The organism is Herbaspirillum sp. CAH-3, assembly GCF_009668275.1.
In the GTDB taxonomy this organism is placed as follows: Bacteria; Pseudomonadota; Gammaproteobacteria; order Burkholderiales; family Burkholderiaceae_D; genus Herbaspirillum; species Herbaspirillum aquaticum.
On the sequence record NZ_VSWE01000007.1, the window covers coordinates 1 to 57,671 of the forward strand.

Here is a 57,671-nt window from a genome sequence, read left to right on the forward strand (position 1 = left end):
GACCGACTCCATGATGACCAGGATCCAGGACAGGCCTAGCGTGAGGGGGACGAACAGGAAGTGATAGAGCGCCGTGACGGCAAACTGCAGCCGTGACAGCGAGACGACTTCATCGATGGGAACCATGTTGTGTTACTCCGTTTGTTGTGTGGCGGACAGGTCTTGGTGTTGATATGGCTGTTGTGCGGTGGCCGCCGGCGGTGTGGCGGAGGACAGCATGCGCTGCTCCACCCGCTGTACCGGCATCTGCATGTGCTTGGCTTCGGGATGGGCGAAGAAGGTCTTGGCCAGTACCGTGATGAGGGCGATCTTGACCACCAGCAGCAGGGTGATTTCCACCCCCAGCGGCAGCTGGGTCAGGCGTGGCCAGCGCCACGGGCGTTTGCGCAGGAATGATGCGGCTTGCATGCGGATTACTCCTTTTCGTTGCTGCTGCCGCCGACGCGGAACTTGTCGCGCAGGTCCAGCAGCTTCTTGACCTTGGAACCCATCTTCATCAGCGACACCAGCGTCTCCGGTGAAAGACGCTGCACATCGTCGAACCAGGAACTGGAAAGTTCGATCAGTTCATACATCTCGCGCATGCGCTTTTGCACTTCCTTGTCGTCCTTGCTGCCCGGTGCTTCCAGCAGGGCGTCGCGCAGCATGGAGAGGGTCGGCTCGATCTCGCGTCGGCGGCGTTCTTCCAGCAGTACCTTGAAGATGTCCCAGATGTCGCCGGGCGGTTCGAAATATTCACGACGATCACCCGGTTTGTGCAGCAGCTTCACCAGCCGCCAGGACTGCAATTCCTTGAGGCCCATGCTCACGTTGGAGCGCGAAAAACTGAGGTACTCGGCAATCTCGTCGGCATTGAGCGCGCGCCCGCAGATATAGAGCAGCGCATAGATCTGGCCCACGGTGCGATTGATGCCCCAGCGGCTGCCCATCTCGCCGAAATGGCTGATGAAACGCTGCATGAGCGGGCTGAGTACGTTGTTTTCCATGTCGAAGACTTTCGAAATTTCAGTAATGTCTGAAATTTAAAACAATTGCTTGACCCATCGCAATGTCACGCACCTGTGTATTTGCTGATAACAGTTATCACGGATGAGAATGACGCGCGCCCGGCGCGGATGCGCGGGCGAGGGCCGTCGGCAGGCTCAGGGGCTGGCAGGGGTGAAGGAACGTATGAACGTCTCTTCATGACGACATCGCGTCTTGTGGACTTCCCGGTTCCACAAGGACGCAGCCCTGGTCAGCATCGTGTTGCGCTGCATGAATGTATTTTCACGCTTTCCTACAAGGCCAGAAGGATTTGGCTGATAGAAAACCTGATGCGGATCAAATAAGGTGCAATTGCAGCTCAGCCGTAGCGCGGCAAAGTGCCGAAAACGACATTTTTGCCACTCTGCTGATGAAGTGTTGGGTGCAAGCGTCTGCCGGGTTCCTTCATCCCGGTGGCGAGGGGCTGGCGGGCAGGGGTTGCCCGTGGCGCGCGCGCACGGCGTCCTCTTTTTCCAAGGGTGAATGTTTATGCTGGGTTTCGATTTCCGCGTGGCCAGGATCGTCTGGACCGTCTTCCTGGTGGCCTTGCTGCTCTATGTCACCTATACCATTTCGGCCACCGTGCTGGTGCTGGTGTTTGCCGTCTTCTTCAGTTACCTGGTCTATCCGCTGGTGGAGCAGGTCGAGCGCGTGCGCCCGGCCAAGGTGCCGCGGGCGGTCTCCATTGCGGTGGTGTTCGTGCTGGCCATCGGCATCGTGGCAGCGGTGGCGACCATCTTCGGCGCGCGCATCCAGGAGGAAGCCGTGCGCCTGTCCGAGCAACTGCCGGCGCTGCTGCGCTCCAATGATGCGGTTTCCAAGATTCCGCTGCCGGGCTTCGCCGAACCGCTGCGCGCCCGCATCCTGGGCTTCATCCGCGACCAGCTCGCCAACGGCACTGACCAGGCCATGCCGCTGGCCAAGCAGTTCGGCGTGGGGGTGATGCATGCGGCCAGCAACCTCATCTACCTGGTGCTGGTGCCGGTGATCAGTTTCCTGCTCATCAAGGAAGCGCCGGCCATGCGCGATGAAATCCTCTCCTGGATGAACCGTTCCAACCGCAAGCTGTGGGATGGCATCATCAAGGATCTCGACGTGCTGCTCTCGCGCTATGTGCGCGCGCTGCTGTTCCTCTCCATTGCCACCTTCGTCGCCTACAGCATCGCCTTCTCGCTCATGGGCGTGCCCTACGCCATGCTGCTGGCGGGCCTGGCGGCGGTGCTGGAATTCATTCCCTTTGCCGGTCCGCTGTCCGCCAGCGCGGCCGCCTTGGTGGTGGCCGGTTTCAGCGGCTATGACCACCTGCTGTGGCTGGTGGGCTTCATCGTGGCCTATCGGGTGTTCCAGGATTACGTACTGAATCCTTACCTGATGAGCGAGGGCGTGGAAGTGAGCCCGCTGATGGTGATCCTGGGCTTGCTGGCTGGCGACCAGCTGGGCGGGGTGGCGGGCATCTTCCTGTCGGTACCGGTGATGGCCGCCTTGAAGATCATCTTCACGCGCGCCTCGGCAGCCCAGAAGGCAAGACGTGCGGCCGAAGCCCGCGAGGCAGAACTGGCGGCCCAGGCTGCGCAGGAGGCCGTCAGTGCGGCGCAAGCGCCGGTCCCTGCACCGGCAGCGTTGCCGCCGACGGGAAGAACAGGCTGAAACGGATCCAGCCCGGCTGCGGACATTCGACCGCCGCCGTGCCGCGATGCAAGGCCATGATGGCTTTGACGATGGCCAGCCCCAGGCCGTTGGATTCGGTGAAGGCGCTGCGCGAACGGTCGCCGCGATAGAAACGGTCGAACATGCGCGCCATCGCATGGGGCGTGACGCCCTCGCAGCGGTTGTCCACCAGGATGCGGCTGCCGCTGGCGTCGCTCTCGGCCTGGATGCGGATGACGCCGTCAGCCTCGCCATAGCGCACGGCATTGATGACCAGGTTGTTCACCGCCCGGCGCCACATGTCGCGGTTGGCGTGGCAAATGCCTCGGGCCTGCAGTTCGAAGCGCAGGCCGCGTTCGTCGGCGATGCCTTCGAAGTAATCGGTCACCTTGCCCAATTCTTCATGCAGGTCCAGCGCGCTGCATTCCACCGCCAGCGTGGCATGGTCGGCTTGCGCCAGGAACAGGATGTTCTCGACGATGCGCGAGAGCCGCTGCAATTCCTCTACATTTGATTCGAGCAATTGTTCATATTCTTCCAGGCTGCGGCGCTGCCCCAGGGCGACCTGGCTCTGGCCCATCAGCACGTTGATGGGCGTGCGGATCTCGTGGGCGAGGTCGCCGGAGAATTGCGCGAGGTGGTCGTAGCCGGCTTCCAGGCGGTCCAGCATGGCATTGAAGGAGAGCGCCACGCGGCGCAGTTCGGACGGCATGCCGTCCTGTTCCAGGCGGGTGGAGAGGCGGTCAGGCGTGATCTGGGCGGCGCGCTGGCTCATCGCTTCCAGCGGCTGCAGCCCGCGCCGCAGCAGCAGGAATCCCAGGACCGAAGTGAGCAGGATGGCGGCAGCGGCCGCACCGGCGATGCGCCAGCGATAGCTGTGCATCATGCGGCTTTCCTGCACCATCACATAGGCGGCCACGATCTCCACGCGGTCGCCGCCTGCGCCACCCTTGCCCACGTCGGCCAGCGCCGAGACCCAGCGCACCTTCACGCCATCCGGGCGAACACTGGTCTGCAGGCTGGCCGAGCTGACCGGGCGGCCTACCGGCAGCGGAGTCATGTCAGGTGGCTGCAGGTGGTCGGGATTGCTCTGGATGAAGGGAGCTTCACCCTGACGGCGGAAGATGCGCACATCCTGTTCATTGCCCATCATGCTTTCGAAGAGGGCCGGACGCTGTTCCATCTGTTCGACGTTGTAGAGGTCGTGCATCAGGTTGCGGAAGTGTTCCACGCGCCCGATCAGGGCCTGGTCGGCGCGCTGCGAGAGGGCGACCCCGGCCGCCCGATCCAGGTAGAAGCCCAGGCCGGTGACCACCAGCGCAGTCATCAGCGCGAACAAGGCGGTGACGCGGGAAGTCAGGGTCCAGCCGCGCACGGGTGTGGCAACGGTGTTCATGGGTTTTCCGAGAACATGTAGCCGACGCTGCGTACGGTGTGGATCAGTTTTTTCTCGAAGGGCGCATCGATCTTGGCGCGCAGGCGCTTGATGGCGACGTCGACCACGTTGGTGTCGCTGTCAAAGTTCATATCCCAGATCTGCGAGGCGATCACGGTGCGCGACAGCGCTTCGCCCTGGCGCTTGATGAGCAGGTGCAGCAGCATGAATTCCTTGTTGGTCAGGGCGATATGGATGCCCTGGCGCGTGACCTTGTGACGCACGTGGTCCAGTTGCAGGTCGGCGATCTCATAGACCTCGGCCTCGCGCGTGACGCCCCGGCGCAGCAGGGTGCGGATGCGCAGCACCAGTTCAGTGAAGGAAAAGGGTTTGACCAGGTAGTCATCCGCCCCCAGCTGCAGGCCGCGGATACGGTCTTCCACCTGGTCCTTGGCGGTCAGGAAGAGCACCGGCAGGTCGCGCTTGCTGCGCAGCGCGCTCATGACTTGCCAGCCGTCCAGGCCGGGCAGCATCACGTCCAGCACCACCAGGTCGTAATCCTGTTCCAGTGCCATGTGCAGGCCGTCACTGCCGGTACGAGCAAGGTCGACGGCATAGCCGGATTCGCGCAAGCCTTTGCGCAGGTAGTCACCGGTCTTGGGGTCGTCTTCGATTACCAGGATGGCCATGCTGTGGGGAACCGTGTGAGGTGGAATTGACGTGAAGTGCCGCTGCAAAGGCGGCACGGATCGGAGAGAATGATCCGGAAAATGCACTCGATTCTAGCAATGGAGGGATTTTTCTTCATGACAAAATTGTCATCAAAATGCCACCCGGGCGTCACCGCGCCGCTTTTACCATGGCATCTCATCGGCGAGGTCCAGGCCTTGCCTCCGCTTTGCATCCATTTCCTTTTTTGCCGGAGCGCACCATGCTGATCAAGATTCGTCCCGACCAGATTGATATCCCGACCGCCTCCGAGATCACCCCGCGTGATCTCTACCTGTCGCGCCGCAGCTTCATGGCGCGCGTGGCGGCCGGTGCCGCGCTGGCCGGCGGCATGGGCGCGCTGCCGCAAGCCTTCGCCCAGCAGGGCAGGAAGTTGCCGGCCCAGCTCAATAACGCCTTCGCGGTCATGGACAAGCAGACCGCCTACAAGGACGCCACCAGCTACAACAACTACTACGAATTCGGCACCGACAAGGCCGATCCGGCCAAGAATGCCGGCACCCTGAAAACCAGCCCCTGGACCATCGACATCGAAGGCGAGGTCAAGAAGCCCATGACCCTGGACCTGGATGCCCTGACCAAGCTGGCCCCGCTGGAAGAGCGCATCTACCGCATGCGCTGTGTGGAAGGCTGGTCGATGGTGATCCCCTGGATTGGCTATTCGCTCTCGGCCCTGATCAAGAAGGCCGAACCCACCGGCAACGCCAAGTATGTCGAATTCGTCACCCTGGCCGACAAGAAGCAGATGCCGGGCCTGTCCACCCCCATCCTGAACTGGCCGTATCGTGAAGGTTTGCGCATGGACGAAGCCAATCACCCGCTCACCCTGCTGACCCTGGGCATGTACGGTGAGGTGCTGCCCAACCAGAACGGTGCGCCGGTGCGCATCATCGTGCCCTGGAAGTATGGTTTCAAGTCGGCCAAATCCATCGTCAAGATCCGCTTCGTCAAGGACGAGCCCAAGACCGCCTGGAATCTCTACGCCCCGCAGGAATACGGCTTCTACTCCAACGTCAACCCCAACGTGGACCACCCGCGCTGGTCGCAGGCCACCGAGCGCCGCATCGGTGAGGACGGCTTCTTCGCGCCCAAGCGCAAGACGCTGATGTTCAACGGATACAACGACGTGGCCAGCCTGTATACCGGCATGGACCTGCGCAAGTTCTTCTGAAGATCGGATCAGGCATGCAGCTCGCTCCGGCCGCCTTGCGCAATCTCAAGCCACGCTCCGTGACGGGGCTGTGGTGGCTGTTCCTGGTCCTGGCCTTCGTCCCGCTGGTGCGGCTGGTGGTGCTGGGCTTTACCGGCGGGCTGGGAGCCAATCCACTGGAGTTCATCACCCACAGCACCGGCGACTGGACCCTGTACCTGTTCTGCATCACCCTGGCGGTGACGCCCCTGCGCAAGATCACCGGGCTGAACTGGCTGGTGCGCATGCGCCGCATGCTGGGGCTGATGGCCTTCCTGTACCTGTGCCTGCACTTCACGACCTTCATCTGGTTCGACCACTTCTTCGACCTGGGCGAGATCTGGAAGGACATCGTCAAGCGGCCCTTCATCACCGTGGGCGTGCTGGCGCTGCTGCTGTCGATTCCGCTGGCCATCACCAGTACCAACGGCATGGTGCGGCGCCTGGGCGGCAAGCGCTGGCAGGCGCTGCACCGGCTGGTCTATGTGATCGTGCCGCTGGGCGTGCTGCACTACTGGTGGGACAAGGCCGGCAAGAACCTGATCGCCCAGCCCCTGCTGTTTGCCGTGCTGGTCGGGGTGATGCTCGCTGTGCGCCTGCTGTGGCGGCGCAGCGGCGCATCGAGCACGGCGGGAAAGCCCGTGCGACGCTGAATGCTTCACATCCTGTACGTTTGACCTGATCGTTCTCACCGATTTTCTGATTTTTTCCTGCCTTGTCGGAGCCTGCCATGTCCCTGTTCAAACCTGCCGTCCTGGCCTCAGCGGCCAGCCTTTGCCTGGCGCTGGCCTGTGCTTCCACCTTGGCTGCCGAAGCGGCGGTGGCCGTGCCCGCGCCGAGCGGCAAGGCGGTGCTGGCTTCCACTGCCAACACCGCCACCGTGGTCCTCGCCGGTGGCTGCTTCTGGGGTGTGCAGGGGGTGTTCCAGCATACACAGGGCGTGTTGCAGGCGGTCTCCGGCTATGCCGGCGGCAAGGCCGATTCGGCTACCTATTCCATGGTCAGTTCCGGGACCACCGGCCACGCTGAAGCGGTGCAGGTGACCTACGATCCGCGCAAGATCTCGTACGGCCAGATCCTGCAGATCTATTTTTCGGTGGCGCATGACCCGACCCAGCTCAATCGCCAGGGCCCGGACCATGGCACGCAATACCGTTCGGCCATCTTCACCGCCAGCGACGAACAGGCCCAGGCCACCCGGGCCTACATCGCCCAGATCAATGCCGCCAAGGTCTTCAGCGCCCCCATCGTGACCCAGGTGACGCCGCTGCAAGGCTTCTACCGGGCCGAGGATTACCATCAGGACTACGCTACCCTGCATCCGAACCAGCCCTACATCGCCTACAACGACCTGCCCAAGATCAGCAACCTGCAGAAGATGTACCCGGCCATCTATCGCGCCGATCCGGTGCTGGTGTTCAAGCGCTGACGCAGTGCCCCGGCAGGGATGAGACAATAGGCGGGTTTGTCTCATCCCGCCCGCCATGAACGCCACTGACACCCTGCGCCTCGCCCTCGACCATTTCCATCAGGATGACTACGCCGCCGCCGAGCAATTGCTCTTCGGCCTGCTGGAGACCCATCCGCGCCACAAGGATGCGCTGCAGCTGCTGGGCAGCGTGGCGGCCGCGCAAGGACGTTTCGAGGAAGCGGCCCTGGCCTGGCAGCAGGCCTTGCCGCTGGTCGACCCCGACAGCGAAGAAGCCCTGGCCCTGCGCTATCGCCTGGGCCGCGCCTTCTACGAGCAGGGGCGACATGAAGACAGCTTCTTGCTCTATCGCGACCTGATCGAAGCAGGGCATGAGCGCCCCGAATTCTTCGTCGCTGCCGCTGCCGCCTTGCAGGGCCTGTCGCCTTCCGGCAAGAACGATGGCCAGGCGCTGGCCTTGCTGGAGGAGGCACTGCGGCGCAATCCCGATGTTCCCGATACCTGGCACCGCAAGGCGCGGCTGCATGAGCGTGCCGGCCAGTGGGAAGCCGCCCGCGAATGCCTGCGCCAGGTGCTGCTGCGCTTCGACCAGCGGGCGCAATACTGGCTGGATGCTGGCCTGATCGAACATGCCATGGGGGAATACGAGGAAGCGCTGCGCTACTACGACCGCGCCCTCATCCTCGATCCCGACCTGGTGGATGCCCACGTCAGCCGCGGCACTACGCTGGCGCGCCTGCGCGACCACGAGGAAGCCATCGACAGCTTCCGCCGCGCCCTGCGCATGGACGCCGGCGACGCCGATGCCCACGTCAACCTGGCGCTGTCACTGCTGGCGCTCGGCCAGCTGGAAGAAGCCTGGCCGCTCTACGAATGGCGCTGGGAAGGACGCGGTGCCGATCCTTATCGCCATGCCGCCATCCCGCCCTGGAACGGCGGCAGCTCGCTGTCCGGCAAACGCATCCTGCTGTGGGCCGAACAGGGGCAGGGCGATACCATCCAGTTCAGTCGCTATGTGCTGCAGATGGTGGAGGCGGGGGCCGAGGTAGTGTTCGAGGTTCCGGAAAGTTTGTTCACCTTGATGCAGGGCTTGCCAGTGGCCGGGCGCATTCAACTGGTGGCCACCGGGGCGGTCTTGCCCGAAGTCCACTATCAACTGCCGCTGATGAGCCTGCCGCTGGTGTGCAATACGGCGATGGACAAGATCCCGGCACCGGTACCCTACCTGAACGTTCATACCAACCTGAAGCGGCAGTGGGAGCGGCGCCTCGATGCGCTGGCGCCGCGCGCGGCGGCGCAGGTGCGCGTGGGCATCATCTGCTCCGGCAACCCCGGAAACGTCAACGATGCGCGCCGGTCCATCGCGCTGGAGCGCTTTGCTGAACTGGCGAAGGCGCGTGAGGAGGTGTCCTTCTTCATCATCCAGCCCGATCTGCGCCCGGCCGATGCGCAATGGTTGCAGCAGGCCGGACCGCAGTGGCATGCCGTCGGGGAGGGCATTGGCGATTTCGCCGATACGGCCGCAGCGCTGTCCTGCATGGACCTGGTCATCAGCGTCGATACGGCGGCGGCCCACCTGGCCGGCGCGCTCGGCCTGCCCGTCTGGATCGCCTTGCCCCATGCGCCGGACTGGCGCTGGTTCCTGCAGCGCCACGACTCGCCCTGGTATCCGACTGCACGGCTGTTCCGCCAGCAGCGGGCGGGCGACTGGGGCGAGGTCATCACCACCCTGCGCGCCGCCCTGGCGGTAGCGGCGTTTTCTTCCTGAGGAGCAGCGCACCCGCCGCAGCCTCGCTGGCTGCAGACGTTCTTGGCAGGGTCTGCAGCTGTTCTTTATTAATCTTTGTAGCAATTCTCGAATTTCTTCGAGGGTATATGAAGATTTCCGCACCAAGGGACAATTAATTCCCTGGTGTCCTTTCCGCGATCATCCAAGCCAATTCTCGTCTCCCGTCATCGCAGCTGGCCCGCTGTGCTGCCGCCTTTGCGGCTGCTGTCCGGCCAGTGTGCAGTTGCGTGAAGCACGGCGCCTGGCGCCGTCTTCCCGCCTGCCGCGAGACCTTCCCCCTGGGCGAGATCCAACCTGAAATGAGCGCAGATGAACCACATTCCTTCCCCCGGCCGCGCGCGCGTCCCGCTGTCTTCCCCGATCCTGCCGTATCAGCGCTGGCGTAGCCGGCTGCTTGCGGTGATGGCGGCTTCCCTGGGGGTGCTGAGCCTGCCGGCCGGTGCCGTGACCCTGGGCGAGCTGGTCAAGCAGGCCGCCTTCAACAACCCTTCTGCGGTTGCACGTCAACGCGCCGTCGACGCCGCCGCCGAGGGCATCTCGTCGGCCCGGTGGCAATTCTTCCCCACGCCATCGATGTCGGTCGAACGCGCGGGCGTGACCAGTTCGCGCGACATTTCTTACAGCGGCGACGACACCGTGCTCACCCTGCGCTTGCAGCAGACCCTGTGGTCAGGCGGCCGGCTGACGGCCCAGCTGGAACAGGCCGGGTTCAACCACGAGTCTGCCGAGGAAGCCCTGCGTGAACAGCGCTTCCGCCTGGCCGAGCAGGTCATTTCGCAATACAGCCTGTGGGTACGTTCGGACCTGGCCACGGAAGCCAACCAGAAGAACCTGAAGGCGCTGGAAGACTTCCTCGCACAGAGCCAGCGCCGCGAGAAGGAGGGCGCTGCGGCGCGGGTCGACGTGACCCTGGTGCGGGGCCGCCGCGACCAGGCCCAGACCGATCTGCTGGCCTCCAAGGCCAGCCGCCAGTCGGCGCGACTGCAGCTGGAACAGCTGGTGGGCCTGCCCCTGAGTGATGAAGAACTGCGCGCCGATGTGAACCGGATGAAAGTCAATGACGACCTCCCCGCGCTGACCGACAGCATGCTTCAGAGCAGCCCGCTGCTCAAGCGCCTGCGGGCCGATGCCAAGGTGCAGGAGGCAGCCATCCAGATCCGCAGCGCCTCCTACTGGCCGGAAGTCTATGCCCGCCTGGAGCACCAGCGCGGCAATTTCAGCGTGCCCCACACACCCAACGCCAACCGCGCCTTCATCGGCATGCAGATGCAGCTGGGCGCCGGGCTTTCGCTGGGTTCCGAGGTCTCCGCTGCCAAGGGACGCTATCAAGCAGCCTTGCTGGCGGTGGATGCCGCGCGGCTGGAGCTGATCTCGCAGATCGCTGCGACCTACACCGAATACCAGCAGGCCGAGGCGCGTTCGCGCAACCTGGAAGAGGTCAGCCTGTCGGCCGACGAGGTGCTGGCGTCTTATACGCGCCAGTATCTCTCCGGCCGGCGCTCCTGGCTGGACGTCATGAATGCCGTGCGCGAAGTGGTGCAGACCGAACTGCAGAAGGCCGACGTCACCGCCATGATCATCGCCGACGGCCGCAAGCTGCAACTATGGGCCTACGGGCTGGACCAGGTGCGCTGAGGCGATCCTGACCAGGGGGAAGGGTGCCACCGCGGGCGCCCTCATGTCGCTGTGGCGAGAATGAACATGAACAAAAAAGCGCATTTCAAGCGCGCCATCCAGCGCAATGAATTCATCGTCGTCTATCAGCCCATCGTGGCGCTGGCCGATGGCAGCTGCACGGGGGCCGAGGTGCTGGTCCGCTGGCAGCGCGAAGATGGTGCGCTGCTGGGGCCGGACCGTTTCTTGCCGGATGCCCAGCGGCATGGCTACCTGGCGGCCATCACCGACCTGGTGCTGGCGCAGACCCTCGCCGACATGGCGCCGATCCTGCGCAGCCATCCTGGGCTGCATGTGGCGGTGAATATCCCGGCGCAGGACATCAACAGCGGACGCATCCTGAAGGTGATCGAGCACCACCTGGCCGGGGCCAGCGTCGCGCCGCGCCAGCTCTGGCTGGAAATCACCGAGGGCAGCAGCATGGAGACCGCCGCCTGCAGAAGCGTCATGGAACAGTTGCGGCGCAACGGACATCTGCTCGCCCTGGATGATTTCGGCACGGGATATTCCTCCCTGCGCTACCTGCACGAATTGCCCTGCGACGTCCTCAAGCTGGATCGTTCCTTTGTGACCAGCATCGGTACCGAACTGCCACCGCATCCGGTGCTCGGCTGCATCATCGACCTGGCGCGCAAGCTCAAGCTGAAGATCGTGGCAGAAGGAGTGGAAACTGCGGTGCAGGCGCGCTATCTGGAAAAGCAAGCCGTCGACTACGCCCAGGGATGGCACTACGCGCGGCCCATGCTGGCAGCCGAATTTGCCCGTCATTGCGGGATCCACGCTTTGCTGTCTTCAGCTCCTGCGGCGCCGGCGGTGCATGGTGGGCCGCTGTCGGTCCTGGCGCTGGACCCGGTAGCGGCCCCTGTCTCAGCAGACTGATGTCGGCGGCCTGGGCGGTGCGGTCAGGCGGCGGTGCGAGCCGGTTTCTTCTTGCGGATGAGTCTTCCTTTTGCGTTGCTTACGTGTTTCCGAAACGCGCTGGAAACTAATGCTGTCGATGTCATCAGATTCCCCCACCATCGGACAATATTTAATCTTCAATTTGTTAGATAAAGTGGTTCCCGCGTCGCTGTTCATGGTCTAGCAGAGACGCTGTCACCAGTGCTGACTGCCTGTCGGATAATCAGGTGGCGAATGGCAACAAGCTCCCCTCGAATGCAATTTTGTTCGAGGGGAGTTTTCTTTTTAAAGCATTGGTTTTAAAAGAATTTTATTGATTGGTGCCTTCCTTTGATCTGTGGGAAAGAAGAGGTCTTCATTTCTCTTCAACGACAAGAAGTCCGCGCGTCATTTCCTTCCTCGCAGATTTCATCGTGGTTCAGAAAGATTCGTCATTTACTTAGTTTTCTGGTGCGATGAAATATTTCCAAAATGAACTAAAGGACAATTAAAAATTTCTATATTTTCAAAGATCATGTGCCTCATTGACGATCTGCCGCAGCGCCTGAATCCGGACTTGATCTCCCTCGGTTTTGCCCGTTTCTGCCGCATGGCGAAGCACCAACGTTGACGTGATTCTGGTCGTTTCCGATATCGCGTCACGCATCGTCCCAGGGGTTTCCTCCCGCTTTTCGCTCTCACTGTCGGTCAAGCCGAGTACGTCCGAAGACGCGCCATCGACAGTCCTTCCCGAGAAGGAAGGCCGATCGTCGCTACTGATATCAAACCAAACGAATCGCCATGAGAATGAATCTTCATCCCCGTTCCAGTTCTCCGCCTCTTGCCGCTATCGAGGTCGTGGCTGGTGTCGCCACCCTGCAGGCCAGCTGCCTATTTCGCTTGGCAGGAGGCTTGCAATGAGTGAACTGGCTTCTTCCCTCTCATGGGCCGTGACGACCGCAGCACGGCGCCACGGCGTGGTGATCGACAGCGTCCGGCTCAATGCCGCCATCACGCAAGCGATGGTCAAGAATGGCGTGGCGGCGATGGACATCAACAGCCTCTGTGCTGCCCTGGGCCTGCCCAAGTCGCAGCATCTGGCCAAGCCGGACCGCGCGCAGCTGCCCATGCTGGGGGTGGTGGGCGAACGTGGCTGGGGCGTGATCGTCGACCAGCGTCCGGATGGACGCTGGATCTTCATCAGTGAAGAGGGCCATGCCCTGGTCAGCGACAGCGAACTGGGGGAGGGCGCTTACAAGCTCGATTTCTCTGCCCTCGGCAACAAGCCGGACCAGCACGGCTTTGAACGCGTCTTCAAGGAAGCACTCGCCGAGTACCGGCCCATTCTCCTGGAAGTGGTCATCGCCTCGGTGGTGATGAGCGTCATTGCGCTGGGCGCATCGATCTTTTCCATGCAGGTCTATGACCGCGTCATTCCGACGCACGGCGTGGCCACGCTGATCGTGCTGGCCATCGGCGTCTCGTTGGCCATCATTTTCGAGCTGGGCATGAAGTTCGCGCGTTCCCACATCATGGACAACGTGGTCTCCGGCCTCGATGCCAAGCTGTCGCAGGCGCTCTTCGAACGCTTGCTGTCGGTTCGCGTGGACCAGTTGCCAGGTTCGGTCGACAGCCTGGCCGGGCAGTTGCGCGGATATGAACAAATCCGCTCCTTCTATACTTCACAAACGCTCTTCACCCTGGTCGACTTGCCGCTGGGCCTGCTGTTCGTGCTGGTGATCGCCTTCATCGCCAGCCCCTGGATGGCGCTGGTGCCGACCGTATTCGGGCTGGCCGCCATCGGCATCGGCTACCTCTCCAATCGCAAGGTGGTGCGCCTGGCCGACAAGAGCGCGGCCGCCTCCAACCTCAAGACCGGCCTGCTGGTGGAGACGGTGGAGGGGGTGGAGACCATCAAGTCCGGTTCCGGCGGCTGGAAGTTCCTCTCGCGCTGGATCGACGTGAGCGCCGAATCCATCCGCAGCGACATGGCCATGCGCGCCATTGGCGACCATGCCGGCTACATCGCTGCCATGCTGCAGCAACTGAGCTATTCCACCACCGTCATCGTCGGTTCCTTCCTGGTCATCAACGGCCAGATCACCATGGGGGCGCTGATCGCCTGCTCCATCCTGGGCGGCCGCATTTTGGCCCCGGTGGCCATGATTCCCGGCCTGATGGTGCAGCGTGCGCATACCAAGGCCACCCTGGCAGGACTGGAAAAGATCTACGCGCTGCAGACCGACCAGGGCAATGAACGCCAGTTGACGCCCGATACCTTGCGCGGCGAATTCCGCGTCGAAGATGTCAAGTTCACCTATGCCGGCAGCCTGCTCAATGCCATGAGCATCGACCAGCTCAGCATCAAGGCCGGCGAGCGGGTCGCCATCCTGGGACCGATCGGCGCCGGCAAGTCCACCATCCTGCGCCTGCTGTCCGGTCTTTACCGCCCGCAGCAGGGCCGCATCCTGATCGATGGCCTGGACATGGCCAACATCAACCGCCTGACGCTGAACCAGCACATCGGCTATCTCCAGCAAGACCACCGCCTCTTCGTGGGCAGCTTGCGCGAGAACCTCCTGATCGGCCTGCCCGATCCGGGTGACGAAGTCCTGCGCCAGGTGATGGAGCGGACCGGCCTGTTGCGCCTGGTCTCGGCCCATCCCAAGGGACTGGACCTGCCGATCCAGGAGGGCGGACGCGGCCTCTCCGGCGGCCAGCGCCAGCTGGTGGCGTTCACCCGCCTGCTGCTGTGCCGTCCTGACATCTTCCTGCTCGACGAGCCCACCGCATCCATGGATGAAGAACTGGAGCGTCACTGCCTGGGCGTGCTCAATGAAGAAATCAGCGGTGGCCGCACCCTGGTGGTAGTGACCCACAAGCCTGCCTTCCTGCCCATGGTCGAACGCGTGATCGTGGTGGTGGGCAACCGCATCGTGCTCGACGGCCCGCGCGATGCCGTCCTGGCCCGTCTGCGCGGTGATACCGCCGATGCGGGCAATGCCGTCGTCGCCTGAGGCCCGCCATGACCATGACCTTGAAAATGAATAAACCTGATTCCCGCCACCCCCTTGTGTCGGCGCGCTGGATGCTGCGCCTGTCCATGCTCAGTGTCGTCTTGCTGCTGGTCTGGGCGGCCGTGAGCCCCATCGACCAGGTCACCCGGGCGCAAGGCCAGGTGATCGCCGTTTCCCGTACGCAGTCGGTGCAGGCACCTGATGGCGGACCGGTCAAGCAGATCCTGGTCAAGGAGGGCGAGGCCGTCAAGCAGGGGCAGTTGCTGATGGTGCTGGAGCAGGACCGTATCCAGACCTCGCTCAACGACAGCCGCGCCAAGGTGGCCGCATTGCGCATCAGCCTGGCACGCCTGCGCGCCGAAGTCTACGGACAGCCGTTGGTGTTCGAGCCGGACCTGCTGGACTACAAGGAATACATCGCCAACCAGAAAGACCTCTACGTCAAGCGCAAGGCCCTGATCGACCAGGATCTGCAAGCCTTGCATGACATGCTCGGCCTGGCCTCGCAAGAGCTGGAGATGAACCGCAACCTGGAGAAGACCGGCGACGTCGGCCGCGCTGACGTGCTGCGCCTGCAGCGCAACGTGGCCGACATCCGCGCCCAGATCAACAACAAGCGCAACAAGTATTTCCAGGAAGCCCTGGTCGACATGACCAAGGTCCAGGAAGACCTCAACACCCAGCGCGAGCAGCTCGAAGACCGCAGCCAGGTCCTGGAGCATACCGAGCTGCGGGCGCCGGCCGATGGCGTGGTCAAGAACATCAAGCTCACCACCATCGGCGGCGTGGTCCGTCCGGGCGACGTGGTCATGGAGATCCTGCCGGTGGACAACCTCATCGTCGAGGTGAAGGTTTCTACCGCCGACTCCGCCTACGTCAAGACCGGCCAGCAGGCCAACGTGAAGCTTGATGCCTATGACTATTCGATCTACGGCACCCTCAATGGCCAGGTCGTCTACGTCAGTCCCGATACCTTGCTGGACGAAACTCGCCAGGGCGCCGTGCCGTACTACCGCGTGCACATCGCGCTGGAGGACGCCGTCTTCAAGGGCCAGAAAGCCAGTGCCATCCATGTCAAGCCCGGCATGACCGCCTCCGTCGAAATCAAGGCCAACACCCGTACCGTCCTGTCCTTCTTGGTCAAGCCTATCGCCAAGACACTTCAGGAATCGATGGGCGAGCGCTAAGCAGCCAACCCGCGATTGCCCCACCTCTACCTACTACAAGGAAAATCCAATGAAACCCATCACCCTGCCCAAGCAACCCGCTCCCGATCCGGCCTATCTGCTGCCCTGGGCGGGCACGCTGGCGGTCTTCGCCATGTACGTGCTGGTCAACATCTGGCTCTACGAGCGCGTGATGCAGCTGATCCAGCACGTGGCCAACCCCTTCTTCGTCATGCTGCTGGTCGCCGTCACCGTTTGCGGCCAGTTGATGACCATCTGGCAGACCTGGCGCTTTCTGGGAGAGGCACGCTCCCTTGATCTTCTGACCCGGCGCCTGAGGTCGTCGGAAAACCAGGACCGCAAGACCAGGCTGGTCAATCTGGACGACAGCCTCAACAGCATTCCTGCCGGCCAGGACGTGCGTGCACTGTTCCAGAATTTGCTGCGCAAGGATGGCGAGGCGCTGGTCCATGATCCGGCGCGCCTGCAGCACCAGGCCGACAACTTCGCCCAAAGCATCCAGCGCCGTACCACCCTGGTCCAGTACATCGCCAACACCCTGATCGGCCTTGGCCTGTTCGGCACCTTCCTGGGCCTGATCGTGACCCTCAAGGAAGTGGCTGCCCTCATTGGCCTGTTCGGCGTGGCCGGCACCGAAGGCAGCGACATGATGGCGCAGTTCTTCCAGAAGATGAGCGGCCCCCTGGCCGGCATGGGCGACGCCTTCGTCGCCTCGCTGCTGGGCCTGGGCGGTTCCATCGTCAACAACGTGCAGCTGCTGGCCACCCGCAAGCTGCAACGTGTGCTGTGCAGCCGTGCCGAAGCCGCTTACATGAGCGTAGCCGATGCGGTCTGCGTTCCCGCCCAAGGAGAGGCAGGGGCGCAGCCTTCCCAGGCCGATTTCAATGAGGGCAAGGTCCAGCTGCAGGAAATTCGTGCCATCCGCGCCGAAATGCATCAGCAGACCGAAGCGATCCTGCTGGCCTCATCCCGCATGCGCCAGGCCAGCGAGCCGCTGGTCAAGTGCCTGGAGGGACTGGAAAAGCGCACCGCCGCCCAGGCCCAGGATCGCCCGCAACTGGAGCACATCGCCGCCACCATGGAGCAGCGCCTGGCCGCCATGGTGCACAAGTTCGAAGACACGCAGCAGGCGCATCAGGGCTTGCTGGCCAGCGTGCGCGCCATGGAAGTCCATCTGGCCAGCCTGGCCGTCGGTCAGAGCGAAGTGAACGACGACCAGCGCAGCATTTCCCGCAAGCTGAGCGACCTGATCGCCGCCGCCACCCAAGATGCCGAACTCTCACGCCAGGCGATGCGCGAGCACGCCGACAGCTTGCGCAACGGCTTGGGCCAGGATCTGCGCCAGGTCAGCGAGCTGATCGACGCCACGCTGCGCGAGCAACGCGAACAAGGGGTGGTCCTCGGTGGCATCCAGAGCAGTGCCAGTGGCGCCCAGGTGGCGGTAGAAACGGTCGGTGCGCAACTGCTGCAGCAAGGCCAGCAGCTGCAGCCACAGTTGATCGATGTGATCGCCCGTATCGACAAGCTCGATATCAACCTCGCCAGTACCGCACAGTGGGCCATCGCCGAGGCCAAGGGCCTGGCCAGCAAGCCCGAACCGCATGCGCAGCCTGCGCCGCAGCAAGAGCTGCAGCGACTTTCCGGTGACGATCCCGACAGCCATTCCTGAGCCGCAGTAGCAGCAGGGGCCAACGCGAAGTTGGCCCTTGCCTGTCTGGCGCGCCGGTTTCGTCACTTATTTCATTCATTACTCCTTTCATAGACCAAAGAGAAAGCACGCTTCGTATGTCCAATGATCAAAACAAGGATGCAACCAACCCGATCAGCAACAAGCAATTGGGCTCTGCCCCGCTCCCGTTGATCATGCCGGTAGCCCGGCGCAGCACCGTCGCCGTCACCGGCAAGTCTGGCAAATCGGCCAAGGCTGGCCAGCGCGACAAGGACCGGCCGGAGGCTGCGCAAGACGAGCCGGTCTCCGACCTCGCGGCCATGAATGACATGGACCAGCTGAGCGAAGCCGAGGCCGCTGCGCGTGCGCAGGAAAGCGCCGATGCTGCCATGTCGGTGCGCCGGGGCGAGGCGAGTGAAGAGGAGGATGAAGCCGCGCAGGATCTCGCGCGCAGTACACGGCAGGACGACGCGCGCTTGCTGCTGGCCCAGGCAGGCAGCTCTTCTTCCGGAGGCCAGGCCGCAGCCGGCCAGTCCGGCGCCGATGCTCCGGTGAGCGTCGGCGAAGAACTGCTGCGCCAGGCCGCACCCTTGCCCGGCGCGCGCGAGAAATCCGGCGCCGACTGGTTCGAGAGCATGTTCGGCAAGGACTGGAAGCTGCCACTGGCCATCGGTGGCGGCGCCTTGGCCTTGCTGGGCCTGGCCTCCCGTGGCGGTGGCGGCAGTGCGGGCAATGGCGTAACCAATGACGCGGCCGATGCGGGAAGTACCCCGGCCGTCCCCAGCAACACCTGGAATCTGACCGTCACCCCTGCGGCTGGCAGCTTCATGGCAGGCGCCTCGGTGCGCGCCATCGCCCAGAAATGGGTCGGCGGCCAGTGGCAGGACATCACCAGCACCACCACGGTGGACCGCTTTGGCCGCATGAGCTTGAAGGTCGACAAGACACAGGTCACCGCGCAGGACATGGTGCGCGTGGTCATCCGCGATACCGGCAGCAGCGCTGACCATCGCGATGAAGTCGCCGGCCCGCTGACCCTGGGGTCGACCGACATGGTAGCAATCATCGGCAACGTCACCTCCGACCAGCAAGTCACCGTCAACCCGCTGACCACGCTGGCCGCTGGCCGCATCGGCCAGGATCTGTCGGCGGCCAACATCGAGGCCATCCACGCTGCCGTGGCCAAGGCCTTTGGCATCAACGCCGGCGACCTGGCGCACGTGCTGCCGAGTTTCCTGGGGGGCGGTGGCAATGCCATCCTCACGCCTGACAGCCAGAACTACGGCCTGGCACTGGGCGTGCTGGCCGGGATGACCCAGGCCCAGCGCGACGCAGGCGTGGCCAGCGATGACGCATTGGGCGAGGCGATCAAGCTCCTGGCAACGGCCTTTGAGCAAAAAGACGGCAAGCTGGTATTGAATCTGGAAAAGATCCGTTCGGCCACCGTTCGCAGTGCGGATAACGCTACCGAGATTGCGGTGGGCATCGATGAAGGTGCCGCCCGACTTTACAACGCCACCAGCATCGATGGCGCTGGCGCCAATGGTGCGCAGGTACCCTACATCAACATCGACAAGGGCAAAGAAACGCCCGCAGCCGGCAAGGTACCCGCACCCGGTGTTGAGGCCAGCATCAGTGCTGCCAGCTTTGCTGACGGTCTGACGCTGAAGATCAATACCGCTGACTCGGTCAAGGCGGGGGACAGCCTGCGCATCGAATTCATCCGCTTGGGCGCCGACGGCAAGCCGGTCCAGGATGCAAAGATCTTCACTTATGACTATGTCTTGACGCAGAAGGATGTTGACGCTGTCCATAACAGTGTCAACGCGCCTGGCAACAAGGGGGGCGGCTACTTCACCCTGATCGTTCCCACCCACATCGACGATCCGGCCAAGATCGACGATAAAGGAACGCGGGCGGCTCAGCCGTCCTCAACCGATGATTCCGTTTTCCTGTTGCCGGCCAAGAGCAATGCCGGCCTGGGTGTCAGCTACTACGAGACGTACTCTACGGTGGACGCCACATTCCAGCTGCGCGCCACCGGCAGTGCGCTGGGCTTTGTGGCCGCCGGTGCCAAGATCAGCCTGAACCTGGCGCCGCTCGCTTTGGAATCGGTCCCTGCCAGTAACAAATTCAACGGCATGACCGATTCGGCGGCCAGCTCCGTGCGTATCGCGCTGACCTTGCCGTCCAAAATCTCGTGGAGCGGTGCGGCTCCCACGCTGGACGTGGTGATCGCGGGCAAGACCTTCCAGGCCGACTACGTACCGCCCCAGTCCAATGCCAATGCCAATGGCGGCGATGTGCTGCGTTTCTCGCTCAAGCTGGGGGCGCCGCGCGATGGCTCAAAACCGTCCACCCGTGACCTGGAGGGGACGATCAGCATTCCGGAGAACGCGCTGAAGTTTGCCGATGGCAGCTACATCAACATCGATGGCGGCGCCAACCTATTCAAACCGAATGGTACAAACAACTGGCTCACCCGGGATAATCAGCCGGTGCTCGATAACAACATCGCCAAAGCCATTGGCGTGAGCACGCAACTGAACACCACCTTCGAGGTGGATAGCAAGCCGCCGGCCGATCCCCTGCTGACGATAGCCAATCCCCCCGCCCATGACGGCACTGGCATGCGCCGGGCAAATGATGTTCCGACAGCCGGTGCGCTCAATGCCATCGTCAGCAACCGCCCCGAGGATGCTTACTCCGTGGTGACCGGCAATATCAAGCAGGAATTCAGCATTTCGGTCGATCCCAACCAGAAATTTGATTCCCAGGACACCGGCGCCACGGTCAGACTGATGGTCTCGGCTGATGGTCCTGCCAATAGCGGCACGAATTTCGCCAACTCGATTCTTGCCGAAACCATCCTGAATGCCGATGGGACGGCACGCTTCACCGAATCCAACTATAAAGACGAGGTGGTGAAGAATCTCAACGCCTTTGCGAAAAGGGCAGGGTTCCAGGACGGCGTGGCGCTGAAGCTGACCGCCTATGTACTTGATACGGCTGGCAATGAAAGCCGGCGGAAGAAGCTGTCCTTCGAAGGAAATGGCGACAAGGCGAAATTCATTCTGGATGTGCAGGCGCCTCTTGCACCGACCGCCGTGAGCCTGGCCGCAGGCAACGATACTGGCCGCAATACTTCCGACAACATCATCAACAGCGCCACTCCGGAAGTGCTCGTGAAGGGAGGCTCGCAGGGTTCTGTCATCACCCTCTGGTCCGATGCCGCGCATACGAAACAGGTCGGCCAGGGGATAGTGACGACGTTGCCGGGCGATGCGACTGAGAGCGGCGCCCAGATCAAGCTGAGCGAGAAGCTGACAGCAGGCGTCAATACGCTTTACGCGGGCGTCCGCGATGCGGCAGGCAATGACAGCAAGGACCACAATAGCCTGCAGCTCACGTATCTGGATCCGTTTGACGTCAATAAACCGCTCAAGCTCAATATCACCAGCACCGCACCCGCCACCGCCCAGGGCTTTTACAAGCAGGGCGACATCATCGAAGTCTCGGTCGACTTTGGCCGGGAGGTCTTCCTCAGGCGAGGGAAGCTTGCTTCACAACTGGCTGTTGCGCTGATTCCTGCGAAGCCAGACGGTGTCGTACCTCAGGCCAGCGAGATCGCCAAAGCGAATTTGGTCGACGGTCTGGGTAGTTCCATCCTGAAGTTCAAGTACGTAGTGCAACAGAACATCGACAAAGATGCGGTGGGGGGCTCGTTCAAGGTGGACAGTCTGCTCAACGCGGATGATGTACTGGAAGACGTTGCCGGCAACATTGTGACCACACGCCAGCTCACCGGCGCAGATGGGCCGCAATCGGTCAAGATCGATACCATCGCGCCTTTGGCGCCAACCGTGGTCTTGCCTGCCAATCTTCCGGCGATCGACGGACAGCCTACCTACAGTCTGGACGCGGCTACGACCAGAGGCTTTACCATCAAGGCTGAAGCCGGCAGCACCGTCACCGTCACCATCAAGAACGCCAACAACCCTGCCAGCAGCGGGTATACCAAGACTCTGACCGCGACCGGAGAAGATCAGACCATCAAGCCTACTGCAGACGAGCTGGCCGGCATTGCCGGGACACGATTCAATATCATCGCCACGGCCACGGATGCCGCCGGCAACGTCAGCCCGGCCAGTGCAGTCCAGACCTTCGGTCTGGACATCAAGGCCCCGACGGCCTCGGCTGCCAGCAACCCGGTTGGAACAGTCACCAATCGGCCCTTCGATTTCGTTGTCAGCTTCGATGAGCCGCTCAAGAACACGCCGACCAAAGACGATTTCACGGCGGTCAACGGAACGGTCACCGAGGTGGTGTCGATTACGGGCAGCAATAATTACAAGGTCAGCGTCACCCCGGCTGCTGAGGTTGCATCCGGCGTGGTCAGCCTGAGCATCAAGTCCGGCTCAGCCACGCCCCTTATTGACCGGGCAGGGAACCCGGTTGCCACCGGCATCACGCTGGCCACCCAAGCCATCGACACCTTGGCGCCGCGCATCAAGGCGAGGCCGGAGGTCGACGGACCGGTGAAGAATGAACCGATCAACTTCATCGTCGAGTTCGATGAAGCTTTGGATATCGCCAGCGGATCTCTGTCCACAGGAAACTTCACAGCCCGGAACGGTACGGTGAAGTCGGTTACTGCGCTGGATGCGTCCAGGCAGCGCTACAAGGTGACCGTCGATCCGCAACTGCCAGGATCAAGTGCCACGGCGGATACGCTCGTCACCTTGAATTACGTTCAACAGTTTTCGCCAAGCTTCGCGCTGGCCAGCGACGCTCTCGGCAACAGAACGCCGAACCAGGAGGGCATCGCCACCCAGACCGTCGATGTCATTGCGCCTAGCATTACCGACATCACGCTCAGCGCTACGGTCAAGACGGGCAATCCCGGAAAGTCTGGCTACTATCACGCTGGCGACACGCTCTCGGTGACGGTCAGTTTCAATGAAATGATGAAGATCACCGGCGCGCCCACGCTGGACCTGAATCTGGATGGCACCGCGCTGCGTGTGGCCAGCTTCAGCAAGCTGAGCGAAGACAAGCGCAGCGCCATCTTCACCTACGTCGTCGCCCCGGGTGACAACGCGGCCACCGGCGTGGCCTTGCCAGCCAACCCCATCAAGCTGCCCGCTGGCAGCAGCATCACCGATGTGGCCGGCAATGCGGCCAACCTGCAGGGGCAGGCCGCCAAGCCTGCCAACGCTGACTTCAAGATCGACAACGTGGCCCCGTCCATCGTCACGGCGAGCGTTGAAGCTGCGCCCGCCCCGAACGGCCTCTACAAGACGGGTGCCGCGCTGACGGCGAAGGTAGTCTTCAGCGAAGACGTCGACATCATTACCTCGGGTGGAAAACCGACCTTGTCGTTGATCATCGGCGGCCAGGAGCGCACGGCGACCTTCAGGGATCGTACGGATGCAGATGACAAGAATTTCCTTTACTTCACCTACACCGTAGCTGCCGGCGACAAGGAGCCGGTCGGCATCGTCATTCCCGCCAATGCCCTCAAGCTGGGAGGAGCGGTCATTACGGATGTCTCCGGCAACAACGCCCTGCTTGGTTATGGCGGCAGCCCGCTCAATGCCGGCATCAAGGTCGATACCGACGCACCGGTGGTGAGCAGCGTGGTGGTCAGTGCCGCCGCGGATGCCCATGGCAGCGAAGGGCTGTACCGCAAGGGCGACAAGCTCATCGTGACGGTGACTTTCAACGAGAATGTCTCGGTCGATACCAGCGCCGGTAGCCCGACGTTGAAACTGCAGGTCGGGAACAGGGACTATGCGGCGACCTACGTCAGCGGCAGCGGCAACGGCAACGCCCTCAAATTCAGCTGGACCCTGGGCGCTGACGACGATGCTGCACCCCAGGGCGTCTCTATCGCAGCAGACGGCCTGAAACTCAACGGTGCCAGCATCACCGATCTGGCCGGCAACGCTGCCAACCTGGCCTACACGGCGGTGGCACCCAACCCGGCAGTCAAGGTGGACAATGTCGCGCCGACCATCACCAGCTTCAGCGCTGTCGCTGACAAGCCGCTGATCATCGACAATGTCCTCATGATCAAGGCCAAGGTCTCCGAAGCACTGCGTCCGGGGGCCACGGTAAAAGTCACCTTGAGCAATGGCGGTGAGGCCACGCTGGAACGGGATGCCAGCGACCCGACCCAACTGCAAGGCCCCTACACCGTTTTGGCCGGGCAGAACGGCGCCAGCTTGAAGGTCATCAGCGTTGACAGCACCGCCGCCAAGGACCTCGCCGGCAACACCTTGAGCCTGACCGTGCCAGGCGACAGCGCCAACCTCAGCGCGGTCAGGTCCATCACCGTTGATACCACGCGTCCTGCCAAGCTGAGCGCCTTCCAGCTGGATGCGGCCAGCGATGCCGGTTTGTCCGACAAGGATGGCCTCACCAATGCCACCCTGCCCAGCTTCCATCTGGACGGGATGACGGTGGGCAATGTCGTCACGATCAGTGCGAATTACAACGGCAGCGCGCGTACACTGCTGAGCTTCACGGCCACCGCCGCCAACCAGACCGTGACCTTGAGCGGTACGCCACTGGCCGATGGCGCCTACAAGAACGTGACGGCGCGGCAATTCAGCGTCAACGGCAACGCCAGCGAAGCGCTGCTGCTGGGCAAGACCTTGGAGGCCGGCGAGATGAGCATTTCGACGGTGGCACCCACAGGTGTGGCATCCAGCCTGGTCTTCGATTACATCCAGGACACCCTGGCCGAAAACGAGATTCCCGGCTATCTCCGCCAACCCGATGATGGCAAGATCGCTGGCAGCCAGCTCCAACGCGATTACAGCACCAGCATCCAGACGCCGCGTTTCAACTTCCTTGGCGGCGGGGAAGGCGACGTTGCGGTGCTTTTCCGCGATGTGAACAATAACAATGCCTTCGATGCGGGCGACATCGTACTGGGCCGCAAGCAGATCGGTCCTGGCTCGGTCGTCCCGACCTATCGCGTGACGACGGCGGCAGATATGAAGACTAACGGCCACTTCGTCGATGTCGCGCCGGAAAACGCGCTGGCCAACGCGCTGTACAGCGACATCAAGCTGGTCCTGCAAAGCGTGGCGGGTAGCTATAGCGCGGTGTCACCTGCCGCCGTGGGCAACCTCAGGGTCATCAATCTCACACCGTTGAAGCCGCTCACGGATGTCAAGCTTGCCCAGGACATGGGGACCGATCCGACTTCGGCAAACACTTTGTCGCTGAGCATAGGCGACGGCCAGCAAAACGCGCGGCTGACCGTCATGGCTGACCTGGTGGCCTCCAACGGCACCAGGACTGCGGGGCAGATCATTGGTAGCGGGGTGCTGACGGCCAGCAATAAGACGCTGGAGATCGATACGTCCGGCTTGAACGGCCGCTATGAAAACTTCAAGGTGCAGCAACGCTATGCGGGCAAGATCAGTGAGCCCGTAGAAGTGAAGAGCCAGTCGGGCGGCCCGCTGGGTGCGGTGACCTGGGATCACGCTGCGCCGACAGTTACGGCGGTGGGACTCAAAGCGGGAACGTCGGCGGCACGTCCGGGACAGGCTGTGGATGTGGAATTCACCTTCAACGAGGCGGTCAAGGACTTCACTGAGGATGACGTTACCGTCATCGGCGGCGTGCTGAGCTCCTTGACTGCGCCCACCGGGCCCAACAACTTCAAGTGGACGGCGACGTTTACGCCGGCTGAGACTAGCAATGTCGCGCCCAGCATTCAAGTCAAGGGTGGTTCCTACACCGATATCGCAGGCAATCAGGGTGTGGGCAGCAACGCGTTCCTCATCAAGACCAATCAGCCCGGCACCGTCACCCTCGCCGGTGGCACGGGCAGCGGCAATGCGCCGCAGGTCGGCGATACGCTGACCGCTACCGTGATTGATCCTGAGACGGTGGTCGCTTCCAGCGTGTCCTATACCTGGAGCGTGGATGGAGCAGTGGTGCCCGGCCAGAACGCGGCGACCTATGCGGTGACTGATGCCGTCCGCGGCAAGAAGATCACGGTCGAGGCCCGCTACACCGATCTTGCTGGTGTGACTGATACCGTCACTTCGCTCCAGACAGCTGCCGTGCTTGCCCAGAACAGCCCGGGGAAATTGACATTCAAGGTCAATGGCAAAGCACTTTCTGAGGCTGACATGGCCGATGAGAGCAAGCGTGTCTTGTACTGGGATGACAAGGTCGAGGTCATCTTGACCGATGCTGATGGCATAGATACGCAATTGCTGCGAACGGACCGCTGGGTCTACAGGGAGTCTCATGTGCTCATTGACTCCGTGAATCCAGAAAGCTCGTTCACGCTGCCCCATAAGATTACGAAAAACAGCCGGATTATCTTTGAAACCAATTACACAGACCGTGCAGGAAAAACTGACAAAATCGAGAGCCTAGACTTCAGGGTTCTTTTGGGCCCGCAGCCTGGTAACGTGAAGATCTTTGGTTATGATCCCGAGCTCCCCGACAACGCTCCCCCCATTGCTGAGGGTATTTCGCTGCAGGTGGGAAATCGGGTGTATGCCGAAGTGCAGGACGCAAATGGTTACGGCGAGGTCAACTACACCTGGCGGGTGGACGGAGACGTGCGTTCCAACTCGCGGGAATATGAGATCAAATCGACCGACTACGGCAAGCAGGTTACCCTTGATGTCAGCTACCAGGACAACGATGGCTATCAGGAGGCCTTTCGTAGTAGCAACGTCCTCACGGTTGCACCCAAGTCCGGCGTCAATCATCCGGCCGCGGGCGATGTCACGCTGTCGGGCAACGGTCTGATCGGTACGGTCCTCACGGCCGCAGCCAGCAACATCCAGGATGCGGACAATAGTGCGTCATTCAGCCCCACCTATTCCTTCACCTGGAAAACCACCGACAAGACGACCAATGTCACTAGCGACATCACCAGTGACCACTACCAGAACGGCGACTCGTCGAAACTGGTGCTGAGCTCGGATCTGGCAGGCAAGGACATCAAGGCGGTGGCGCACTTCACCGACGGGGCAGGCAATGATGAGGCCGTCACGGGCAGTGCAGTGAAGACCGCCCAGTTACCTGCCAATTTTGAGATCCAGGGGCCAATCACCTTCACCGGGTTCGCCAATCCGGCCGCGGCCCCCAAGTTGCAGCGGGTTGCTACCGGCAGCAATCTCTACATGCTGGACGTGGACGGCAACGGCACGATCGATCGCGCCGATGCCACTACCTACATCAGCAACCTGAACGCGCAATCCACCCTGACGTTGCTCACGGTTGCTGGCCAGGGCAGCGCCAGGTTGCTGGACAAGGACAGCCTCGCCTGGGCATCAACCCCCACCCTGGGCAGCGCTACGGGTGCCAAGGGATCCAATGGCACGATCAGTGCACAGGACGTACTGGCCGGCGACTTCTGGACGTCCACCGCAGGGGATACGGCAGGCACGCACTACGTCTGGACGACGGATCCCAGCGGCCCCTATGCCCACGCCGACAACTCAGCCCCGGCCGACCCCAACCGGCTGCATTACAACGTGTTCCAGGTGACGGTCAATCCCGGCACCGTACTGCCGGGTTGACACGGCCATGACATGAGTCCGGCCTGAAGACCATCCATAGCGAATATCAAAATATATAAGAGAGGGAAACCACCATGACTACTACCGTCCTCAAGCTTTCCGAAGCCGCCGAGTTCCTGAAGAAGATCTCCATCCGTGCCATCCAGGATGTGCGCGCACTGGATGTGGATCTTCTGTTCGTCTTCGCCAATGGTGAACGCATCATCATCAGCGGCGGCGCCATGCAGGCCTTGAACGCGCCCGATACCCAGCTGCAGTTCGCCGACGGGCAACTGCCGCTGGGACGGGTTTTCCAGCAGATCGACCAGATCAACGTCTCGCCCGAGGCCAACCTGACGGTCAGTTCCAAGGAAATCACGCGCTACAACCAGAACAACACCAAGGCCGACAAGGTGCGCAAGCAAGAGGAGGAGTCCGACAAGCCCATCATCGTCGAGGAAGGTGAGAAGGCTCCCCGGGCCGCCCTGGCCAGCAGCGGCGACGCCGGCAATACGGCTACACCCGAGTTTTCTCCGGTCAAGTCGCCCGACAACCAGCAGCAACTGTCGGATGTTGAAATCAACTCCCGGCACGAAAAGAACTGGGGCGTGCAGTGGCCGGTGGCCGCCGGCGTACTGGCCTTGCTGGCAGCGGCCGGCGGTGGGGGAGGCGGCGGCGGTGCGGCTGCGGCCAGCAATGCGGCCAATGGTGGTGGTGCCAGTAGCGGAGGCGGTGCCGCCGGCGGCGCTGCGGCAGCAGCGGGCGCGTCCAGCCAGCCGGAGATCAAGCCGACCATGTCGGGCGCGGCCATGCTGGGCCCCATCAACAATGCCACAGCCATCGCCTATGACGACCAGGGGCATGCCATCAGTGCAGCGGCCCAGGTCATCGACGGCCGTTACTCGCTGGTGCTCAACAAGCCAGGCTATCGCGGTACCGTGCTGGTCGTCATCAGCGACAACACCCCCGGCCTGCCCGACAACTATGCCGATGAAGCCACCCTCAAGCTGACCGACCTCGGTACTACCGTTCTGCGCGCACTGGTCACGGCCACCGGTGCCAGCCAGACCGTCAACGTCACGGCGCTGACCGAGCTGGCCGTCATCAAGGCGGGCATGGAGGTGGGCATGCTCAATCCGTCTGAAGTACCGGACCTGAGCGCCGCGCGCATCGCGGCGATCAACAATGCCGTGGGCGGCTTCTTCAAGGTCGATGCCATCGGCGGCGAAGTGGTGCCCACTGCCAGCCAGAGCGCCAATGGGCAGGTGGTGGTCAATCCCGGCTTCAATCCCGGTATCAGCAGCGAAGCCTACAACTATGGGGCGGCGCTCAAGGCCATCTCCAACCTGTCGGCGCTGGACCCCAAGGCGTATCCGACCCAGATCGACGCCATCCAGAAGCTGGCCAAGGCGCTGCAATTTGTCGACGACAGCGATGCCGCGCTGAAGTGGGCCACCAATGTGCGCGGCCAGTCGCTGGCCTCGTCCAACCTGATGCAGTCCCATCTGTTCAGCGAACCGCTGCTCAAGATCATCCACGACCCGGATAGCACGGAGGAGGCCGTGGCCGCCGCGCAGACCCGCTACGACACCCTGCAGAAGCTGCCCGGCGGCTCCACCGTGGCGGCTTACCTGCAGCAGAACCACGTGGCCATCGCGGAGCCGACGCTCTTGATCAAGCAGGCGGTCATGAGCAATCCCGAGCTGTGGCAAAGCGCCCCGGTCAGCTCCACCTTGCAGCTCGACCAGGGCGATTTCCTGGAAGGTGGCCTGAGCGTGAAGACGCCGCCCTTTGCCGGCGTGAGCGTGGTCATCGATGGCAAGGACACCTTGGGCCATGAGCTCAGCATCAGCTTGCCGACCGCGCGTGCCGATGCCAACGGCCAGGCCGTACTGGTCTGCGACGATGAGTCGACCCAGCAGCTGTTGCAGCTGGATCACTCGCAGCCCATCGTGGCAGAGGTGACCGTCTCGGATGGCTACAACAACCGTACCAACTACACGGTATGGAAAAACAATGACGTGCGTGTGGACCTCACCACGCCGGCGGGTATGACCAATTTTGCCGAGCCGGCACCCGCGCTGGTCACCGACAGCAGCTATAGCGGCCGGAGCGGCGATGATCCGCTGCGCGTGCCCGCCACGCAAGGTGAACGCGACAAGATCACCCGCGACGGTAGCCTGCGCGTGCGTCTTACCAAGGCCCTCTCCGGCGACGAACGGTTGCAGTTTGCCGTAGCGACGGCGGCCGACATCAACGGCACCCCCCTGTTCGGTAGCTGGAAGGAAGCCGGCAAGCTGACCCAGGGGGCCAGCAATGCACGCGGCGAGGTCGACTACATCGCCAGCGACGTGGTCAGTACCACCGGCAGCAACTGGGTCAAGGCACGCGTGGTGCAGGTAGGCGCCTCTTATACGGGCGGCTATGGCAACGCCAATACCGGTGCAGAAACGCTGCAGTTCATCCTCGACATGGTGGCGCCTGCGCGCCCGGTCCTGCAACTCCTGGAAGGCCGGGACGACGGCCTCAGCAGCAGTGATGGCGTGAGCCGCCAGCCGGGCGCGCAGCTGTCTGCGCCGGGGATGATGGAAGGCGGCACCGAACTGCACTTCCGCCTGGTGGCGGGCAACGGGACGGATGCCCGTACGCTGCAATTGTTGCCGCTCAGCGGCGCCGCTCAGGAAGTCAAGCCAGATACCTGGTATCGCCTCAAGGCCGGTGAGCGCCTGCAGCTCAGCGGCGACACCATCACCGGTAACGGCAAGGCGCAGATCGACCTGCGCCAGATCGATGCTGCCGGCAATTTCAGCGAGAACACCCAGCGCTTCGTGGCCGACAGCAGCGGCCTGATCGAGTACACCCTGCTGTTGGCCAACAGTGAGAAGGCGGTCAACGATGCCCGCTCGGCGGTCGCCGTCGCGCAAGCCTTGTTCGATGCCGCCGATGCCTTGACCCGCTCGGCCAAGCAAGCTTCGCTGGCCACTGCCCAGGCCACGCTGGCGCGGCTCCAGACGGCGCAAGACAACGCCATGGCGCAGGCCCGCACGTCCTTGGTCAATGGCGATGGCAGCACGCGCCTGGATGGCGTCATGGCCACGCCCGTCGACAAGAACTATGTGCCCGCCATCATCAATGCCGTAGCCGCCACCGCCGACGCCGACAAGGTCAGCGATGCCGTCTCGCTGAAGGCCGTGGTGAGCGCCGCGATCAAGGCCGCCGATGCCGCCGTGGCCAAAGCCTCGGTGTACGGCGACGATCCGGCCAACCCGGCACCGACGCTGGCCGACTTCAAGGCCATGGGGGTGGTCGGCGTGAACAATGCACAGCAGCTGGCGAGCATCAACGATTCCTTGAAGGCCTTGCCCCAGGCGGCGTCTGATTCCATCGCGCTGATCCAGAATACGGTCAACGCCTACTACAAACTGCTCGCCCTGGCCGATGGCAAACCGGGCAACAGCGATCCGTCCTCCTATCCGAGCGCAGCCGACTATGCCGCATTGGGCGTGACACCTGTGCTGTCGGTGGCGGGTGCGCGTATCCTCAGCGGCGCCATCGATGGCAAGACGGCGGCCGAGGTCGCTTCGGTGGCCGCCATCAGCGACCTGGCCCAGGCCGCCCAGCGCCTGGCGGCGCAGGCGGCGTTACCGGCCGGACAGGCGCTGGCCAACCCTCTTGAAGTGAATGATTTTGCGCGCCTGGGCGTCACCGGCACCAGCGACGACAACGTGGCTGAAGTGGCCGCCAGCCTCAACAGCGTGCCGCAGGAACTGCGCGCCAACGGCAGCATCGTGGGCGAGATCGATACCCTCGCCGAGGTCCAGGCGCTGGTCACCGGCAAGATCGGCTCCCTGCAGACCATCCTCAGCTACGCCAAGGGCATCAATCCCATCAATCCGCTGCGTCCGACGCAGACCGAGCCGGACCTGGGCGATTACCAGAGCGTACTGCTGACCGGCAACAGCGCCACGCAGGTCACCGCGGCCAACCTGGCCAGCATCAACAGTGCCGTCAAGGCGGTCGGCGTGGAGCCGATCTCGTCCTGGAAGAAGCTGGGGGCCCTGGTACAGTCCTACAACCTGGTCCTGGCAGCCGCCGATGGCGTGCCCGGCAATGCGCAGCAACTTCCCTCTGCCGACGACTATGCGCGCATCGGCGTACAGGCGTTGCACTCCTTGTTGCCGGCTGCGGGTGCGGCGCGCGGCAATGCCTTGAACCTGCTCAACCAGGTGCTCGATGCGACGGCCCGCTCAGCGGTGGACAGCATCGACAAGCTGCAGGCACTGGCCAGCGTGGCCGCCCGTGTAGTGGCCTTGGCCGCAGGCCAGAAGGTCGCCCTGAGCGCAGACGAACTGAACCAGTTGCACCTGGCGGCACCGGTGAGCGCAGCACAGCTGCCAGTTGCCCTGTCTGGCATCGCCGGGACGGCCGATGACGGCGCCGGGCTGCGTTCTGTTGCCATGGTGAGCGAGGTGGTCGCTCGGGCGCTGGCCGCATCCGCCAAGATCGTGGCCTATGCCGACGACAGCGCGCAAGCCGTACCTCTGTTGGCCGACTATCGCGCGCTCGGTATCCATGGCGTGGATGATGAGTTGCACCAGAGCGCGCTCAATTCCGCGCTGGCTACCCCCGGCGTGGACGGCAGGCAGGTGAGCGATCCTGGCCACTTGCAGAACATTGCCGACGCCTTCGGCCGCATTCTTGGCCAGACCGGTGGCGCTGGCGCGCAGCATGCTGAGCCGGTCTTGAAGGACTTCGCCCTCATCGGCGCAGCAGCGCCCCATGACGAGAACGTCAAGGCGCTCATCAACACGGCGTTGTTCGGCAAGAACCCGCGTGACCTGATCGACGTCGCCACGGTCAGCCAACTGGTCATCGCCGCCAACGCCATCGGGGCATTGGCCGCCGGTGATGACAGCGGCCTGGTCGGCAGCACGGCGGCCGCCAAGGCTGCTGACCTCAAGGCCAAGCTGGACTTGCTGGGCGTGCTCAATCTCAACGACGCCCTGCAAGCCTCGGTTACGCAAGCCATCGTTGCCTCGGCCGATGATGGCAGCGGCATCAATACCCTGGCCAAGTTGCAGGCGCTGGTGGATGGCGCGCAGCAGGCGCAGATGAAGATCAATGCCTATGCCGACGATGCCACCCATGCAACACCGGTGGTGGCCGACTATGCGGCCATCGGGGTGAACGGTGTCAGTGGCGACAAGCTGCAGGCCATCAACTCGGCCCTGGCCAGCACGCCGGTGACTTCGGCGCAGACTGCCACTCCGGCCCTGGTGCAGGGCATCGTGGATGCCTATTCGCGTATCCTGGCGGCGGCCGATGGGCGCGCCGGCAATGCCGGCGCGCTGCCGCAGCCGCAGGATTACCAGCGCGTGGGCTTGCCGGCCGATCTGGTGGCCGCGCTGCAGCCGGATGCGCAGGGCAAGGCCTCGCCCTTGCTGGACATGCTCAATACCTTGGTCGATGTCGCCAACCCGGCCAGCGTCAATACGCTGCCTGCGCTGTCGCAGGTGGCAGCCACGGCACAGCACCTGATCGCCCAGGCCAATGGCAGCATCGGCGATGCACTGGTGACCCAGGCCGAACTGTCCGCTGTCGGCATCACCGGTCTGGATGCACATACCTTCCCGGCGGTGCTCTCCGCCATCGCTGCCAGTCCCGATGACGGCAGCGCCCTGGCCGGGCTGTTGCCGGCCGGCGGCCTCAAGCTGCAAGCCCTGGCAGACAATGCCGCCAAGGCCCAGTTGAGAATCGAGGCCTATGCCGATGGCGTGGCCAAGGCACCCGCACCGACGCCGGCCGACTTGCGCAGCATCGGCCTGGACCTGGCGGCGCACATGCCGCATGCGAGCCCGGAACTGGCCCTGAAGGCCCTCAATTCCGTGCTGCAAACCGTCAGCATTGGTGCCGCGCAAGTGAATCCTCCCGCCAAACTGGCTGCCATCGCCGATGCCTATGACCTTGTCATGGCCGCTGCCGACGGCGCAGCGCCGGCCGATGGTGCGATCAGCCCGGCTGCCCAGGCCATCACGGCTGATGTGCTGGTCCGACTCGGTGTGACCGGCCTGTCCTCCGATGATGCGGCGATACAAACGCTGCTGGTGTCGAACATGCAGAGTGTGATCGATGCCTTCACGCCCGCTGCTGCAGCCGATGTCAGGAATCTGCAGACCAGTGTCGATGTGCTGGTCAAGATCAGTCACCTGGCCGACGGCGTGGCCGGCAATGGCACTGCTGCGGATCAGTTCAGCGATGCCCTGGCTGCCTTGCAGGCGGCCGGCGTCAACCTCGCCGATGCCACGGTCGCCAAGGCCGTGGCCAATGCCCTTGATGGCGCTGATTATGCCAAGCTGGCCAGTCCGGCCAGGCTGCAGGCCCTGGTTGACGGCTATGCCCGCATCCTGGCCGAAGCCAACGAGGCCGAACCGGCCAGCGGTGCCGCCTATGGCAATGAGGACAAGGTCCCAGACGCCACGCCTGGCAGCGATCCTTCCTTGCTGGACTTCAGCGCCATCAACGCCCGCTTGCCCGGGTTGACGGTGGCCCCCGGCAGTGCTGCCGACCAGGAGGCGCGCCTCAAACTCATCGACGACGTATTCAAACGCAAGGCGCGCTCGCAGGTCGATAGCGTGGCCGAGATCGAGCAGATCGGCCAGGCCGTGGACCAGTTGCTGCACCTTGCCGCCCAGCCCGCCGGGACTCCCTTGCCCGCCTTGGGCAGCGACGAGCGCCTGCGCTGGCAGGCCAGTTTCCGTGCCTTGGGCGTGAATGGCGTCGATACCGGCGAAGACGGCAACCTGGAACAGGTACTGACTCGCATCACCGGCGCCGGCATGGCCAGTCTCAATGCGGTGGCGCCGATCCAGACCTTGATCAACGGTGTCAATGAAGCCTTGATGATCATCGTCAACTATGCCGAGGATAGCGACAAGAATCCCGCGCCCACCGTCACCAATTACCACGATGTTGGCGTCGACCGCGGCCCTGCCGCAGCCACCGTGAATGCGGACAACCTGGCCAGCATCAATGCTGCCATCGCCAAGCTGGAGCGCGGCGACGTCGATGCGCGTGCCAAGCTGAAGGTCATCATCAACGCATACAACGCCATTCTTGCCGCCGCCGATGGCAAGTCCGGCGACACCTCCGGCGAGGCGTTGCAGCCGGAGCAGTTCCTGGCCATCGGCGTCCCGCTGGGCAGCGTCCTCATCGGCATGGGGACATTGGTGAACCCGGTGGGCGGCAGCAAGTCCCTGGACCGCGTCGATGTCGACAAGCTGGCGCTGTTCAACAGCGTGGTGGGTGCCCAGGGGCGTGATGGCGTGGCTACGCCCGACAAACTGGCCGCGCTGGCAGCGACCGTCGCCGATTTGATCCGCACTGCCCGCGAGAGCAACAGTGATCCGGTGGTGGGCGACAGCACCACCAGCCTCAGCGTGAAGAGCCTGCAAGCCCTGGGCTTGAGCGCCATCACCAGCAGTACGGTGCAGGCAGCCTTCCTGGATGCGGTGAGGGTCAAGGGCAACAGCATCAATGCTGCCTCCCATGCGCCCAGTTCGGCCGATACGGCGGCCACCCATGATGTGAGCGGCGTCAAGAGCATCGAACAATTGAGCGCCATCGCCAACAGCTATGCCAAGGTGCTGGCCTATGTCAATGGCGGTGGTACCGATGCACCGACCACTGTCGATTACCAGAACATCGGCGTAGCTTTGCCCATCACGGGTGCAGCCACCTCGGGCAGCGCACTGGCACTGATGAACAGTGCGGTGCATGCCCAGTCCAGACCGGCCAGCATCGACAGTGTGGCCGAACTGAACCGGCTCGCGCTGACGGTGGAGCAGGTCATGCAGGTCGCCGCCGTGGCACCGCTGGCGGATCATTACCCGGTGCAATATCCACCGGTGGCCAGTGCACTCAAACCGGCCGATCTCACTGCGCTGGGCTTGACAGGGGTGGACAGCAACAGCCTGGCCGCGCTGCTCAACAAGCTGCAGACCACCGCCGATGACGGCAGCGGTGCGGCCACTGTGGCCGCGCTGCAAGGCATGATGGATGCTGCCATGGCGGCCGCGCGCAAGATCGCCCAGTTCGCCCGCGACGATGGCGGTGAGGCCCCCACGGCGGCTGATTTCGACGCCCTGGGCCTGCAACTGCCGCTCGATGCCAACCGCAGCAGTACTCCGTATCTGAACGCCATCAACGATGCCCTGAAGTCGGTCAGCATTTCCGCGCCCCAGGTGCAGACACCTGACCAGCTGCAGGGCTTGATCATCGCCGCCCAGCACGTGGTGGATGCCGCCAATGGCGTTGCCGGAGACGCTTCGCCCAAGCCCACGGCAGCCGATTTCCTGGCGCTCGGCCTGGCCAAGAGCAAGCTCGATGATGCCGGGGCGACCGGCGTGGCCATGCTGGCCGATACCGTGGATGCCAATACCCTGCAGACGCTGAGTACGGATGAATCTGGCCGTCCCATTGCCTTGCCCGACAAGCTGGCCCAGCTGCTGGACCTGATCCAGGCGCTCATGGTCACCGCCGCCGGCGGTGTGGCCACGCCGCCGCTGGATTCGCTCCGGCTGGGCAAGCTCGGCGTGAGCTTTGCCAGCGTGGCGCACAATGCCGATGGCAGCCTGCAGAACTGGTCCGCCATCCTGTCGGCCATTGCCGGCAGCAAGAAGGACGGTTCCGAGGTCAACACCCTGACCAAGCTGCAAGCCCTGGTCAACCGCGCCGACGCCGCACAGACCAAGATCCGCCTGTATGCCGACGATGCCGTTTCGGCCACTGATGCGGCCACCATGCCCTCGGTGGAGGATTACCGCAGCATCGGCCTGGTCAGTCCGGTGGCCGATGCCAGCGGCGTGCGTGCTGCACTGGTGACGAGCGACAACCTGGTGGCCGTCAATGCCGCCCTGCGCACGGCCACCGTCAACGCCCCGCAGGCCGATACACCGGCGCATGTGAAGCAGGTGGTCGATGCCTACCTGGCCATTCTCAACCGGGCCAACGGCACCTCCCCTGACACGGGTGGCGCACTGACTGTGGCCCAATTCAAGGCCATCGGGGCGGTGGTCGATGGCGTCACCAACGCCAGTGGCAAGCCCACCGATGCCGCTGCGCTAAGCCTGCTGGATGGCGTCATCGGCGGCAAGCTGCCCGAGGCTGTCAATACTCCGGCCAAGATCAATGCGCTGGGTGCCCTGGTCAACAAGATCCTGACCCAGGCCCAGGCCAGCGATGACACGCCGCGCCTGAGCGCCGCCGAGCTGGACCAGCTGGGCCTGAGCACCGCTGACGGCGCACCGCTGAGCGCGCAAAAGCCTGCTGCTGTGGCTGCTGCGCTCTATGCCATCCGTGCCGGTGCCGACAACGGCAGTGACGTCAGCACCCTGGCCAAGCTGCAGACCGTGGTCTCCGGCGCCGTGACGGCTTACCAGAAGATCCAGGTCTATGCCGATCTCAGTGCGGTGCCGGGCGGCTTCCCGGAAGATGCCGGGCGACCTGGTGCAGCCGATTTCCAGGCCATGGGCCTGAAGGTGCCGGCCAGCGTGGTGGCCGACCAGGCCATCGGTGCCTCGGCCACCTTGCTGACCGCCGCCTTCGGCGCGGCCCAGATCGATACCCCGGCCAAGCTGCAAGCCATCCTCGACAACTGGGACAAGCTGTTCACCCTGGTCAATGGCAAAGCCGATACCCCGGCCCTGACCGATATTACGCGCCCGGCCTTCAGTGCCTTGCTGAGCGGGGTAGGGGTGACGGTCGATGCCGCCACACCTGCGGCGGCGCTGGACCTGTTGCAGACCGCGCTGGACCGGCAGGCCAGCAAGGCCGTCATGAATACCCCGGCACAACTGGAAGGCTTGCTGGCCACGGCCAAGGGCTTGCTCACGCTGGCCGGCAACGCCCAGGTCTTCGCCGCTGACCGCCTGCCCACCGGCCTGGCGGCAGCGGACCTCATCGCCTTGGGCGTGGCGCCGACGGCGACCGCCAACGCTGCTGCGCCCGCCGTGCTCAGTGCAGTCTCGGCGCATGCCGCCAATGCCGTGGACAGCCTGGCCGAAGTACAAGCCGTGGCCAGCCTGGCCATCAAGGCCCAGGCCAAGATCAGCGCCTATGCCGACGATGCTTCCAAACCTGCGCCCGTGGCTGCCGACTACCTTGCGGTGGGGCTGGTCAAGAGCGATGGCACCGCGCTGGTGGGCAACGACAACCTTGGCGCCATCAATACCACGCTCGCCAGCACCGCCATCACCGCTGCGCTGGCAGGCGACCCGGCCAAGCTCAAGGGCATCGTCGACGCCTACGCCCATATCGTTGCGGCGACCGTGGCGGGGACGGTTGCACCGTCCTTGGCGGACTACACGGCGGTGGGCCTTTCCGGTCTGAATCTTCAGAACAAGAGTTTGCTGGATGGCGCATTGCCGCGTCTGGGCGCAGACCATGTGAAGGATCAGTCAAATCTGCAAAAAGCCGGCGACGCAGCGGTCAAGATCGCCGCGCTTGCCGATGGCAGTGCCAATACGGCGTCCGCTGCGCTGCCGGCCGCGAGCGACTATGCCGCGCTGGGCCTGGCGATGGGCAACGCCAGCGCCGCCAATGATGCCGATGGTTCCGGTGCAGCGCTGTTGGGCAGCGCCATCGATGCCATGCCGCTGGCCAGCGTCAACACGACGGACAAGCTGCAGGGCTTGATGGATACCGTCAACAAGCTCATGGACAGCGCTGCCCGCCTGCCAGCGGCGGCCATGCCCACCGCAGCCGACCTGAAGTTGCTGGGCATCGACATCAGCAGCAAGAGCGTGGCCCAGCAGGGTGCCATCCTGGCCGCCATCGGCACCAGTGGCACCGACGGCAGCCAGATCAAGTCGCTCGCGGCGCTCTCCACACTGGCACAGAAAGCAGTCGATGCCCTGGCCAAGATCAGCGCCTATGCCCAGGACAATACCGGCGCCGCGCTGGGTGTGCCGACGGCGGACGATTACACCGCCATGGGCGTGTTCGGTGTAACCAGTGCAAGCGTTTCCTCCATCAATGCCGCATTGGCCACCACCGTGGTCGATGGCGCCCATGCCAATACCCAGCCGCTGGTGCAAGGTATTGCCAGCGCCTACCTGAAGATCCTGGCGGCCGCTGACGGCAGCCGCGCCAAGCCCGATCCGATCGGATCGGCGGCAGTCCCTGCCGGGGCCGAGCTGGAAAGCATCGGCGTGGGCGTGACGGCTTCCACCAACAGTCATCGCATCAGCCTGCTGGCCACCGCCCTGGATGCCTTGAGCCGTGACAAGGTCGATACGCCGGCGCGCATCGACCTCATCAACGCCTCGGCCGGCAAGATGATTGCCGCCGCCGGTAACGTCGATGCTGCCGTTCTGTTGACCATGGACGATTTCACCAACCTCGGGATACAAGGATTGGACGCGGCCTTCCTCTCCAATGTGCAAGGTCTCGTCGCCAGCACCGATGTGAACCGCATTGACAGCAGCACGCGCTTGCAAGCGTTGGTGGATGGCCTGCTGAAGGATTTGAAGATCATCCGCAATTATGCGGACAACGTGGCCAATACCGACGCAGCCCTGGGCGTCGCCGGTGCGGTGCTCACACCCACCGTGGACAACTACGCCCGCGCCGGTGTGAGCGGCGTGACCGCCGACACGCTGGCCTGCATCAATGCCTCGGTCAAGACCCTGGCCAGCTCCAGCCTGGTGGACAGCAAGAGCAAGCTGCAGGCCATTGTGGACGCTTATCAGCATGTGCTGCAGGCGGCCGATGGCGTGGCCGGCAACCTGGCGCGGCCCATCACGCGCGACGAACTGATCCGCATCGGCGTGCCTGCCGCCAGGCTGCCCGACCCGTCGGCCAGTGGCTTGTCGGCGACCGAGATCGCCCTGGCACGTGGCACCCTCGGCCTGCTGGTGACAGCCCTGGACGCCCAGCCGGCCGACAAGAGCACGGTATCGATCCCGGCCAAGATTGCCGACCTGGCGGCTACCGCTGGTCGCGTCGCGGCGTATGCCGCTGCAACTGCCACCTCGACCACGCCCCTGACCAATGATTTCGTGGCGCTGGGTGTGAAGAACCTGGTGGCGCAGGTCGATGGCAATACGCCCTCGACCGTGGGGTTGATCAACAGCGGTCTCAAGGCGCTGAACGTGGATGGACTGGCCGCATTGAACCTGGCGCAGGTCCAGACCATGGCAACAGGCGCGGCCAAGCTGCGCAACCTGGCCTCGGCCAGCAGCGTGATGGCCGACGCCAACCGTCCCGTGGCCGATGCGGTCAATGCCGATGGGACGCCCAAGGCAGGCGCACCCCTGACCTATGACGAATTCCGTGCACTGGGCATGGCTGTCAACAATGCGCCGGCCAACCTGAAGCTGCTCAATGAAGTCTTCAATGCGCGGCCCAATTTTGCCTCGGTCTCGGACCTGGGCAAGATCAATGCGCTGAATCTGGTCGATATCGTCAATCGCGTGATGCGCCAGACGGAAGCCGATGTGAAGCCGGACGACGCACCGGCCGGCATCACCGTGGCCGAACTGACCACGCTGGGCCTCATCAGCACGGGTGCCACGCCTGAGGTGAACGCGGCTTCGCTGTCGGCCTTCATGGCCGCGCTCAAGTCGCGCGCACCGGCCGATGTCGATACCCTGGCCGAACTGAAGGCGATGGCCTCGGCGGCCCGCGCCGCCCAGGCCAGGATCATGAGTTATGCCGAGCGCCAGAGTTCGGGAGCCGTGGCGCAGGCCGGGTCTGATGGCGCCACCCCGGTGGCGAAGGACTTCAGCGATATGGGCGTGAGTGGCGTCGGCAAGTACGGCACCGCTACCCCGGACCGCCCCGATGCCATGCCCGAGGGCTTGTTCGCTGTCCTCTCGGCGCTGGCCACCAGCGCCGTCAATGGCACCCGCGCCGCCACGGCAGAACTGGTCCAGGGCATCGTTGATAGCGCCAACAAGCTGCTGGGACTGGCCGACGGCGTGACCAACATGCCTGCCGCCGCCCCAACCCTTGAGGACTACCGTCTGCTGGGTGCTGATCTCTCCGGCCTGGGCCGCGCCAGCGTCAAGACCGACTACCTGTCGTTGCTCAACTCGGTCATCGACCGTCTTACGGCAGACAAGATCGATACGCCCGATGAAGTGCTGGCCCTGGCCAATACCGTTGCCCGCGTGCTGGACAGCACTGCCGGGGCAGGCGGCGCTGCGCCCGTGCGCGCCGACCTGGAACGGCTGGGCGTCTCCGGACTCAGCGACAAGGACATGCCGGCGGTGTTGACCCGGCTGCAGCAAGTCCCGGCGGACAAGCTCTCCACCATCAACACCTTGTCCGGCCTGCAAAGCCTGGTGGACAAGGCGGTCACGGCGCAGGACAAGATCCGCGACTATGCCGGCGACAACAGCAAGCCGCTGCCAACCGCCCAGGATTACGCAGACATGGGCGTGCTCTTGCCCGCCACGCCCAAAGCGGTGGCAGACAGTATTCTCAATGCCACCAACAAGGCCTTGGCGTCTGGGCCCGTGGGCGCCGATCAGGCCAGTACGCCCGATCTGGTCCAAGGCATCGTCAACAGCTATGCCAAGCTGCTGGCCCTGGCCGATGGCAGCATCAGCACAGCTGCCGCCGACTTGCCGGTGGCGCAGGATTACATCCGCGTGGGACTGGACAAGACCCTGACCGATAAACTGGGCACCCCTGCCAACCTGCAATTGTTGAATCAACTGGTCGATGGTGCGGCCAGTGCCGCCGCTGTGGACAGCCCGGCCAGCCTGAGCGTGCTGGCTACCATCGCCAACAAGGTCCTCAATATTGCTGCACAGCAGACCGGTGATGTGGTCGCGCCGGCCGATGCCTTGAGCACGGACGACTTCAAGACCCTGGGTGTCACTGGCCTGTCGGGCGTGGAAAGCGATGCCGTGGTCGCGGCCCTGCAGTCGCGCGCGGTGGCCGATGTCGATACCTTGGCCGAAATTCAGAGCGTAGCCGCAGCCGCGCGTTCGGCCATCAATCGTATCGTCGCCTACGCTGACAACAATCGTGGCGATGCGCCTACCGTGGTCGATTTCCAGGCCCTGGGCGTGATCGGGGTGAGCGAGGTCGGCACCAGCGCCAACAAGGACGACATCCTGGCCGCGCTGGCCACGGTGGGTGTCGATGGCGCGGATGTCAATTCGGTAGCCGGTATCCAGGCCATGGTCAACAGCTATGCGCAATTGCGTACGCAAGCCGATGGCGTACCCAGCAATACCCTTGACGCGGCCCTGGCCAAGCAGGCCGATTTTGAGCATATCGGGGTGGACCTGTCGGCCATTCTGGCGCTCGACAGCGGGGCCGCCGGTGCCAGCGCCAACATCGTGCAACTGCTCAGTTCCATCGTGGATAGCCGCTCGACGGCCGAGGTCAATACCCCGGCCAAGATCGCCGCGCTGGCGAACCTGGCGAGCAAGGTGGGCCTTGCCGTGCAGGGTGACAGCAGCAAGCCGCTGACGGTGGAGGACTTCGCCACCCTGAAGATCTCCGGCGTCAATGCCGGCAACCTGGGCAAGGTCCAGTCGCAGCTGGCCAAGCAGGCCGATGACGGTAGCAGCGTCAATACCTGGGCCAAGCTGGCCGATGCCGTCTTTACGGTCACCAACGTTCCAGCGATCAACACGGTGGCCGGCGATGACATCATCAATCTGGCTGAACGTACCGCCGGCGTCACCCTCACCGGCACCGCCGGCAGGGATGACACGGTCACGCTGTTCTATCCGGACGGCACCATCATGAAGAGTGGCATCGTCACGCGCGACTCCGGTACCGGCACCAGCGTCTGGAACTGGAGCTACACGCTGGGCGCGGCCGACTGGCTGGCCCTGGGCGCCGATGGTGCCAATGGGTTGGACAAGGTGATCGGCATCCAGTCGCACAATACCGTCAAGGGCATCGATTCCATCAATGTCTCCCATACGATCAACATCGATACCACACCGCCGGTCTTCACCTCGCCCATCGCGCTTTCGCGCGATACCGGCACGGCCGCAGACGGCATTACCAGCGATGGCAAGGTGCTGGTGTCGGGTCTGGAAGCCGGTGCAAGCTGGGCCTACAAGATCGATAGCGGAGACTACCAGCCGGGCAGCGGTGGCAGCTTCACCGTCAACGGGCAGGGCAGTCACACCATCAAGGTGCGCCAGACCGACCGCGCCGGCAACAACAGCGCAGAGCAGAACCTGTCCATGACCCTCGATACGGTCGCACCGGCCAAACTCAGCGCCACACTGGCGCGCGATACCGGTAGTGGCAGCAGCGACGGCCTCACTGCGGACGGCACCCTCAATATCGGTGGTCTGGAGAGCACGGCGAGCTGGCAATACAGCCTGGACAATGGCAGCACCTGGAGCGGCGGCAGCGGCACCAGCGTGAAGATCAAGGGCGCCGCCGCTGGTACCGGTAATGTCGACGGCATCAAGAACGTCGTGGTGCGCCAAACTGATGTGGCCGGCAACGTCGGTGCCAACAGTGATGTGCTCAGCTTTACCCTGGATTCCACCTTGCCGACCAAGCCCACGCTGGGCCTGGCCAAGGACAGCGGTAACGCATCCGACCGCATCACCAATGACGGTACGGTCAAGGTGGCCCAATTGGAGGCTGGCGCCAGCTGGCAGTACAGTGTGGACAACGGCGTGACCTGGAGCGACGGCAGCGCCGCCAGCTTCCGCTTCTTCGGCGCCGCCGATGGCAGCGGTGGCAGCGATGGTGCCAAGAACCTGTTGGTCCGCCAGACCGATGCAGCCGGCAATACCAGTCCGAACAGCGACAAGTTCAGCTTGACGCTCGACACCACCGTGCCGGCGCCACCGACCTTGTCCTTGGCCAGCGACACCGGCGTGTCCGGCGACAAGATCACCAATGACGCCAGCTTCAACATCAGCGGTTTGGAAAGTGGTGCGGCGTGGCAATACAGCCTTGACAGTGGCACCACCTGGACCAATGGTTCCGGTGGCAGCGTGCGGTTGCGCAGTCTGGCCGATGGCAGCAAGAGCATCATCGCGCGGCAGATCGATGTGGCGGGCAATGTCGGCAGCAGCAGCGATGCGGTGAGCTTCACGCTGGACACCATCACGCCTGCCAAGCCGACTGTAGTACTGGCGCGCGACAGCGGCAATTCGTCCACCGACCGCATCACCAACGACGGCACCCTCAATGTGGGCGCGCTGGAAGCGGGTGCCACCTGGCAATACAGCCTGAACGCCGGCGCCTCCTGGAACGCCGGCAGCGGTTCGAGCGTGCGCATCAAGGGTGCGGCCGATGGCAGCGGCAATACCGATGGCGTCAAGGCCGTGGTCGTGCGCCAGACCGACGTGGCCGGCAACATCGGTCTGGTCAGCGACAGCTTCAGCTTTACGCTGGACAGCACGTTGCCGGTCAAGCTTTCCCTGGCGCTGGCCCGCGATACCGATGTCATCAACGACAAGATCACCAGCGATGGCACGGTCAATGTCACCGGTCTGGAGGCCGGCGCGAGCTGGCAATACAGCGAGGATAACGGCGTGAACTGGTCGCGCGGCAGCGGGTCGAGCTTCGTGCTGGCCGGTGACGGCGACAAGAGCGTCGTGGTGCGCCAGAGCGATGTGGCCGGCAACGTCGGGCCGACCAGTGATGCCTTCACCTTCACGCTGGATGGCGGTCCCCCGGATCGTCCCACCCTGGCGCTGGCTACCGATAGCGGCAGCTCCGGTACCGACAAGCTCACCAATGATGGCACGATCAAAGTTGGCAAGCTGGAAGCGGGCGCCAGCTGGCAATACAGCCTGGATGGCGGCACCACCTGGAGCAACGGTACCGGCAGCAGCTTCAAGCTCAAGGGCGCCATTGAAGGTGGTGTCAATACCGATGGCCTGCGCAATGTGGTGGTACGCCAGACCGATGCGGCCGGCAACCCCAGCCCCATCAGCGATGTGCTGTCGTTCACGCTGGACACGACGGCACCGGTCAAGCCCGCTCTGTCCCTGCAGTCCGACAATGGCAGCTCGCCGACCGACAAGATCAGCAATGACGGTACCGTCAAGGTTGATGGCATCGAGGCCGGCGCTACCTGGCAATACAGCACCGACAGTGGCGTCACCTGGAGCGTGGGCAGCGGCAGCAGCGTCAAGCTGACCGGCGACGGCAGCAAGGCGATCCAGGTGCGGCAGACCGATGCGGCCGGCAACCTGGGGGCGGCCAGCGACAGCTTCAGCTTCACGCTGGACGCCACCGCGCCGGCCAGCCCCACGGCGGCACTGGCCACCGACAGCGGTAGCTCCCCCAGCGACAAGATCACCAATGACGGCACGGTCAACGTCTCCGGCCTGGAAGGCGGCGCCAAGTGGCAGTACAGCACTGACAATGGCACGACCTGGAGCGATGGCAGCGGCAGCAGCGTCAAGCTCACCGGCGCCGTCGACGGCAGCGGCAATACCGATGGTGCCAAGAAGGTACTGGTACGTCAGATCGACGTAGCCGGCAACACCGGTGCGGCCAGCGCCGCGCTGAGCTTCACCCTGGACACCACGGCCCCCGCCAAGATCACCGCCGCGCTCGCCAAGGATAGCGGCGCCTCCGGTACGGACAAGATCACCAACGACGGCACCGTCAACGTCAGCGGCCTGGAATCTGGTGCGAGCTGGCAGTACAGCATCGACAACGGCAGCAACTGGACCACTGGCAGCGGCAGCAACATCAAGCTCAAGGGAGCAGTCGATGGTGCCGGCAATACCGACGGCAGCAAGTCGATCATCGTGCGCCAGCTCGATACGGCCGGCAATGCCGGTGCCAGCAGTAATGCCTTGTCGTTCACCCTGGATACCACCGTGCCGGGCAAGCTGGGGCTGGTGCTGGCAACCGATACCGGGACCGCAGGTGACAAGATCACCAGCGATGGCACCCTCAACATCACCGGGCTGGAAAGCGGTGCGACCTGGCAGTACAGCACCGACGATGGCAGCAACTGGAGTAGCGGCACCGGCACCAGTGTCAAGCTCACCGGCGACGGCGCCAAGAAGGTCGTCGTGCGCCAGACCGATGTGGCCGGCAACGCCAGTGCCAAGAGCGATAGCCTTGATTTCACGCTCGATACCAAGGCGCTTGCGCCCACCATCGTCCTGAACTCCTCGGCGGGGACCACGGCAGCTGGGGCCAGCATCACCACCTCGGGCAGCTTCGTGCTCAGCGGCGTGGCGGAGAAGGGTGCGCAAGTCATTGTCAAGAGCGGCGATGGCACGGCATTGGGGACCATCACCGCCGCAGCCACCGACGGCGCATGGTCGCTCAACCTGGCCGCCAGCCTCAAGATAAGCGGCCTCAAGATGATCGATGGTAGCGACAGCACCGCCAACGGCACCTATACTCTGCTCTCGGCCAACGACCAGGCAGCGCTGCTCAATGCCTTCAGCGGCGACTTCGTGGAAAGCGGCTCGGGCGTGCTGGACTTGTCCAAGCCGGTCTACATCAGCGGCAGCGGCGCCACGGCCTGGTATGTCTGGGCCGCACAGGATGGCGGTTACATCATCTCGCACAAATCAGGCACCGATGACTGGTACCGCGAGGCTGCCGACGGCGCCACGCTGGCCGGCCAGCCGGAAAACGTACGCACCTGGAATGCCCTGGATACCAGCGCAGGACTGGTGCAGGCCGAGTTGCTGCAGAATGGCGACGCCAGCGATAACGAGGTACCGCAGGCGGGTGTGAGCGTGGTCACCACCCACGCCGCGCGCGATACTGCCTGGAGCTACACGGCCGAGCAGACTGACGTAGCCGGCAATGCCAGCCCCAAGGGCAGGCTCAACGTGCTGGTCGATACCGCCACGCCGCCGTTGCTGGACATGGACACGGCTACGGACGGTATCCAGTCCAGTGCGCAGCGCCAGGCCTCTACCAGCGAATTGCGTTCGGGCACGGCCTTCGTTGCCAACGTAGTGCCGCCCACCAAGACCACGGCATCGGCCATCGACGTGGTCTTCAGTGGCAGCGGCCTGGATCTGGTCAACGACCGCCTGTTGATGGATGCCCTGGTGGCGCTGGATGCCAACCTGGCCCCGGTCAGCGGCAAGACCGTCGGCGGCGTGGCCGATGTCAGCTACGTCTACACCACCGCTACGCGTACGTTGAATATCACCAAGACCAAGGGAGGCACATTCACTGGTGCCGAAGTCGAGGCCCTGGTGGAGAACATCAAGCTGCAAAACCTGACCCCCACGGCCGGCAGCCGGGTGATTACCTTCACGCTGCGCGATGAAGGTGGCCTCGTCAGTCCCGCCATGCGGGCCACGCTCAACGTGGGCAGCGACAGCCTGTTGCTGGACCTAGATCCGATCATGCCCGGATCGCAGCTCGCCTCCAGCCAGAACGTCACTGATGCGGCCCGGATCGCGGCCGGTGTCGCCTTCGACGCCAGCGTGGCTGCGCCGACATCGACCCTGGTCACCGCAGTGAAGGTGGTACTGGGCGGCGCCGGGCTGGATGTCCTCAACGACCGCCTGATTCTGGATACGGCGTTGGCGCTCAACGTCGACCTGCCGGTGAGTACCGGCAAGACGGTCGGTGGCGTGACGGGCCTGAGCTATGGCTACGACAGCGCCAGCCGTACGCTCACGCTGAGCAAGACCGGAAGCGCGCCCTGGAGCGGCGGTGAACTGCAGTCGGTCGTGCAGGCCATCAAGCTGGGCGGCAGCAGCAGTCATGATGGTTTGCGCACGGCCAGCTTCAGCCTGGTGTCCAGCACCGGCGAGACCGGCAATGCATCGGTGGCCGGCATCCTGTTCGATACCCATGCACCGACGCTGGACGCCGATGCCACCCTGGTCGATCTGCAGGCGAGCTCCCGCAAGCTGCTCACGGCGGCCAAGGCCGTGGCCGGCGACGGGCTGTTCGCGCACGACATTGCAGTCTGGCCAACCAATGACATCAGCAGCATCGGCATCCGGCTGGATGGCCCGCAGCTGGACCTGCAGAAGGACAAGCTGGTCCTGGACGTGCCGCTGTCGCTCAACGCCAGCCTGGCCACGGTCAGCGGCAAGAGCATCGGCGGCGTCAGCGGCTTGAGCTATGGCTATGACGCCAGCACCCATGTGCTGACCATCAGCAAGAGCTCGGGCGCGGCCATGAGCGGACTGGATGCGCGTGCCATCGTGAAGGCGATCCAATACCAGAACGCCACACCCTCTGCGGGTGATCGCAGCGCCACGATCACGCTCACCGATGTGGCTGGCAACAGCAGCAACACCAGTCTGAACTGGACGGTAGACATGACGGCGCCAGGCAGCATCACCGGTGCGCTGGTGACCAGCAAGCAAGTCAGTTACAAGACCTTGACCATTCCGGACATCATGGGCAGCAACACCAAGCACAACCTGCACTCGGGCGAGAGCGCCGATCTCACCAGCCTGCTCCCCGTCGGGATGACGCCGTCGACTTTTGTCTCCGCGCTCAGGGGCCTCCATGCGGAATGGGGCGGCATTTCCATTACCGGTGACGCGAACACGACCTGGTCAAAGTACAGCAGCGTGTTCTCCTTTCCGAGCGGTTTCGGCTTGGACACGATGTTCACCATGGCGCATCAGGGCGGCAGTTACGTGAAGGGTGAAACCTTCACGTTCACTTCACCCGTCAGCGGTCAACTGCTGCTCAACGCCGTGGATGGCTTCTACACCTCCAATACGGATGTGTATTCGTTCGCGGGCCGTAGCGGCGGGCAGAACTATGACATCGGCAATGTCCAGCTGCTGTATGAGGTTACTACCGACAATGCCAATTCACGGCCGACCGTGCATGTCAGTTACGACGGCACCAAGGCCAGTGCAGGTGACGTGATCGGCCTGTACGAGGGCGGCAAGTTGCTGGGCAGCCGTACCCTGACCGCATCCGATGTCGGCCTGGCGACAGCGACGGTGGACGTGACCGTTGCTGCCAGCCTCGGTGCTGGCAACCACGTGATCACGCCCAAATTCAGCGACGCGGCGGGGAACGTGGTGACAGGCAACGACATCCCCCTCTCGCTGGCCAGCGGTACAGCAGCCCCGGTCCTGAGCAATCTGAGGGTCAATGGCGAAACGCCGGATACCCAGCCGATCAACGGTTCGGCGACCAAATACGCCGTGATCGCGGAGACGCCGCTGAGCCCGGCGACCCTCATCGGTCTGGATCAGAACCTGACCTTCTCCGGCAACGTCGGCGGCGCAGGCGCGAGTGACCACTACCTGATCTCGGTGAGCATGGGCGGCAAGGTGATCGTGTTCGGTGAGGTCAGCGCAGGGGACTTTTCGCTGACGACGCCGGCCAACGTCCTGGCACCCGGCATGTATCACGACCTCACCATCACGGCCACCAATGCCAGTGCCGGCATCAACAACGGCCAGACCACCATCGTCCAGAACCAGACGCTGGGCTGGTACTGGGTGCCGCAGAGGCTGGACAGCATGAGCGGTGGCGCCGGCGACGACCAGATCCAGCTGGCCGTTACCGCCGGTGGCGCCAATACCGTGGTGCAGACCGGGCAAGGCAAGGACACGCTGATGCTGGGCGGATTCGGCACCACCGATTCTTCCAGGCTGGTGGCCACAGTGTCCGACTTTACCCTCGGGCAGGACAAAGTGAAGGTCTTCGGACAAACCATCACCAAGGACAACCTCAATACCTTCGTCACGGCCTCCGCCTACAACACCAGTTCCACCAAGCTGGTGGTGGATCTGGACGGGGCCGGAGCGGGGGGCACGAGTTACACCTTGTACCTGCAGAACGTGGCCTACAACCCCGGCAATACCCATACGATCTTCGGTGTGTGATGGCGCTGACCTGAACCGAGATCGTAGACCCGCAAGCGCATCGGCTCCTCCAAGGGCCGATGCCTGCGCCTCGACAGAAGGACATGGCAAACAGCCATGTCCGGTGTTTTTCAAACCAGTAGAAGGAGAAAAAATGGCAGCCCCATCCGCAGATACCGATGAACAAAACTTTTGGCCCGGCTATGTCGATTCCATGGTCAACATGGTCATGTACCTGTTGCTGTTGATCGCCATCCTGGCCATGGCCGTGATGTACTTTTCCATACGTGCCCGAGACGAGGCCAAGGATGCCAAGGCCACCGAAATGGAGGCGCCAGGCAAACCTTTCCCCAAGGCGCTGCCCGGCCCCAATGCGCTCGCACCGGTCAGTCCCAGTGCTGAGGAGCTGCATGCCCAGATCGAACAGATGCGCCAGACGCTCAACAACAACGAGGTCCGCTACAAGGCCGACGTGGCCGAGCTGAAGGAAAAGCTGCGCGAGAGCGACCAGCGCTTCAAGGCGTCCGGCCTGGCCAAGGTCGAGAAGCCCAACCAGAAGGAGCGCGGCAACAACATGAAGTCCACGCCCGAAGCCGACCTGGCCAAGGAAGGTGCCTCCGAGCGCGTACTCAACGCCAGCGGCACGGCCGGGGCGCTGCCCACCGGCGTGGAGCAGTTCGCCTTGCGGCCCAGCGTGCTGATCGTGCGCTTCCGTCCAGGTACCGTGGACCTGAATCCGGACGAAGCCAGGCGCATGAATGAGACCTTCGTCAAGCACTTCGAATGGAACCCCGGCGTGGAACAGAACTTCACCATTTCCTCGGCGGCCGTCGAGGGCTTGTCGGAGTCCAACCGCATGGCCTTCTATCGCGTGGTGGCGGTGCGTAACCACCTGCTGTCCATCGGTGTGCCGGCGGCCCGCATCCGCCAGCGCATCGAACCGGTCCCGGCTGCCCGCCAGAGTGGCACGGAAGGCCTGGAAATCCGTATCCAGAAAAGCGAATGAGGACGCCTGATGTCTGACGCCGCAAGTTCCATCGAGGAAGCCCTGGTCGGCAAGACCACTTATACGCTGGACGTGACCCAGGCCGGGACCGCGCTGCGCAAGATTCCCATCGAAACCATCCGGGACGTGCGCAGCCTCGGCATCGACCTGTTGCTGGTGTTGCGCAGCGGCGGCCAGATCCTGCTGCGCGAAGGCGCGCTGGATGCGCTGGTGAACCCTGAGCGGCGCCTGGAGTTCAGTGATGGCGTACTGACGTTGCAGCAGATTTTCATGCAGAGCGAGCAGTTCGATTTCCTCAATCAATCCGGTTCCAGCCTCGGACACGACCACCCTGTGGCCGATGCCGGCGGCCGGCACTGGCCGGAGTGGGTGCCCGCTTCGCCTTATCCGTTCGGAGGTTGAACATGGATGCGCCCATTGACAATGACAATGACAACGCGCCGGGATATGCCGTCGGCGGCAGCAAACAAGCCATCGGCGAGCGCCTCAAGGCGACGCGCCATATGAGCGGCCTGAACCAGCGCGACTTTGCCAGTCGCCTGGGAACTTCCGGCGCCTACATCAGCTGTGTGGAATTGGGGCACAGCATGCCGGGTGGGCGTTTCCTGCGATCGCTGCACAGGGAGTTCGACGTCAACATCAACTGGTTGCTGACCGGTCTGGAACAGGAACTGCCGCCACGCCATGGCTTCCACGTCAAGGTACTCATCGGTGATTACATCCGCGCGACAGAACGCGGCAAGGCGCTGGTGATGGCGGTAGCGAGCTTCCTGGTCGCCAGGCGCGGCTGAATATCGCCGCATTGGCCATTGCCGTGCTTGCCTTCCGGCGGCACGGGTCAGGATAGCGTCAGCAGCACCGTGGGCAACAGGGGTACGGGCGGCGCGAGCGGGTGCGTCCGTACAGAGGAGAGGATATGTTCAGTGAAGAAATTGGCGTCCGGATCAAGGAGATCCGGCTCGCACACGGCCTCAGCCAACGTGAGCTGGGTCAGCGCCTCAGTACATCCACCGGCCACATCAGCTGGCTGGAGGCCGGCAAGGCCATGCCCGGTGGCGAATTGTTGTTGCAGCTGTACCGGGAATTTGCAGTCGACCTCAACTGGCTGCTCACCGGCAGCGAGCCGGAAGTCCTGCCGCAGGAAAGCGATGCCGACGTGCGGCAGCTGATCGATCATTACTGCCGCACCGATGTGCAAGGCCGCGAGATCATCCGCAGCCTGGCCAGCTATGCCGGCCGCACTGGTACCTGAAAGGGCGCCTCCGCACACCTCTTCCTCTTGATGCAGGCGGGGCAGGGCGCCGCCCGATCATCTTCCCGCCGCATTGGCGGAGGATGCCTGCGTGGCGGCTGCCATGGTGGCTGCGCTTGCCTTGACGTCCCGGTTCAGGCGCCACACCAGCACCGAGGCCAGCAGCGTCGTGCCGACAATGACGTAACCGACCACGTCGAAATGCTGCAGTTGGCCATTGGGCCCCAGGGTAACGATATGCCCCGCCACGATCGAGGCCACGCCGCCCGAGAGCTGCTGGATCGACGAACTGATCGCATTGAAGGAGCCGCGCTGGGTGGTTGCCGGCACCGATGAGACCAGTGCCTGGAACGGGATCATGCGCGAGAAGATGCCCAGGAACAGCACTGCGTTCACCAGCACGATCATCGGCACCGTCACCGGCCCCAAATGGGTGTAGACCAGCACCATGATGATGGACAGTACCGCACCGAAGACGAAGACCCGGAACTTGCCCACCTTGTCAGCAGCGCGTCCGATCAGGGGACCGAAGGCGATGGTGCACAGGCCGGTCACCAGGTAGACCGTGGGCAGGTGATGGAGGTCGATGCCCAGGTTGCCCACCAGGTAGGCGCTGCTGAAGGGCATGAGCATGAAGCCGCCCGTCATCAGCAGGGCCGTGGTGGCAAAGGCGGTCAGGTAACGCGGTTCCGTGATGGTGTGATAAAGGTGCATCCATGCGGTATGTTCCTGCTTGAGCTTGAGGTGGCCATCCACCGGTTGCATCTTGAAGCTGACCACCACACCACCCAGCGCGCCCAGCGCAGCCATGGCCAGGAAGGGGACATGCCAGTTCCAGGCGTTGGAGAGGTAGAGCCCGATCGGAATGCCCAGCACCTGGCTGGCGGCAAAGGCGGTCTGGATGATCCCCATGACGCGTCCGCGCAGGTGCGGCGCGAACAGGTCGGTGGCGATGGCCAGGGTGATGGAGCCGATCACGCCGCCGAACAGGCCCGTGACGATGCGCGCCACCAGCAGGCTTTCGAAACTTTGCGCCAGGCCGCACCAGACGGTTCCCAGCACGAAGCCGCCATAGAAAAACAGCAACAGGCGCTTGCGATCGAAGCGGTCGGCAAAGCCCGCCGTGAGCAGGCCGGAGGCGCCGGCGCTGAAGGCATAGGCCGACACCACCAGCCCGAACTGCTGCGGCGTGATCTGCATGGCCGGCATGATCACTGCGCCCAGCGGCGACATCAGCATGAAATCAAGAATGACCGCAAATTGCAGGAAGGCCAGCAGGCCGACCACGGTCTTCTGGTAGCGGGTGAAGCCGGCCGGGGCGGCGGTATGGCTGGATGGGCTGGGCGGGTGCTGACTCAAAGGGGCTCCTTGGCGTAGGGGAGGCCGGCCTTGAGGCCGGCGCTGTCTTCGCGCCCCGGTCCGGGTGGGGGAATCAGGGCGCTGTGTCTGCGCTGACGGCTGGCCGCGCGCGATATTGTGCCGCCCGGAAGACATGGTGCATCAGGATCAACGCGCCAGACCGGGCAGGGCGGTTGCAAGAGTAGGCGCAAGCTCCAGCCAAGGCAAGTCGTTGATGTAAAGAGCGCACGGATGGTCAAGCCACGGTGGACTTGCCATCAGGCACATGAATGACGAAGGGCGAGACCCCCAGGCCCCGCCCTCAAACCGCAGGTTCTGCTCTGCTGCGGTGAAACTTCACTTCCCCATCACTGCTTGAGCAGGCTGCACTTGGAATCCGCCACCGTGGTGAAGGCTTGTTCACCCGGGATGGTTTCCAGCAACTTCAGGTAATCCCACGGCTTCTTCGACTCGGCAGGCGACTTCACCTGGTACAGGTACATGTCGTGGATATTGCGTCCATCCGCGCGGATATATCCCTTGTTGTAGAAGTCGTCGATGCGGGTCTTCTTCAACTGCGCCATGACCTTGGTGGCGTCATCGGTACCAATGGCTTCCACCGCCTTCAAGTAAGTCATCGTGGCCGAATACGCTGCTGCCTGGTGCGTGCTGGGCATTTTCTTCATCTTCTGGAAGAAGCGCTCGGCGAACTTGCGCGAAGGCTCGTCCTTGTCCCAGTACCAGCTGTCGGTCATCATCAGGCCCTCGGCGTTGGCCAGCCCCAGCGCATGGATGTCGTTGATGACCATCAGCAGCCCCACCAGCTTCATGGTCTTGGTCACGCCGAATTCCTTGGCCGCCTTGATGGAATTGACCGTGTCCTCCCCAGCATTGGCCAGCCCCAGGATCTGTGCCTTGGAGGCCTGCGCCTGCAGCAGGAAGGAGGACAGGTCCGAGGACTGCGGCGGATGCTTGATCGAGCCCACCACCGTGCCGCCACTGGCCTTGACCACGGCACTGGTGTCATTGGCCAGCGAATGGCCGAAGGCGTAGTCGGCCACCAGGAAGAACCAGGACTTGCCGCCCTGCTTGATCACGGCGCTGGCCGTGCCCTTGGCCAGGGCCACGGTGTCGTACTCGTAGTGCACGGTGTAGGGCGTGCATTCCTCGTTGGTCAGGCGCGCGGTACCGGCCCCGATGTTGATGTAGACGCGCTTCTTTTCGGCCATCACCTTGTTCATCGACAAGGCCGTGGCCGAATTGACGCCGCCGATCAGCATGTCCAGGCCGCGTTCGTCGGCCCATTCACGGGCGCGGGTGGCGGCGATGTCGGCCTTGTTCTGGTGGTCCGCCGAGAGCACCTCGATGGGTTTGCCCAGCACTTTGCCGCCGTAGTCGGCCACAGCCATGCGGATGGCTTCCAGCCCGCCCAGGCCATCGGTGTCGGCATAGGGGCCGGACATGTCGGTGATGAAGCCGATGCGGACCGCGTCGTTGGACACCTGGGCCATGGCCGGCCCGGCAAAAATGCCTGCGATGGCACAGGCGGCTGCCAGCTTGCGCAGCGTAGTCGATGGGTTCATGCGCTTGTCTCCTCGTTGTTATTGGCCGCCGGAAGCGGCTCAGGGTCATTCTCTGTGATCGGTACTTCAGCCGCGTCGCTCGGCCAGCAGCGACCTGGCGTAATCCACGCGCACATCGTGGCGGGCCACCATCTGCTGCACCAGCCATTCCATCTCGTGCGGCTCGGCACCGGCGGCCAGCGCAATATTGCGCGCATGCAGGGCCATGTGGCCGCGCTGTATGCCTTCGGTGGCCAGCGCGCGCAGGGCCGCCATGTTCTGCGCCAGGCCCACGGCCACTGCCACTTCGGCCAGCTCCTGCGCCGACTGCACGCCCAGGATCTTCAGGGCCGCGCGTGCCGCCGGATGGGTCTTGGTGGCACCACCCACCAGGCCCACCGGCATGGGAATCTCCAGCGTGCCCACCAGGTCGCCATCGGCAGCGATTTCCCAGTGCGTCAGCGAGGTGTAGCGGCCATGGCGGCAGGCGTAGGCATGGGCACCGGCTTCCACGGCGCGCCAGTCATTGCCGGTGGCGACGATGACCGGATCGATGCCGTTCATGATGCCCTTGTTGTGGGTCGCTGCGCGGTAGGGGTCGACGGCAGCAAATTCATAGGCATCGACGATGCCATCGATGACTTCCTCGCCACTGTACGCGTTGGTGGCCAGCACCTCTGCAGAAACCTTCACCCTGGCCCGTGCCAGCCGCAGGTCGGCCAGGTTGGAGAGGATGCGCAGCCGCACCTTGCCGCCGGTGATTTCCTCGATATGGCCGGCCACTGCCTCGGCCATGGTGTTGACGGTATTGGCGCCCATGGCATCGCGCACGTCCACGATCAGGTGGGTCACCACCATTGCGCCGCGCCGGGTGTCCGGGAAGACGTGCACCTCAATGTCCCGGCAGCCGCCGCCCAAGTCGTTGAGCAGCTTGTCGCGGCTGTTGGCGATGTCGATGATGGCCTGGCGGTCCTTGAGGATGGCCAGCCGTGCTCCATGCGGATCGGTCACCCCGAGCAGCTGGATCTGGGCGCGCATGAGCGGCGTGCTGCTGGAGGTCTGGAAGCCGCCGCAGGCCCGCACCAGCTTGGCCATGAAGGAGGCGGCGGCCACCACCGAGGGTTCTTCGACGGCCATCGGCACCAGCACGTCGCGGCCGTTGAGCTGGAAGTAGCCTGCCACGCCCAGCGGCAGCTGGAAGGTGCCGACCACGTTCTCGATCATGCCATCGGCCGTGGCCAGCGGCAGGCCGCCAGGTTGCCCCAGCAAGGCTTGCTCGCCTCCTCCCAGTCCGGCCAGGCGGGCGATTTCCGCCAGGCGCTGCGGCGGGGTCAGGGTGCGGAATCCGGGCAGTCGCGAATCGCTGGCGGAGTGGGTGTCACTGTGCATGCGCTTGTCTCTCTTTTGGTCGTGATATGAAGGCTTGGGAAAGGGCAGCGCTTGGAGCGGCCCTCTCCAGCGCTGGCAGAATAACAAGGGTGTACCATTGCGCATGGGTACAGTTGGCGCCAACAGCGCTGCAACTGTACCCAAGACAATCCCTTTGCATTGCAGCAAGATTCGATCACCCATGGCCCCAGCCCCGACCCTCACCCTGACCCGGACACTGGTGGAACTGATCCGCCGCCAGATCACCGAGGGCGCCTATGCCCCGGGCAGCCGCCTGCCGTCCATTCGGGCGCTGGCGGACCAGCATGGCTGCGCCAAGAACACCATCGTCAACGTCTTCGAGGAATTGACGGCGCAAGGCGTGGTGGAGCCCCGGCGCGGCTCCGGCTTCTTCGTCTGTGCCACGCCGCCGCGTCCCAAGGAGGAAGAGGAGGGCAGCCTGAGCCGCGCCATGGACGTGGTCTGGCTCATGCGTGAACAGTTGAAGCACGACCCCGGCCACCTGCGCCTGGGCGATGGCTTTCCGCCGGTGGAGTGGCTGCACGACGTGCGGCTGGACAAGTTCCACCAGAAGGTGGTGCGCACCGGCATGGGTGCACTGTTCGGCTACGGCAGCCGCTTCGGCTACCTGCCGCTGCGCCAGCACCTGGTGCAGAAGCTGGCCCAGCATGGCATCGAGGCTGCTACCAGCCAGATCGTGCTGACCCATGGCGCCAACCAGGCGCTGGACATCGTGATCCGCAACTTCATCCGCCCCGGCGACCGGGTGCTGGTCGATGAGCCGGGCTACTACATGTTGTATGGCAAGTTGAAGCTGTCGGGGGCGCGCATCATCGGCATTCCCCGCCACGCCGACGGGCCAGACCTGGAGGTACTGGAGCGCGAGTTGAAGCGCCCGGGCAAGGCGCCCCTGTTCTTCACCCAGTCGCTGGCGCACAATCCCACGGCGTCCGACACCGCGCCCCACAAGGCCCACCAGATCCTGCAGCTGGCCGACCGCTACGATGCCCTCATCGTGGAAAACGATGCCTTCGCCGACTTCAAGCCCGCCACCGCGCCGCGCATCGCCACCCTCGACCAGTTGCGCCGCACGCTCTACATCGGCAGTTTTTCCAAGTCGGTCTCGGCGGCGCTGCGGGTCGGTTTCATCGCCTGCCACCGGGACCTGGCCAGCGACCTGGCCGACATCAAGATGCTGGTGCACATGAGCAGTTCCGAATACTGCGAACGCACGCTCGATGTGATCCTCTCCGATGGCCATTTCAGCCGCCACACGGCGCGCCTGCGCGATCGCCTGCAGCAGGCGACCGACGCCGCCTGCCGGCAGTTGCAGCAGCTGGGCGCGGAGCTGTTCTGCGCACCCCAGCAATCGATGTACCTGTGGGCGAAGTTTCCCGGCTTTGCCGACGCCAAGCCATTGGCGCAGGCCTTGCTGGCGCATCACGTGGTGTTGGCGCCGGGCAGCATCTTTCATGTCGAGCCCGAGCAGGCAGTGCCCTGGTCGCGCTTCAACGTCGGCCTGCTGTCGGATCCGCGATTTGCCGCCGCGATGGCCGGCTTGCTGGATCGACAAGCCTGAATTCCCGCATGCTGGGGTGTTTTTGCGGTGCATTTCCGTGCCCGCCGGAAGAGAGCCGCCATTGCCCGTCTGTTCGGGGTTTAGTTGCCTTGTCCCGCTTGCCTGTGCGTGCCATAGTGCTCATCGATGGCAGTGGGGACTGCCGTCGTGACAACAATAATCAAGATGACAATGCGCAGGCGCCGCCCCGTAGCCTGCGCTAGGGACGGAAAACACATGAATATCCTTGGCAACATGAACATCGGCAAACGCCTGACCTTGGGCTTTGCCGTCATCCTGGCGTTTTCAGCGGTGGTGGTCGCCATCAGCCTGTGGCGGCTGGAGCAGGTCTCCACGGCCACGCGCGAGATGATGAACGACCCCCTCAAGACCGAGCGCCTCATGGGTGACTGGTACACCAACCTGACTGCCGGCATCCGCCGCACCCTGGCCATCGCCAAGAGCAGTGATCCGTCACTGGCAGCGTACTTCGCCGAGGAAGCCGCAGCCTCCACCAAGAGTTCCTCGGAGTACCAGAAGCAGGTCGAAGGCTTGCTGGTCACCCCCGAAGAGAAGGCGCTGTTCCAGAAGATCGGCGAGCAGCGCAAGGTCTACCTGTCCTCGCGTGACCAGAT

The 57,671-nt window shown here is 63.7% G+C and carries 26 protein-coding genes (1 of these 26 running past the window's edge); 18 read left to right on the forward strand and 8 right to left on the reverse strand.

Annotation, left to right across the window (positions count from 1 at the left end):
- The 3 genes from FYB76_RS10280 to FYB76_RS10290 form a co-directional block, all read right to left on the reverse strand.
- Window positions 1–126: cytochrome ubiquinol oxidase subunit I (locus tag FYB76_RS10280; protein ID WP_154133585.1), on the reverse strand; the 126-nt coding region annotated here is incomplete at its 3' end.
- 6 nt (window positions 127–132) lie between these two features.
- Entirely contained in the window at window positions 133–408 is a 276-nt protein-coding gene (gene cydP, locus FYB76_RS10285) for a cytochrome oxidase putative small subunit CydP (protein ID WP_088753292.1), read from the reverse strand.
- 5 nt (window positions 409–413) lie between these two features.
- On the reverse strand, window positions 414–986 hold the full coding sequence (locus tag FYB76_RS10290) for a GbsR/MarR family transcriptional regulator (RefSeq protein WP_154133586.1): 573 nt from the start codon (window positions 984–986) through the stop codon (window positions 414–416).
- 529 nt (window positions 987–1,515) lie between these two features.
- Here FYB76_RS10290 and FYB76_RS10295 point away from each other — a divergent pair.
- Window positions 1,516–2,673 (forward strand): AI-2E family transporter, encoded by a 1,158-nt coding sequence (locus FYB76_RS10295; protein WP_154133587.1) that lies wholly within the window; start codon window positions 1,516–1,518, stop codon window positions 2,671–2,673.
- Here FYB76_RS10295 and FYB76_RS10300 read toward each other — a convergent pair.
- The gene (locus tag FYB76_RS10300) at window positions 2,609–4,069 is read right to left on the reverse strand and encodes a heavy metal sensor histidine kinase (protein ID WP_154133588.1); all 1,461 of its coding nucleotides are present in this window, start codon (window positions 4,067–4,069) and stop codon (window positions 2,609–2,611) included. The two genes, FYB76_RS10295 and FYB76_RS10300, sit on opposite strands and share 65 nt — an antisense overlap.
- Window positions 4,066–4,737, reverse strand: coding sequence for a heavy metal response regulator transcription factor (locus tag FYB76_RS10305; RefSeq protein ID WP_034334018.1), 672 nt, complete (start codon window positions 4,735–4,737; stop codon window positions 4,066–4,068). The genes FYB76_RS10300 and FYB76_RS10305 overlap by 4 nt, the downstream gene beginning before the upstream one ends.
- 242 nt (window positions 4,738–4,979) lie before the next feature.
- On the opposite strand from FYB76_RS10305, the gene msrP reads away from it, so the two are divergent.
- The 15 genes from msrP (at window position 4,980) to FYB76_RS10380 (ending at window position 51,189) form a co-directional block, all read left to right on the forward strand.
- Entirely contained in the window at window positions 4,980–5,948 is a 969-nt protein-coding gene (gene msrP / locus FYB76_RS10310) for a protein-methionine-sulfoxide reductase catalytic subunit MsrP (RefSeq protein WP_088753296.1), read from the forward strand.
- A 14-nt stretch (window positions 5,949–5,962) separates the two neighbouring features.
- Window positions 5,963–6,619, forward strand: a complete 657-nt coding sequence (locus FYB76_RS10315) for a sulfite oxidase heme-binding subunit YedZ (RefSeq protein ID WP_195724613.1) — start codon at window positions 5,963–5,965, stop codon at window positions 6,617–6,619.
- A 77-nt stretch (window positions 6,620–6,696) separates the two neighbouring features.
- Window positions 6,697–7,395, forward strand: a complete 699-nt coding sequence (gene msrA / locus FYB76_RS10320; RefSeq protein ID WP_154133590.1) for a peptide-methionine (S)-S-oxide reductase MsrA — start codon at window positions 6,697–6,699, stop codon at window positions 7,393–7,395.
- A gap of 55 nt (window positions 7,396–7,450) precedes the next feature.
- Window positions 7,451–9,163 carry a lipopolysaccharide assembly protein LapB gene (locus FYB76_RS10325; protein ID WP_154133591.1) on the forward strand — a complete coding sequence of 571 codons (1,713 nt, stop codon included), beginning with the start codon at window positions 7,451–7,453 and terminating at the stop codon, window positions 9,161–9,163.
- A 330-nt stretch (window positions 9,164–9,493) separates the two neighbouring features.
- The gene (locus FYB76_RS10330) at window positions 9,494–10,819 is read left to right on the forward strand and encodes a TolC family protein (protein WP_154133592.1); all 1,326 of its coding nucleotides are present in this window, start codon (window positions 9,494–9,496) and stop codon (window positions 10,817–10,819) included.
- 66 nt (window positions 10,820–10,885) lie between these two features.
- A complete protein-coding gene (locus FYB76_RS10335; protein ID WP_154133593.1) occupies window positions 10,886–11,737 on the forward strand; it encodes an EAL domain-containing protein in 852 nt (283 codons plus the stop codon).
- A gap of 917 nt (window positions 11,738–12,654) precedes the next feature.
- Window positions 12,655–14,754 carry an ATP-binding cassette domain-containing protein gene (locus tag FYB76_RS10340; RefSeq protein ID WP_154133594.1) on the forward strand — a complete coding sequence of 700 codons (2,100 nt, stop codon included), beginning with the start codon at window positions 12,655–12,657 and terminating at the stop codon, window positions 14,752–14,754.
- A gap of 26 nt (window positions 14,755–14,780) precedes the next feature.
- Window positions 14,781–15,941 (forward strand): HlyD family efflux transporter periplasmic adaptor subunit, encoded by a 1,161-nt coding sequence (locus tag FYB76_RS10345; protein WP_154133595.1) that lies wholly within the window; start codon window positions 14,781–14,783, stop codon window positions 15,939–15,941.
- A gap of 49 nt (window positions 15,942–15,990) precedes the next feature.
- A complete protein-coding gene (locus tag FYB76_RS10350) occupies window positions 15,991–17,610 on the forward strand; it encodes a centriolin protein (RefSeq protein WP_195724614.1) in 1,620 nt (539 codons plus the stop codon).
- A 476-nt stretch (window positions 17,611–18,086) separates the two neighbouring features.
- Window positions 18,087–27,173 (forward strand): Ig-like domain-containing protein, encoded by a 9,087-nt coding sequence (locus FYB76_RS10355; protein ID WP_154133596.1) that lies wholly within the window; start codon window positions 18,087–18,089, stop codon window positions 27,171–27,173.
- 74 nt (window positions 27,174–27,247) lie between these two features.
- Window positions 27,248–48,952: an Ig-like domain-containing protein gene (locus tag FYB76_RS10360; protein ID WP_229296943.1), complete on the forward strand. Its 21,705-nt coding sequence runs from the start codon at window positions 27,248–27,250 to the stop codon at window positions 48,950–48,952.
- Between the two features lie 133 nt (window positions 48,953–49,085).
- Complete coding sequence (locus FYB76_RS10365) at window positions 49,086–49,937, forward strand: vesicle formation protein (RefSeq protein ID WP_154133597.1); 852 nt, start codon at window positions 49,086–49,088, stop codon at window positions 49,935–49,937.
- Between the two features lie 9 nt (window positions 49,938–49,946).
- The gene (locus tag FYB76_RS10370) at window positions 49,947–50,339 is read left to right on the forward strand and encodes a hypothetical protein (RefSeq protein ID WP_088753303.1); all 393 of its coding nucleotides are present in this window, start codon (window positions 49,947–49,949) and stop codon (window positions 50,337–50,339) included.
- A 2-nt stretch (window positions 50,340–50,341) separates the two neighbouring features.
- On the forward strand, window positions 50,342–50,728 hold the full coding sequence (locus FYB76_RS10375; protein ID WP_088753304.1) for a helix-turn-helix domain-containing protein: 387 nt from the start codon (window positions 50,342–50,344) through the stop codon (window positions 50,726–50,728).
- Window positions 50,729–50,853: 125 nt separating this feature from the next.
- Window positions 50,854–51,189 carry a helix-turn-helix domain-containing protein gene (locus FYB76_RS10380; RefSeq protein WP_088753305.1) on the forward strand — a complete coding sequence of 112 codons (336 nt, stop codon included), beginning with the start codon at window positions 50,854–50,856 and terminating at the stop codon, window positions 51,187–51,189.
- Window positions 51,190–51,246: 57 nt separating this feature from the next.
- Here FYB76_RS10380 and FYB76_RS10385 read toward each other — a convergent pair whose 3' ends face one another.
- The 3 genes from FYB76_RS10385 to FYB76_RS10395 all read right to left on the reverse strand — a co-directional run bounded on the left by FYB76_RS10385 (window position 51,247) and on the right by FYB76_RS10395 (window position 55,478).
- Window positions 51,247–52,548: an MFS transporter gene (locus FYB76_RS10385; RefSeq protein ID WP_154133598.1), complete on the reverse strand. Its 1,302-nt coding sequence runs from the start codon at window positions 52,546–52,548 to the stop codon at window positions 51,247–51,249.
- 347 nt (window positions 52,549–52,895) lie between these two features.
- Complete coding sequence (locus tag FYB76_RS10390) at window positions 52,896–54,110, reverse strand: ABC transporter substrate-binding protein (protein WP_088753307.1); 1,215 nt, start codon at window positions 54,108–54,110, stop codon at window positions 52,896–52,898.
- A 66-nt stretch (window positions 54,111–54,176) separates the two neighbouring features.
- Window positions 54,177–55,478 carry a hydroxymethylglutaryl-CoA reductase, degradative gene (locus FYB76_RS10395; protein WP_088753308.1) on the reverse strand — a complete coding sequence of 434 codons (1,302 nt, stop codon included), beginning with the start codon at window positions 55,476–55,478 and terminating at the stop codon, window positions 54,177–54,179.
- A 181-nt stretch (window positions 55,479–55,659) separates the two neighbouring features.
- On the opposite strand from FYB76_RS10395, the gene FYB76_RS10400 reads away from it, so the two are divergent.
- Together FYB76_RS10400 and FYB76_RS10405 are read left to right on the forward strand one after the other, a co-directional pair.
- Window positions 55,660–57,057 (forward strand): PLP-dependent aminotransferase family protein, encoded by a 1,398-nt coding sequence (locus FYB76_RS10400; protein WP_154133599.1) that lies wholly within the window; start codon window positions 55,660–55,662, stop codon window positions 57,055–57,057.
- A gap of 216 nt (window positions 57,058–57,273) precedes the next feature.
- Window positions 57,274–57,671 carry the 5' portion of a methyl-accepting chemotaxis protein gene (locus tag FYB76_RS10405; RefSeq protein WP_154133600.1) on the forward strand. It continues 1,213 nt past the right edge of the window, so 398 of the gene's 1,611 nt are visible here — the first part of the coding sequence; it begins with the start codon at window positions 57,274–57,276; its stop codon lies off the right edge, out of view.

Bases quoted from the DNA above. Each gene is read 5' to 3' on its own strand.
- cydP (WP_088753292.1), bottom strand. From the start codon at position 408: ATGCAAGCCGCATCATTCCTGCGCAAACGCCCGTGGCGCTGGCCACGC.
- FYB76_RS10290 (WP_154133586.1), bottom strand. From the start codon at position 986: ATGGAAAACAACGTACTCAGCCCGCTCATGCAGCGTTTCATCAGCCAT.
- FYB76_RS10295 (WP_154133587.1), top strand. From the start codon at position 1,516: ATGCTGGGTTTCGATTTCCGCGTGGCCAGGATCGTCTGGACCGTCTTC.
- FYB76_RS10300 (WP_154133588.1), bottom strand. From the start codon at position 4,069: ATGAACACCGTTGCCACACCCGTGCGCGGCTGGACCCTGACTTCCCGC.
- FYB76_RS10305 (WP_034334018.1), bottom strand. From the start codon at position 4,737: ATGGCCATCCTGGTAATCGAAGACGACCCCAAGACCGGTGACTACCTG.
- msrP (WP_088753296.1), top strand. From the start codon at position 4,980: ATGCTGATCAAGATTCGTCCCGACCAGATTGATATCCCGACCGCCTCC.
- FYB76_RS10315 (WP_195724613.1), top strand. From the start codon at position 5,963: ATGCAGCTCGCTCCGGCCGCCTTGCGCAATCTCAAGCCACGCTCCGTG.
- msrA (WP_154133590.1), top strand. From the start codon at position 6,697: ATGTCCCTGTTCAAACCTGCCGTCCTGGCCTCAGCGGCCAGCCTTTGC.
- FYB76_RS10325 (WP_154133591.1), top strand. From the start codon at position 7,451: ATGAACGCCACTGACACCCTGCGCCTCGCCCTCGACCATTTCCATCAG.
- FYB76_RS10330 (WP_154133592.1), top strand. From the start codon at position 9,494: ATGAACCACATTCCTTCCCCCGGCCGCGCGCGCGTCCCGCTGTCTTCC.
- FYB76_RS10335 (WP_154133593.1), top strand. From the start codon at position 10,886: ATGAACAAAAAAGCGCATTTCAAGCGCGCCATCCAGCGCAATGAATTC.
- FYB76_RS10340 (WP_154133594.1), top strand. From the start codon at position 12,655: ATGAGTGAACTGGCTTCTTCCCTCTCATGGGCCGTGACGACCGCAGCA.
- FYB76_RS10345 (WP_154133595.1), top strand. From the start codon at position 14,781: ATGAATAAACCTGATTCCCGCCACCCCCTTGTGTCGGCGCGCTGGATG.
- FYB76_RS10350 (WP_195724614.1), top strand. From the start codon at position 15,991: ATGAAACCCATCACCCTGCCCAAGCAACCCGCTCCCGATCCGGCCTAT.
- FYB76_RS10360 (WP_229296943.1), top strand. From the start codon at position 27,248: ATGACTACTACCGTCCTCAAGCTTTCCGAAGCCGCCGAGTTCCTGAAG.
- FYB76_RS10365 (WP_154133597.1), top strand. From the start codon at position 49,086: ATGGCAGCCCCATCCGCAGATACCGATGAACAAAACTTTTGGCCCGGC.
- FYB76_RS10370 (WP_088753303.1), top strand. From the start codon at position 49,947: ATGTCTGACGCCGCAAGTTCCATCGAGGAAGCCCTGGTCGGCAAGACC.
- FYB76_RS10375 (WP_088753304.1), top strand. From the start codon at position 50,342: ATGGATGCGCCCATTGACAATGACAATGACAACGCGCCGGGATATGCC.
- FYB76_RS10380 (WP_088753305.1), top strand. From the start codon at position 50,854: ATGTTCAGTGAAGAAATTGGCGTCCGGATCAAGGAGATCCGGCTCGCA.
- FYB76_RS10390 (WP_088753307.1), bottom strand. From the start codon at position 54,110: ATGAACCCATCGACTACGCTGCGCAAGCTGGCAGCCGCCTGTGCCATC.
- FYB76_RS10395 (WP_088753308.1), bottom strand. From the start codon at position 55,478: ATGCACAGTGACACCCACTCCGCCAGCGATTCGCGACTGCCCGGATTC.
- FYB76_RS10400 (WP_154133599.1), top strand. From the start codon at position 55,660: ATGGCCCCAGCCCCGACCCTCACCCTGACCCGGACACTGGTGGAACTG.